Raw genomic sequence first — 57,671 nt, forward strand, 5'->3', positions numbered from 1 at the left:
TGATCGCCGGCAAGCACGTTGATACGCGTGCCGGCATAGAGCGGCGCGTTCACGCCGACGGTTTCGCCGATGAGATCGATCGTGCCAACCGTGCCCTCGATGCCGGACCCGGGGCCGTTCGTGCCTGCGTTGCCTTCGATCTGGATATGACCGCCGCGCACGTCATAGGCGATTGCCTGCGCGTTCGTGAAGTCGGTCTGCGTTCCGCCCATGTGGGTCAGGAACTGCGGCGTGCCTGTCGTCAAGGTCACGCCGAATGTATTGGTGAACCCGGCCCCGCGCACTGCGATGCCGTTCGGGTTGGCGATGATGACCGTGGCCGCTGCGCCGAACACTTCGAGCGGCCCGTTGAGCACGCTCATGAACGCACTGCCACTCGACGTGACCTGGTTCACGATCACGCTGGCCGCGCGGCCGTTCAGGTTCGGATTGGCCGCGACATTGCCGCCCGTCAGCGTCGTCCCGCCTTGCAGGCTGTTGTTCAGAATCAAGCCAACCGGATCGACGTTGAAGCTTTGGTACTGATTGAGCGAGATGCCCGCCGCATTGGGCGCCGTGATGTTGATGACGGGCACACCGCCGCCCGTTCCTGTCGATTGCGTGACCGCCGGTTGGAATGAAATCGGTGCTTTAGGGTCCGCGATCGCCGCGGCTTCGGCCACTTGCATCGCAAAGCGAATCCGCAGCGAAGCCAGGTCTTCGATCCTGCGCCATGCGTCGTCACCCAGGCGATGACTTCCCGCGGCGATCACGCCGGCTGCACGACGCCCTTGTTCGACCGTCAACGTGATGGGGCCGACGAACAGGGTAGCAGCAACGAGCGCACTGACCGCGCGTTGCCAGATCCCATAGCGTGGCGTGCCGCCGGCGAGGCGAATGCCTGTCAGCATTTGCAGTCGCTCGCGTGCTGCACGCGCCTGCTCGAACCGTTGCCAGCTACCCCGTGTCGACTTTTTCATGTCGGTGTGGTCGTTATTGGTATCTATTGATGTCGTTATGTGCCGGCGGCCCCGCCGACGCGGCATCGCGTAACCGATGCGATGCCGCTCACTGCCGTGCGATCTCTCCAGGCCCGAAAGAGATCAATGCCTTGCGCGCTTCACTGCTCGATATGCGCGCCCTTGACGAGATCGGTCACGACTTGCGCCGTCGCCTTCGCCAAGGCTGCCTGCTCCAGCTCCTTACGGAGCTGATCCTTCGTTTGATCGAAGGTGGGAATCTGCGTCGGCCGCATTTGATCGACGCGCAGAATCCAGAACGTGTTGCCCACTTGCACGGGTGCGCTCGACACCGCGCCTTGGGGCAGCTTCACCAGGGCTTCGGCGATCGGCGTCGGCCAACCTTGCGTCTGACCATCGGTGATCGGCGTTTTGAACGACACCCAATTGAGGGCTCCGCCTTGCGCTGCGCCCGGTCCCTGGCTGTATTGCCGGGCGAGCTGCGAGAAATCGCTGCCCTTCTTTTTCAGTTGGTCGAGCACGGTTTGCGCTGTAGCCGCGTCCTTCACGACGATCGCGCTCGGCTTGTACTCGTCCTTGCCGAGCGACGCGACGATGGCGTCGTACCTGGCTTTCACCTCGGCGTCGGAAACGGGCGTCGGCTTGACGGCGTCACGCAGGTACGCCTGCATCATCAGCATCGTCTTTGCTTGTTCGATGCCGGCTTTCACGTCGGCATGCGTGTCGTAGTGCTGCTTTTGCGCAGCCTGACGAAACAACTCGCGAGCGATGAGCTGATTCTTGATCGATGTGCGCAAAGCCGGGGAATCGGGTTGGCCGCTCTGACGCACCGCCGCGTCCAGGTCCGTTTGCGCGATCGCGATGCCATTGACGCGGGCAGCCACGCCCGCGGGCAGCGCTGCAGCCGAAGCCGCTTGTGCGGGTGCGCTCTCTTGCGCGCCGAACGCCGGCGACATCAACGCAGACATAGCAGCAACTGTGGCGGCGCCACGCTTGAGCGTCGTTGCGAAACCATGCGGGTTCTTCATCGGGTGTCCTTTGATTTGCTCAATGAGGGAACGCTTCAAATAGGCGGCGTTCTATGTCGCCCAGTTCAATGTGAAAAGCAGCACGCGCGATTTCGGCCCGAGGGCTGCCGGCTGCAACAGCGCCTGCCCGGCCAGCACTTCCCCCGAAATCAACTGCGAATGAAATGTCCATTGCACGCGGGCGCCCACGCCCGCGCCCGCCATCGATGGCCAGCCGCCCTGTCCAACCAGATGCGCCTTGCCGCCGTCGAGAAACAGATATGGCTCCCAATGGGCGTCGTGCCAGGCCGGTGCGTTCGACCAAACCCATTCGTTGCGCAAATAGAAGCCGCTATCGCCACTGACGGCCGCACGCGAGAACCCGCGCACCGTATCGCTGCCGCCCAAGAAGATTTGCTCGTTGCCGAACAGCGCGTCGTGGCTGTATTGGCCGTTCAACGTGGCGCGATAGGTCCAATCGGTTGCGCCGATGCCGCCGAGCGGCAGCTGCAGCGTCGCATTCCAATCGGCCCGCGTGAATTGCGAATGGGCTTCGGCTTCGCCCATACCGTGAGCGTCATGCGAAGCAGCGAGCCAAGGCAGACCCTGTGCGATGCCGAATTCGGCGGTCAGCGCCCCAGGCTGGTTATGCGCTGAAAAATGCCAGAGACCCGACAGCGCCACGCGCAACACCGTCAGGTTTTCGGGAGCGAGGTCGATGTCGTTGACGTTGCGCTGCGTGCTGAGCTTCGTCAACGTGGCGTCGATCGACAGGCGCGAGGTAGCCGAGCGCGCGAACACATCGTTCCAGCCGAGAATCTGGCTGAACGTGCGGCCATACAGCAGCGCCGTGTCGCCGATCAATTGCTGATATTCGGAGACCGAGGTCGTGTAGCTGAACGTCTGAAACCCGAACGGCACCGCGCCCGAAAATACGACCGCGTTCGTATCGGTCGTGCCGATATACGAAAACCCTAAGGACTCCTGAAAGCCCAACAGGTTATCGGCTTCTCCGCCGCCTCGATAGCGGAGTTTGCCTGTCGATGCGTCGCCGTAGTTGTCGACGCCAACGTTGTAGTTGAACCGCGAGCCGTACGGGTTCGTGATGGCTACGATGGAATCGCCGGCCGCCTGGCCCGGCAAGATTTGAATCTGGGCTTGATTGCGCCGCAACCGATTGATTTGGTCGACGCCTTGTTCGAGATCGGGCAGCCGCAGCACATCGCCGACGCCTTCAGGGAAAGCCCATGCCGTGCCCGCATCCGTGAGCAGGCCGCCGCCGTGCGTCTTGGGCAGACCGCTTTTTGGAAGAGGCGGCGCGGGCCTGAGCGGCGCGCCGTTGAGCATCATCGCTTCGATGCGCCCCGGCACGATCGTAATGGCCAACCTGCCGGTTGAAAGGTGTTGCGGCGTGCTCAGATAAACGCGCGTCGTGATGTAGCCATGCGCGATGTAAGCCTCGGTCAGGCGACGCAGAAGCAAATCGATGCGATTGCGGCCGAGATGCTTGCCGGTAAAAGGCCGCGTGACGGCATCGAGCTGCTCGTCCGAAAGCACCTTGGTGCCGGATAGCTCGATTCGATCGATGACGAACGTCGGCCCTGATTCGGGCAGCGACTCGACATCCGCGCCTTCTGGAAGGTTCGGCACGGCAGGTGTCGCTGTGGGCGCGGTTTCGATCTGCGCTGGCGCTTGATCGAGTTCTTGCTGCCGCTGACGCGTGCGCTGGTCCTGCAACAAGCGTTGCCCCGGATCCTGCACCGAAGGCAGGGGAGGCGCAGGCAGCGGCGGCATGGACGGTGGGCCTGATACGGGCCGCGACATCGGAGGCAATGCCTGCGCCGCCGCGTGGCACGCCGGCCAGGCGACGGCGATCGCGGCCGATAAACGCGTCAGCGCTGCAATTACAGACCGAGCCACGACACCAAACCCAAATGACCGCCGATGCTGACCGGCGTGCGCTGCGGCGGCGCAATGGTGACGATGCCGTTCGTGGCCGTCACGCCATGCGCGCCGGAGAACGAGCCCCCATCGACGACACCCTGACCGACGAGCGTCACCTGCCCGGAAGCGGCTTCGAACAAACCACCGTCATCCGCGGCGTAGATTGCGGCCCAACTGTTGCCGAACCATGCCTTGAGCCCGACATTGCGGTTGTAGGTTGTATAGCCCACGACGCCGCGCGCCGTGATGACAGGCGCTTTCACGGTCACGTCGCCGGTGTACGAGTAGACGTTGCCGCCCACGTTGAGCGCCTGCGTGCCCGCCGTGATCGAAATGTCGCCGTTCGCTTCAATCGCACCGCCAAAGGCTCGCACCGTGCTCGATGCACTTTCATGGCAGAAGATGAAGCACGATTGACGATACGACGCTTGCCCCGTGAAGACGGCTTGATCCAGGACCTGCTGCTGCGCCACGATCGAGACCTTGCCTGTGTTGGCGATGATCGAACCGCCATCGTTGATGACGTTGCGTCCTTTGAGCGACACGTCGCCGCCGTCGGCAAAGATGTAGGACTGTTGCGTCGGCGCCTGCAGTGTGCCGTAGTCGACAGAAAGACCATCGTCGTTCGCCGTCAGAAAGAGCAAGCGATGTCCGTGATCGGAATACGTCGTCGGCGTGCCGTTATTGACGCCGCTCGTGTGGTCGATGACATCGTTGATATCGCCACCGGCGTTGATCGCGACGCTCTGATTCGATTCGATGCGAGCGTTGCGATTGGTGACGTTGCCGCCGGCGTTGACGACCACATCGTCGTGCTGACCGAAGATGACGCCGAGCGTGCCGGGCTGCGACGTGTCCGACGCATTCGTCACATTGCCCGTCGCCGACAACGTCACGGCGCCTTGCGACGCGTCGTTGCCTTGAATGCGTGCGGCGCCCTGCACGAGGGTGCTTGTCAATGACAAGTCGCCTGAGCTTTGGATCACGACGCCGCTCTGTCCCGACACGATCGTCGAACCTGTCGCGCCATCGTTCCGCGCGCTGAATCCTTTGCTCGACAGCACGACGCCGCCGGCAGTAGCCGCCACCCCGGCGCCCTTCAGCGATAGCGCGCCGCTCGTTTGAATGGACGCATTTCCTGCGGCTGTCACCGAGCTGCCGCTCAGAAGCTGCACGTCGCCGGCTGCGCTGAGCGTGAAGTCGCCTGCATTGGCCAGCAGGGTCCCCGCGCTGCGCACGCCGGCACCCAGATCGGTTGCGATGAGCCTGATGCTACCTGCCGTGATACCGCCTGCGGATTCGACCTCGATCGCCACGGCATTCGGATTTGCAATCTGCGCATTCGCGAGTGTCAGCCAATCATGGTTGTTGTCGTCGGGAGAAACGCCCGTGTCGAGCGTCGTTTGCGACGTGCCCGCAATGGCCCGCACGTATGCCGAAGATGAACTGAACGAGTTCGTCACCGGCCCGTTCAATTGAATCTGCTTGGCGATGAGTTCCAGTCCGATGAGCGTCCCGGCGAGGCCGCGCGGCCCGATTGCGATCGTCCCGCCTTGCGTGTTCAGCGCGATGTTGCGCTGGTATTCGCCGGATGCGAGCTGCTGATCGAAGAAGCGACTTGCCCGGTGGTGAGAACCACGCGGCCTGTTTTGACGAACGACCCGCCGTTTACGGTGATCCCGTTGGGATTCGCCAGCACGACATTCGCGCGCGAGCCGAGCACGGTGACGTCTCCCTCGATCAGGCTCGGGTTCGTGCTCGTGACCTGATTGACGATCGTGCGCGCGTTGGCGCTCGTGTTGTCCAGCGTGGCGCCTGCCTGGCCGACGTTGAAGCTCGAATAGGTGTTGTTCGACACCCCGTAGACCGACGGCGCGATCGTCACCGTTTGCCGGCCGTTGCCGGCCGTCGTCACGCTGGTATGGGTGCCGCCGTCGGGCACGATGCCGGCCGCTGCGCCGGCATGCGCGGCACGGGCGAGCGTCAGCATCAACAGTGCCGCAAGGCGCGTATATCGGCCGGCATGCCACACCGGCAATGGCCTCGATTCCACGGTGTTACCCGTGTACCCCGCACGGTATATCCGTAATTGCATTGGTCGATGTGGCCGATGCTTGCCGCCTCGATAGCGGTCTTATGCCCGGCGTTCTCTTTCGAATTATTGGTTTGGCTTCGCCTCTTTCGCTTTTCAGCGCGATGGCGATTACCCCTCGGAACAGCGGTGCGCATCGTATCAAAGATTCCACCGCAGATTCCATTTTAAAAAGCTATCGGGGAATGCCTGGGCGAAACATGGTGGTTCGATCTTCGACTGCGCACCATGACGGTGAAAGAAACACGACGAGGCGGTGCAACCGCGGTGCACCCCCATCTGCATTGAGATCCCAAGCACGCCTTGTCGAACGATGGCGAAAGGTTTTTCTTTCCATCAAGCTTCAATCAGCTTTCTTTTATCTTTCATCTATTGCGCTGCGTCGCTTGTCAATAGCTGTTGTAAAAGACCATCATTTTTTCAAGCTCGAATTACGCAAACGATTGCGGGGATTCAGTGAGGTTTTCAGTGCGGTGTAGTGATGGCGCTTAACGCAGGTAGGCGATGCACCGCATTGGTTTAAAAACCTCGGCAGCGTTGCCCCTTCGCCCCGCTGACATTCCTGCCAGTTTCACCCCACCCCCACTCCTACTACATTTGCGCGCATACCTCCTTGCGCCACATCGCAGCGAGCATCGAAGGCGGCAGTAGGCAGCAGTAGGCACCCGACGTGAACGTGCAGCGGCAAACCACCGCGACGCCACACCATCACCCCATCCCCTCAGGAGGTCATCTTGTCCATCGCACCCGGCCTGAAGGCCCAAGCCAGCTATCGCGTCGACACCATTTCGCTCGCCGATCAATGGGGCGGCGAAGCCCATGCGCTCGCGAGCCCGATCATGATCATCTTCATCGAGCAGACCTGCATGAAGGCCACCGATCACTTGCTCTCGCCCGATCAAATGACCGTCGGTTACTACTTCGAGATCAAACACCAACAACCGACCCCGCCCGAGTGGGAAGTGACCGTCGATGCCGAACTCATCCGCGTCGACGAACGCATGATGACTTATCGCATCGTCGTGCGCGACGCTGCGGGCGTCGTCGGAGAAGGCCTCCATACGCGCTGCGCCGTATCGCGCGACGGCTTTCATGAGCGGCTCGAACAGCGTCGATCGAAGGCAGCGCCGGTCACGGCCGAAACATGAAGGCCTCCTGACTTTCCCCTTCCATCGATCCGCTTGCGAGACCGCGCCATGCTTCCTCCGATGCTGCAATCGCTCCGTATCCCCGTCATCGCCTCGCCGATGTTGATCGCCAGTTACCCCGAGCTCGTGCTGGCTCAATGCAAGGCCGGCATCGTCGGCGCATTTCCGGCGCTGAACGCCAGGCCTCCCGCACAGCTCGCGGATTGGCTCGCGCAAATCGACGACGCGCTCGCGCAGTATCGGGCCGCCCACCCCACAGCCGTCATCGGGCCCTACGCCGTCAATCAGATCTGCCATGCATCGAACGCGCGGCTCGAAGCCGACATGCGTGTCTGCCTCGATCGGCATGTGCCGCTGCTCATCACAAGCCTGCGCGCCCCGCCGCGGGAAATCGTCGACGAAGTGCATCGATACGGTGGGCTCATCATTCATGACGTAACGACCGTGCGCCACGCACAGAAGGCCATCGAAGCAGGCGTCGACGGCCTCATCCTCGTCGCAGCCGGCGCGGGCGGACATGCCGGGACGTTGTCGCCGTTCGCGCTAGTCGGCGAGGTGCGGCGCATCTTCGATGGCCTCATCGTGCTCTCCGGCGCAATCGCCACCGGCGATGCGATCGCCGCCGCACTCGCGCTCGGCGCCGATGCCGCGTACATCGGCACGCGATTCCTCGCCTCGCGAGAGGCCAACATCGTGGCCCGTTACAAGGAAACGATCGTAAAAGCGCATGCCGCCGATATCGTCTACACCGACGCCTTCACGGGCGTACACGGCAACTATCTGCGTCAAAGCATCGAAGCCGCCGGCCTCGATCCGCAACGTCTGCCTCGCGCGCAGGATGCGGCAATCGATTTCTCGGGCGACGCAGCGATCAAGCAATGGCGCGACATCTGGGGGGCAGGACAAGGCGTCGGCGCAGTCGACGCGGTACTGAGTGTCGAAGACATCGTCATCCGGCTGGAACAAGAATTGGCCGCCGCGCGCGTGCGCGTGGCGCAGGTTGCCGCTGCCCCAAAGCGGGTGCGCATCGCGTGCTGAACACCAAAGAAACGAACCCGCGCGATCGAATCGGGCCCGGCCGTTCGACTGGCATTTCTGTCAGTTGCCGCGTGACGACGCGACTTCTACGGTGTATCTAACGATATACCGGCAGCCGGGCCGACGCGCATCTTCATGGAGCCACCATCAATGAATCCGTCGTCCGCACTCTCGACTTCGGGTAAGGCGCCCGCTTCGCCACCAGTCCCCACGCCGCCAGCCGGCGAAAGCACCGGCGCCTTGGAAAATCGCCTGTCCCGCCGTCGCCGTCGGGTGTTCCGCTGGTTCGGCCTCGGCCTTGTCGTCACGGCGCTGGCAGCCGCAAGCTGGTGGTGGACCGACGCCCGCAACGTCGAGACGACCGACGATGCCTACGTTGCGGGCGATGTCGTGCAGGTCTCACCGCTCATCGAAGGCACGGCCGTCGCCGTCTTCGCTCAGGACACGGACACTGTCGAAGCCGGCACACCGCTTGTTCAGATCGACGCGACCGACGCACGCGTTTCGCTCGATGCGGCCGTGGATGCGCTCGCGCATGCGGTGCGCGACTATCGCTCGGCCGATGCGGACGCGGAGCACGAACGCGTGCAGATACGTCTGCGTGCATCCGATCTCGCCCGCGCAGAAGACGACTTGCAGCGGCGCACCGCCATCGCCGCCGAAGGCGCGGTATCGAAAGAAGAGTTTCGTCATGCGGGCCACGCGGTGACCGCCGCGCAAGCCGCGCTCGATGCGCAGCGCGCCGCCTATCGCGCGAGCCTCGCGCATATCGACGGCACCACGATCGCCTCGAGCCCGCTCGTGAAGGAAGCCGCGGCGCGCGTACGCAGCGCGGCCATCGTGCTGGCGCGCACCGTCGTCCGCGCGCCGCTCACGGGCCGCATCACCCATCGCGTGGTTCAGGTCGGTCAGCACGTGACGCCCGGCACACCGCTGCTCGAAATCGTGCCGCTCGAGCGCGTCTGGGTGGACGCGAATTTCAAGGAATCGCAACTGAAGCAGATGCAAGCGGGACAACGCGTGACCTTGCATTCCGACCTCTACGGCGGCGCCGTCACGTTTCACGGCACGATCGAAGGATTCGAAGCAGGCACCGGCGCGGCCTTCGCGGCACTCCCCGCGCAGAACGCAACGGGCAATTGGATCAAGGTCGTGCAGCGCGTCCCGGTTCGCATCGCACTCGACCCGCATGAGCTGCGCGCGCATCCGCTGCTGATCGGCGTTTCGATGACGGCCGTCGTGCGCACGAATGAAGCCGCCGCTGCGGGTGAATCACTGGCCCTGGCTTCCGCAGCGACGAATGCTGCGCGCCCGCTGCCGCGCACCGCGGACACCACCAATATCTACGCCGATGAAAGCCATGCCGGGGACGCGCTCGTCGCACGCACGATTCGCGCGAACGCGGCAGGCAGTCGCGGCGAGACCGAGATCGACGGGCATCGGCAATGATCCGGCTTGTTCGTCGATGGTCCGCGCTCCGCCCCGCCCCGATACCGTTGGAACCGTTGCAAGGGCGCGCGCTGGTGGCGGTCGCGATAGCGATCAGCACAGCCAACTTCATGCAGACGTTGGATCTGACCATCGCAAACGTCGCCGTTCCGACGATTGCCGGCGACTTGGGCGTGTCGCCCGACATGGGCACCTGGATGTTGACGTCGTTCGCGACGCCGCTCGCCATTACGTTGCCGCTCACGGGATGGCTCGCACAACGCTTCGGCCAGGTGCGCCTGTTTTGCGTCTCGGTTGCGCTGTTCATCGCCATGTCGATGCTCTGCGGCCTCGCGCCGACATTCGGCTCGTTGATCGTTTTTCGCGCATTGCAGGGCGCCGCATCAGGCCCGCTGACGGCGCTCTCCCAAGCGCTGCTGGTCGCCGTCTTCCCCTCGTCCCGCCGCAACGTTGCGCTCGCCGTCTGGCAAACGACGACATTCATCGCCCCTGTGCTCGGCCCGATTGCCGGGGGCTGGATCACCGATAACATCGCCTGGCCGTGGATCTTCTATATCAACGCCCCCACCGGCGCAGCCGTGCTCGTCATCCTGATGCGCACGCTGTCGGGCCGCGATAACCCGACGCGCAAGCTGCCTGTCGATACGGTCGGGCTCGTGTTGCTGGCATTGGCGTTCGGCTCTTTGCAACTGATGCTGGACCGCGGTCAGAACCTCGATTGGTTTGCGTCCACATCGATTCAAGTGCTGGCAGCGCTCTGCGTCGTGAGTCTCGTCGCACTCGTCCTATGGGAACTGACGGAGCTTCACCCGATCGTCGATCTGAAATTGTTCGGACAACTGAATTTCTCTGCAGGGACCATCGCCGTCACCGTAGGCTTCGGCGTTTACTACGCAGCGCTCGTGCTCGTCCCGCTATGGCTGCAAACGCAGCAGGGCTACACGGCCACGTGGGCCGGCATCGCGACGGCGCCGCTCGGAATCGCGGGCATCGTCATCGCGCCGTTGATCGGCCGGATTCAACACCGGGTCGATCCGCGCTGGTTTGCCTCGTTGGCGTTGCTCGGTTGGGGTGCGGCCTCTCTCTGGCGGATGAGCTTCGACACCGACGTGCCGCTCGCCGACATCGCGGCCAATTCGTTGCTGATGGGCGCGGCAACCGCGTTCTTCATCACGCCGCTCGTTTCGCTCTCGCTGGCAGGCTTGCCGCGCGAGCGGTTGCCGGCCGCATCGGGGCTGCAGAACGCGTTGCGAAGAATCGGCACGAGCGTCGCCACGTCGCTCGCGCCGACCTACTTCGAACGTCGAGCGCGCGTTCACAGCACCTATCTCGTCGAACGGCTTTCTCCGCTCGATCGTGCCTTCGTCGATTGGTACGAGCGCCTGCGTCACGCAGGCCTATCGGCCGATGCAGCGCTTGCGTCGATGTCGAAATCGGTCGATGTGCAAGCCCATATGCTCGCACTCGACGATTTCTCGCAGGGATGCGCGGTGCTGTTCGCGGCGACGCTCGCCGCCGTTTGGCTCGCGCGTTATCGGCGCGCGAGCTGATGGCAAGTCGATAGCCGGTGTTTCGTTCTATGCCGCCATTGCGCTCGCCGACGGCGTGTACAACGCGGGCAGCCGCGCCGACGCATCGGCGCTGAGCACGTCGTAACCGAACACCCATTGCGGATCGGTCTCCCCGCGCATGAACGTGTTCGCGGCCGACACACGATGCACGCGCGTGAGCCGCTCGCGCCGCGCATCGGCGAACGTTTGCAGCGCCCGCATGAAGTCGCCCTCGCCCAGCACGGCCCGCGTCAACATCGCCGCATCTTCCAACGCCATCGCGGCGCCTTGTGACATGAACGGCCGCATCGGGTGACACGCGTCGCCGATCAGGATCACGCGGCCGGTACCGAACTCGAAACGGGGCGGACGCTCGAACAACGCCCACTTCGCCACGCTTCCCGGCGGCGCACCGGCAAGCATTCGGCGCACATCGGGGTGGAAGTGCCGAAAGGCCGCCCGCATCTCGTCCACGTCGGCCGGCACGAACGACGCCTCGCTCGGCCAGGTCGACTGCGGCATCATTGCGGCGAAATAGAAGTCGCGGCGCGCACGATCGAGCCAGTACGAAAGGACAAATGTCTCGTCGCCCCACCACTTCGTCAGATCGTCGACGTGCAAGCCCTTCAGGCCTTCGCGCGGATACGATCCACGGAAGGCCACCTGCCCCGAGAACACCGGTTGCTCGTGCCCGCACAGGATGCTGCGCACGCGCGAGCGCAAGCCGTCGGCCGCAATGACGACGTCGGCGGCGGCGCGGCTGCCGTCGGCGAACGCAAGCTCGATCGAATCGCCGCGCCAATCGAGGCCGGCCAAACGTTTGCCCCATTGCACACTATCGCGTGCCACGGTCGACATCAGCGCCAGATGGAGTACGCCACGCCGCAATGCGACGAACGGCGCGCCGAATCGACGATGCGCGCATTCGCCGAGAGGCAGTCCATACAGCGTCTCGCCGCTTACGGCGTCACGATTGAGAAACGCGCCCGGCTCTTGCCCCGTGAACAGCACGTGACGATGCACGTCGAGATGACGCAGCACGCGCATCAGATTCGGACTCAGGTGAATTCCACCGCCTGCTGGGACAAACCGCTCGTACTGCTCGTAGACCGTTACGTTATGGCCGATGCGCCGTAGCAGCGCCGCCATCGCCGTACCGCCGATGCCCGCGCCGATTACGGCGACACGCACACGATCGCCGCTGCGAGAGGCCGTGTTCATATGTTTCTCCTGAAGACCGCAGTGCACGCGAAGCACGGCGAGTTTCGTGCATCGGGATTGAAGCGCCCGCCGCAGCCGAACGCTCAGACGCCTTCGACGACGAGCGCACGGGTCCTTGCCGCGCGCTCGCGGATCGCTCTGGCCGGCCGGTACTCCGGCGATTCGTACCAAGCCAACGCTTGCTCCTTGGAGTCGAACCGCAGGACCACCACGCGTTTGGGATCCCATCCGCCTTCGAGCCCTTTGGCCTCGCCGCCACGCACGATATATCGTCCGCCGCACTGCGCCACGGTAGGCGCCGCCAGCTTGCGATACTCGTCGTATTGCTGTGGGTCGAGAACCTCGATGTCGAAAATCATGTAAGCGGCCATGGGTGCGTATCCTCCTCGTTGGAAGCGTTCAACGGCGCGACTCGCCCGAGCCGCACTCGCTTTCGTAACGCTAGCCGATCAGCCCTTCGAACGCCACACTACGCGTCGTGCCCGCCGCGATACGAAGCTTCCTGGCCGCCTGGTATTCGCTCGAAGCATGCCAGCGCTGAGCGGCCTCGACGCTCGGAAACTCGACGATCACGATTCGCGACGGATGCCAGCCGCCTTCGAGCGACACCGCCGCATCGCTGCGGGCAAGGACGCGGCCGCCGTGCCGCGCGATCGTTGGCAGTCCTGACTGTCTATAGGCAGCGAATGCCTCGGCATCGTGAATCTCGACTTCGACCACCACGTACGCCGTCATGGCGAAACCACCGCCGAGCAGCCGCCCGGGCAACCGGCGCGCGCGACGTTTGCGGCCGAGACGTCCTCCGTATGCACCGGCACGAGCACGAATACGCGCCCCAGGTCGACCTTGACCGGAAAAACGCGCACGGGCGCAAAGAGCGGCGCACACATCGGCAAGCCATCCCGAACGTTGAAACGGCCTTGGTGCAGCGGACACTCGATTTCATCGTCGAGCAAGAAGCCGTCGCTCAAGCGTGCCTCGCCATGCGTGCACCGATTGTCGGTCGCATAGATCGCACCTTTCACCGAATACAACGCGAGTTCACGATCGCCCGCGTAGACCGCACACACGCCGGCCTCGCGCACCGCCGCTTCCGTCGATACTTCTTTCCATTCGGTTTCCATCACCGGTCTCCTAGATCGGATAGATCAGCGAGTTCGCAATCATTTCGCTGTCATAGACGCACAGGCGCGACTCGAGACGCAATCCGCGCGAGGTCTGGCGGATGCGGTCCAGATAGCGGCCGACGTTGTAGACATCGCCGATCTCCTCCGTTTTGGTTCGCACCACGACGTAATTGGCTTCGGCTTCGATCAGGTTGCCGCGGATGGCATGCACGAGCGGCATGCCGACAATGTGGCGCTGATAATACGGATCGAAAAACAGCGTCTCTTTGATGCCGTATACGCGGTCTTTGAGCATGCCCTTGCTCTCGAAGTCCATGACCGCAAGCGGCAACCCGCGTTCGTGGTTTTCGCGCGGCACGACTTTGTAGACGCATTCGTCGAGGAAGAACTCGGGCCATGCGTCCCAGTCGCCTTGATCGAGCACCGCGGCATAGCGGGCATAGAACGAGACGAGTTCGTAGTAGGCGTCGAACGTCAGGCGAGGGGCTGATTCGGCTGCACGAAGCACCGTCGGGGCAGCCGCGTTGGAAGGGGTCGTCATCGCTCATGCCTCCATGACCTGACGCCAGTACTGATACATTCCGCGCACCAGCGTCTCGCTGACCATGTGATCGGTGCCGTCGTCGACCTGGCGGCCGCCGAGTTCGTTGAACACGTGTCCGCTCCCGATCGTCTCGAAGCTCTCCTGCACACATTCGATCACTTCGCCGTCGTCGGCCGATACGAACCCGGCGGGCCCGAACAGGTTCGCCTGCCGCAGGCGGCGCCGCGTCATCGCTTCGTCGTCGGTTTCGAAGCCGAAATGCGTCCAGACGTAATCGAACACACCCGGTCCGATCGGGCGGATGCGACGCGTCGACAGCGCGTTCACCTGCTGTTGAATGATCACGCTGGGCAGCAGCGTCAGCATGACCACGGTCGGATCCCCCCACCACGGCTCATGCACGATGTCGAGGAAACGATCGTCGTTGAGCGTCATCCGCTCTTTGAAACTCGTGACATTGCGCGTGACTTCGCCGCCCCCGCCGCCGCTGCGGATCGAGATCATCGCGCCGTGACGCCGGTGCGCATCCGTTTCGAGCCGGGCGGGGTTATCGGCGCGCCATAGGCCGAAATTGACGAACCACGTGTGCAGCAGGCCCGCGTGGTACGGGTCCTTGATGTTCTCCTGCATGAGCTTCCAATTGCTCGGGATGCGTTGGCGCGTGTAGCCGAGCACGGTCAGCTTGGGGCCGTGGAACAGGCGGTCATAGTACGACAGGATGCGCGGGCCCAGAAAGTCTTCGAACGATTCGCAGTCCTGATCGAATGTCGCGAAGATGGCGCCGCCGCGCGTCGATACACGCAGGCGCTTGAGCCCATGCTCCTTCGGATCGAAATCGGCCGGCATGCCGCCGTTCACGCGGCCCCCCTGCTTGACGCCGCGCCGGAACGGCACGCCGACCAGATTGCCGCAGAGGTCGTAATTCCATTGGTGATAGGGGCAATGGAAGTCGGTTGCATGGCCCGCCCGCTCGCGGCAAAACCGCATCCCGCGATGGGCGCACGCGTTCTCGAACACCGCCACTTCGCCATCGGGCGTGCGCGACATGACGACCGAACGCTCGCCCACCTCCGTACGCCGAAAGTCGCCGGGATTCGGGATTTCGGCTTCAAGGCCGATGTAACACCAGTGTCCCGAGTAAAAGAGCCGGTCCAGTTCGCGGCGATAGAGCGCTTCGCTCGTATAGGCTTCATAGGGCGTGCGGCTCGCGCCTTCGCCTTTCCAGTCGAGGCGGATCGGCAACTCAATGGGTGCGTTCAAGGCTACCTCCTTGGTCATCGGACAATGCACGCGACGCCTGTGCGCCGCGAAAGAGAGCGGTACGCCGTTGCGTGCGTACCGCGCGTGCGAGCAAGCGAATCAATTCGACGGTGTCGTTCCAGCCCAGGCACTCGTCGGTCACACTCTGTCCGTAGGCGAGCGGCGTACCGGAGACGATGTCCTGGCGTCCGGGGGCAAGATTCGACTCCACCATGACGCCGGCAATACGCGTCTCGCCATCGGCGATCCTCGCTGCGATATCGGTGCACACATCGACCTGCGCGCGCGCGACTTTGCCGCTGTTGCCGTGGCTCGCATCGATCACGACCGACGGCACCAACCGGGCTCGTTCGAGCGCGTCGCAGACGGCATCGACGCTCGCACGGTCGTAGTTCGGCTTGCGCCCGCCGCGCAGCACGACGTGTGCGGCGGGGTTGCCCCGACTCGATGCGGCTTCGATACGTCCATCCATCGAGACGGTCAGATAGTGATGCGGCGCACGCGCCACCGACAGCGCGTCGATCGCCACTTTGACGTTGCCGTCAGTGCCGTTTTTGAAGCCGATTGGCAGCGCCAGCCCCGACGCGGCTTGACGGTGCATCGGCGATTCGGTCGTGCGCGCGCCGATCGCGGCCCATGAAATCAGGTCGTCGACATAGCGGACCGTCATCAAATCCAAAAACTCGGTGGCGGCCGGCACGCCCAGCGCATGAATGTCGATGAGCAACTGCCGCGCACGACGCAGCCCTTCGTCGATGCGAGAAGAACCGTCCAGGTTCGGATCGTTGATCAACCCCTTCCAGCCGAGCGTGGTGCGGGGCTTTTCCAGATAGACGCGCATGACGATTTCGAGCGCATCGCGATAGGCGTCGCGCAGCGGCGCGAGACGCCGCGCATAGTCGAGCGCGGCGCGTGCATCGTGAACCGAACACGGACCCACGATCAATGCAAGCCGCGCGTCTTCACGAGCGACGATGCGCGACAGCGCCTGGCGCGTTTCGAGCACAAGCCCGAGCGCACTGCCGCTGGGCGGCAACAACGCGCGCAGCTGAGCCGCCGTGATGAGCCGGCCGCGGTGAATCGGTGAAAGATGCGTGATGACAGATGCCATGGTCTCCTCCGCTCTGTGCGACGCGACGAGAAGGTCGCGTCCGATGGAATGGCTCGCATTAGAGCCGAGGCAAATTCATGCGGAAACTGGCAGAACTCTCAGAACACGTAGGTTCACTGGCACTTCTTTCAGTTCATTCCCATCGTGATGAAACGTAGTCTGTCCTAGCGTTGTGCCAAAGATGCGCAACGCACGAAAACCCTTCAAAGGAGACGAGGCCATGGACAGGCAACATTTCGAAACGCCGATCGAGGTGAAATATCGCGACGTCGATGCGATGGGACACGTCGGCAGTGCGGTCTATTACGACTATCTGCAGCATGCCTACCTGACATTTATGCACGCGCTGCTCGAGCTTCCTCTATCGAAGAAGCTGCCGCACATCATGGTCAAGACCGCATGCGAATATGTGCGCCCCGCCCGCTATGGCGACCGCCTCAAGGTATGCAGCCGCATCACGCGGTTCGGTTCGAAAAGCTTCGACATCGAGCATTTGATGCGGCTGGACGCCGAGGACGAGCCCCTGGTCGCCAAGGCTTACTCGACGCATGTGATGTTCGACTACGAGCACAATGCTTCGTTACCGGTTCCAGACGCATTCAGAACCCGGGTGGAACGTTTTCAGGGCGGAATTTGAATTGATTAGGACTGCTTGATTTCGATTCGGATACCGATTTTGGCGAAACGAGGGTGACCGGATTCAGGGGACGCTCGTTTCGCCGGTTGGCTAAAGGATGCGAAATGGAGGTCAGTTGAAGACGATGATGCCGAGCAGCAGCGCCTTGACTGCGGCATGCGTCTTGTTCGATGCGTTCAGCTTTGAAATCGCGCTGGCCACGTGAAAGTTGATGGTTCGTTCGGTCACGCCGAGAATCATGCCGATTTCACACGACGTCTTGCCGGCCGCTGCCCACCGTAATACTTCGCATTCGCGCTCGCTCAGGGGCGAGACCCCCCTCGCATCCCCGCGCAATGGCAAAGGCGGCACGGAATCCTCGCGCTTCATCAGTTGCTCCATTTTCTACTCCGCAAAAGAAAGCAAACATGCCAAAGTCACTTGCACCACGCGCCGCCGGCAAAAACGGCGACGGCAATCCACGCCGCATCCGATCGGAATCGGGGCAGCGTATTCGAGAAGAAAAAATTCCCCCGCGCACTCACCGAGGGGGCCAAGAGACAAGCAGGGTCAGCGGTCGTTCGAGGCGTTTTGTTGTAGCGCTTATGCGGATTCGGAGCCGCACCTCGTAGGGGCCGCGAAATGGCGGAAGAAGGCGAAAACACCTGTGCCGCTATTTATATGGATCGCATTCAGCATAATCATAATTGCCGCACTGCGGAAGATGCGTAAAGCGCACTATATTCATGAGTACAACGCCATGAAGGGCGCTTTCGGGGTGGGGTGGCCGCCATGACTTCAATCGATCTCAACATGCTGGTCGTGCTCGATGTGCTGCTCACCGAGCAAAGCGTCGTACGCGCCGCGCAGCGGCTCGAGTTGAGCCCTTCGGCGATGAGCCGGGCGCTGGCGCGCCTGCGCGTCGTCACGGGCGATCAGCTGCTCGTGCGCGCGGGCCACAACCTCGTGCCGACGCCGCTCGCGGTGGAATTGCGCGCCAAAGTCAGCGCTGTCGTGGCCGATGCGCAAAACGTCCTGCGCCCGTCGATACGGCTCGATCTGGCCTCGCTGGAGCGTACCTTCACCATTCGCGCCAATGATGGCTTTATCGAACGCTACGGCGCCCGCATCGCGGCGCTCGTGGAGGAGCAGGCGCCGCTCGTGCGGCTGCGTTTTGCCGCGAAGCCCGACAAGAGCGGCACGATGCTGCGCGACGGCATCGCGGATCTGGAAGTGGGGGTGGTCAGCAATATGGCTCCCGAGTTGCGGATCCAGGCGCTCTTTCGCGACAAGTTCGTCGGCGTCGTACGCACCGGCCATCCGCTCGCAGACAGCGAAGATGTGACGGCGCAGCGTTATACGGCCTATCGGCACGTCAGCGTGTCGCGACGCGGCCACGCGTTCGGCCCGATCGACGATGCGCTGCGCGAACTCGGCGCGAAGCGCATCGTCAGCGTGATCGTGCCGAGTTTTCCCGACGCATTGGCACTGGCCCGAACGTCCGATCTCGTGGCGAGCGTGCCTGAGCGGCAGACCGAAGCGGCACGCGAAGGGATGCATACGTTCCGTCTGCCGGTCGTGACGCCCGATGTCACCGTCTCGCAGATCTGGCACCCGCGTCTGGATGCCGACTGCGCGCACCGCTGGCTGCGCACGTGCCTGCGCAAGGTGTGCAGCGATGCGCCCGAGACGTGGGTGGTTCAGTAGCGACGCGCGACTCAGGATTTGCGCGGCTGCATCTCGGCCATCGCTTTCTGCATCTGCTCCGGTGTCGGATCGCTCTTGTGCGTCGCGATATGCCACTGATGGCCGTACGGGTCTTCGACGAGGCCCCAGCGGTCGCCCCAGAACATGTCGGCCAGCGGCGAAATCACCGTCGAGCCGGCGCTGACGGCGCGGTCGAACAGTTTGTCGGCGTCTTCCACATAGACGTAGAGGCTGACGGGGGTGCCTTTAAGCGTTTTCGGACCGGCCACGCCGCAATCGGGGCTTTCGTCGGTCAGCATCACCACCGAGTTGCCGATCTTGATTTGCGCATGGGCAACCTTGCCCGTGGGGCCCATCATGCGGAACAACTCCGTTGCGCCCAATGCTTTCGTATAGAACGCGATGGCCTCGGCGGCGTTCGCGCAGACGAGTTGCGGCGTGACCGTATGCATGCCTTCGGGGACGGGTTTGACGGATGAGGTCATTTGAGGCGCTCCATTGTCAATATCTGGTTAATAAATGGGCCTTGCAGGCGGGGACGCCGCGAGAGGCTCCATCACTACGACGAACGACATCACGCGATTTCGACATCGCTGTGTAAATTATTTTGGTGGTCGCAATTTGAGCCGGACGTCGAGCCGGTGCGCTGCATTGCAGCAGGGGCAGGCGATCAGTTCGTCGGCGACGAGGCGATCGGCTCAATGATAGACGCTCTCCGCGCTCGTGCCGGCCGCACAAGCGTTGCACGCTGACGCTGCAGCGTGGCGATACACGCCTGAGCCACCCTCCGTGTTCGCACCCATTGTTAAGTAGTTGACGACATGCGACATTCTTGCGATCGGGTATTCTCACCCGTTTGCCGCATCGACGCGTGCCTTCGCGCATGTGCAGCGCTGCAAGGTCTTAGAAAGCTTCGACGGCACATCAAATCAATAAGAGGACCGAAAGAGGCAAAGATGACCAACCAACAATCATTAGCCATCGCAGCGCGGTTCGACCGCCTTCCGCCGTCGCGCACCGTCTGGACCATGGTGATGCTGATTTCGCTCGGCGGCGTTTTCGAGTTTTACGACCTGTTCTTCACGGGCTACGTCGCGCCCGGCATGGTGCAATCGGGGCTGTTCAAGCCTGAATCGCTCGGCATTTTCGCGGCGCTTGCGCCGATCGCCGTAGCCGGTTTCGGCACCTTCGTGTTTGCGACGTTCGCCGGCCTATGGCTCGGCACACTCGTCTTCGGCTTCGTCGCCGATCGCTTCGGTCGACGCTTTATCTTCACCTGGTCGCTGGTTTGGTATGTCGTCTGCACGGCGATCATGGCGTTTCAACACACCGGACAGGCGATCAATCTGTGGCGGCTCGTGGCCGGCATCGGGATCGGCGTCGAACTGGTGACGATCGATTCGTACATCTCCGAACTCATTCCGAGCGCAGAGCGCGGCCGCGCCTACGCCGTCAATCAGTTCATCACGTTCTGCGTCGTACCGCTCGTCGCGTTCCTCGCTTTCATTCTCAAGGACACGCACCCGTTCGGCCTCGAGTATTGGCGCGTCGTCATTCTGATCGGTACGCTCGGCGCAGCCTTCGTCTGGATCATTCGCCGCAACGTGCCCGAAAGCCCGCGCTGGCTGGCCCGGCAGGGTCGCGTGGACGAAGCCGAACGAATCGTCGCCGACATCGAGCAGCGCGTCGAAGCCGAGAAGGGCATCAAGCTGCCGCCGCCGCAACCGGTGGGCAACCAGATCGAGGGTAGCGGCACATTCGCCGAAATCTTCGGCCCGCTTTATATCAAGCGCACGGTCTTGCTCTCGATCTTCAACATGGCTCAGGCAATCGGCTTCTACGGTTTCGCCGCATGGGTGCCGACGCTGCTCATCAGCCGCGGGGTTCACGTCACGACGAGCCTGCAATACGCGTTCATTATCGCGATCGCCAATCCGTTCGGGCCGTTGCTCGGTACGCTGTTTGCAGACAAGATCGAACGCAAAACGCAGATCTCCGGCGGCTTGTTGATCATGGGTATCGTGATTGCGTTGTTCTCGCAGGCTTCCGCGCCTGCATTGCTGATCGTGCTCGGCGTGTTGTTCACGCTCGCGGCGAACGTCATGTCGTACGCCTACCACGGCTATCAGGCAGAACTGTTCCCCACGCGCGTGCGCGCCCGCGCCGTCGGCTTCGTCTATTCGTGGAGCCGGCTCGCCGTCGCGTTCGCCGGGCTCGCGATCGGCGTATTGCTGCACAAATACGGCGTGCCGGGGGTGGCCGTGTTCATCGGCGCGTGTATGGTAATCGGCATCTGCATGATCCTGCTCGGGCCGTCCACGAAGGGGCGTTCGCTCGAATCGATCAGCCATTGATCACGAGCGCCGAGCGCATGCGACACGCGACGCGTGCGCTCGGCGTCCGAGTGGCGTACCCTTCTTTCATTGGCGCTAATGCCGGCCGTGGAAGGAGGCTCGAATGACAGCATCGATTCGCACGGGTGCGCACATCGAAGGCATTCACTGGGTTGCCGAATACCTCGAAGTCACGCACAAAATTCGCGTCATGCGCGAGGGCTTCGAAGTAGGCGAGTACGATGCGCCGACGAGCCTGTTCGGCGAAGAAGCCGAGGCCGGCTCGAAAAGCGTCGCCGATCACCGCGCGTTGGAAGCTGCGCTGCGCGCTTATCTGCTGCGCTTCGTGGCCGAACATGACGCTGAGGAGTAAGCTGCCGCGCGGGCGCGATACTCATACTCACCGTCCCGCGCCGCTCAATGCGCAATCGGTCCCGTCAAGAACCCAAGCACCGTTTGCGTAAACTCGTCGGCTCGCTCGATGTTCGACAAGTGCTGTGCGTCCAACTCGACAAAGCGCGCACCTGCGATCGCTTCCGCCAGCGCGCGCGTCAGCTCCGGCGCGACCGAAGGATCGCCCCGCCCCGTCATGACCAGCGTCGGTGCATGAATCGCACCCGCTTCGGCCCGCAGGTCCGCGGCTCCGATGGCCTCGCAATTGCTCGCATACCCTTCGTCATCCATATGCGCAAACGCGTCGCGAATCATGGCCACAAGGAGCGGCTCGCGTTCGGCGAAAGCGTCGGTAAACCAGCGCTTGAGCGTGGCATCGGCCAACGAACGCGCGCCTTGCTCGCGCGCTTGGCGCGCACGCGCCTGCCAGATCTCGGGCGCACCGAGCCGGGCCGCCGTATGGGCCAGCACGAAGCGATCGAACCGGTCGGCATGCCGCGCGGCGAGCGCGACGCCGATGAGCCCGCCCATCGAAAGCCCGCAAAAGTGCGCACGCTCGATCGACAGGGCATCGAGTAAGCCGATCACATCCTGCGTCCACTGCTCGATCGAGTACGGGCCGGGTGGGGCGTCGGAACAACCGAGGCCGCGCGTGTCGAAGCGCAATACGCGAAAGCGGGCGGCGAACGCAGCGATCTGAGGTGCCCACATCGTCACGTCCGCGCCGAGCGCGTTGGCGAGCACGAGCCAAGGCGCGTCGCTTCGCTCGTCGCCGTCGATCCGATAGTGCAAACGAATTCCGCTGAGGCTGACAAATGGCATGGCGATGTTCCCTCGACGTCCAAACGATAGGTGCGCAACAGTGTCCCGCATTGTGCTACTGCGACGCGCATACGTGCGGATTTCGTGGAACAATGGCCCCCAATTCGACATGGCACGGTGAAGCAAAAAGGAGCGAACGATGAAGGAAGGATCCCGGGCGAAGAAAAACGAACCGGTCGCAAAGCGCGGCAAGCGGGCCGGTGCGTCAACCTCGGCATTGGTTCGCCCCACCCGCAGCGAAGCCGAAGACGCCGTGCGCGTGTTGCTGCGCTGGGCGGGCGACGACCCTGCACGTGAAGGTCTGCTCGATACGCCGGCCCGCGTCGTCAGAGCCTACGAAGAGTTCTTCAAGGGCTATTCGCACGACCCGCGAGAGATTCTGGCCCGCACCTTCTCTGAAGTCGATGGCTACGACGAAATGGTCGTGCTCAAAGACATCCGCTTCGAGAGCTACTGCGAGCATCACATGGTGCCGATCATCGGCCGCGCGCATGTGGCGTATCTGCCCGATCATCGGGTCGTCGGCATCTCGAAGCTGGCGCGACTCGTCGATGCGTTCGCGAAGCGGTTGCAGATTCAAGAGAAGATGACGGTGCAGATCGCGGATACGCTCAACGAAATCTTGCAGCCGAAGGGTGTCGGCGTGATCCTCGAAGCCGCGCATCAATGCATCTCGACGCGCGGGGTGCATAAGCCCGGGGTGCAGATGGTCACTTCGCGCATGCTCGGCTCGTTCCGCGACGACCCGTCGACGCGACGCGAATTTCTCGCGATCGTCGGTAATTTGACGGGCACCGGCATTCCGAATACCTGATGACCCGCTGACGGGAAACCGGCTCGTGCGTTTTCGCGCTCGATAACGCTTTACTGCGAGTAGGCGCCCATATGGGTCAGGCCGAACGCCAGCAGGCGCAGTTCGTCGAACTGCGTCGCCAGCTCGAAACTAAGCAGAAACGCCGCGCCAAAGAATACGCCGGGATAGCGCGCCGCCAAGACAAGGAACGGCCTTGCCGTCGCCGCACGCAAGCGCGGCACATTCATGACGCATGCGATGCCGACGCCCAGCGCCAAGCCGACCAGCAGATCGGTTGGATAGTGCAAGCCGAGATACAGCCGCGGCATGCAAATCAACACGATCACGTGCAACAGCGCATAGATGCCCGCCGGCCGAGACGCGAAGAAAATACCCGTGGCGATCGCCCCCCACAGCATCGCATGGTCGCTGGGAAAGGAGCTCCACGTGCGCGGCAATAAGACCCTGCCATTCGCTGCCGGATACAACCCGTGCAGTTGCGGCTCGAAGATGGGCCGCAAGCGGAACGGCAGCTCATGGGCGAGCAGCCGCCCGATGGCAAGCGCGATCAGCCCGCTCACGATCGCCGCAATGACGATTTCACGCGCGCGAAGGCGTGCAACCTCGCGTGCAGCCTCGCCTGCTGCACCGACCGCACGATCGTACCGAAACCAGATCCACCATAGCAGCGCTATGAGCAGCAGCCCACGGGTCAGATTCAGTTCCGCGAGCGCTTCAACGGCACGAACGAATAACGGCGAGCGGATGTCCATGCGGCCCATCGCATGGATCAGCCATTCATCGAAAGAAAGCATCGTTGCGTTTTTTTCCCTCTTTTCAGGGGGTTTGAGTGGTAGTCAGTCGGTTTGCAAAGTTAACATGCAAAATTTGACGTCACTATCGAAGTTACATTTTCCAACAGACGCGTTCCGACGCTGGTTCGACGCCGGTTCGTTCAACGCAGACACCGGTCGTCGCCGTTATCTGTCGGTTGTTCACGAGGCGGTTGCGGTCCGCATCCGTGTGCTTCGATACATGCCCTCACAGGCGATCAGGAAGACAGCCGCGAGCACGCATGCCATCGCCCACCAATGCGCAGGGCCGATGCGCTCATGCAGGACGAGCGCGGAGAACACCGCCGCGGAGATCGGGACGAACGCGGTCAATGCGCTGGCTTGTGCGCCCGCGATGCGCGATGCACCGGCGAACCAAAGGAAGAAGCCGATCGCCGTAGGCACGACCGCGTAATAGACGACGCCAGCCATCGCGGTTGGGTCGAAAGCAGCGCTCCAAGGCCGCTCGAACAATGCCGGCACGATCGAAAGGGCAAGGCCGATGCCTGTCATCAACGTCGACAACTGCAACGGCGAAACCGGTGTCCGCAGGCGTTTGTTCAGCAGGATGAAGAACGCCTCGCACACCACGGCCGCCAATACGCACAGGTTGCCCAGCCACATCGAAGGCGCGCCGCCACGAGCCGTGAGCGTCGTGGCATCGGCGCCGCCTACCGTGCAGACCAACACGCCGGCTGTTGCCAATACGATGGCAGCGATCGTCATCGCACCCGGACGTTCGCGCAGCGCGATCACGGCAACCAGTGCTGCTACCGCGGGCAACGTGCCCGCTATGACGCCGGCATCGGCGGCGGACGCGAGCCGCATGCCGCTCAACAGCAACACCGTATAGCCGACACTGCCCGAGCCCGATTGAAGGACGAGCAGCCACGCGTCGCGCCCACCGACCCGCGGCCAGCGTTCGCCCGTCAGCGCCATCGCCAGCAAAAAGATCGGCAATGCAATGGCAAAGCGCAGCGCCGTTGCCGTGAACGGCGGCAGCCCGTGGACGATCAGTTTGCTCGCCACCACCGTGCTGCCCACGCCGATCATGGCCAGCGTGCAATAGACATAGCCCGTAAAGCGTCCCCCGGTTTGCATCTCGCTCGCCCCTATCGTCAAAAGAACCGATGCAGGTTAGGCGTGTGGCTCGCCGCGGTCTTGAATGAAATTGCAGGGAGGTAAACGGGCTGTCGAGGGCGGTCTGGCAAGCGCCCATCGGCAAGAATGCGAGACGAGACGATCGCCCGATTCGATCAACGCACGGCGCCGGCGTACTGTGCCGGCGTGACACCGAATGCGCGTACGAACGCGCGCGTCATATGGCTTTGATCGGCGAAGCCGGCGCCGGCCGCCGCGTCGGCGAGCGCCGTGCCTTGCGCGATCAGATGACGAGCGAGCGATAAGCGGCGCTGAATCAAATACGCGTGCGGCGGCAGACCTGTGTCACGCGCAAAACCCCGCAAGAATTGAAACCGGCTCAGGCCTGCTTCGGCAGCGAGCGCCGCCAGCGTAACCGGGTTGCACGGGTCATCGTCGATGCGTGCCCGTGCCCGGCGAATCGAAGCACCGACGCCGCCATTCAGTTCGTGCGCCGGCACCCTGAGCCGCGCGGTGGTATGGGCGCGAACGACATAAGCCATCAGCACGAACAGCGATGTCTCTGTGGCAAGCGCTTCGACAGGCGCAATGGATGCGCCCATCGCCGCGGCGAAAGCATGCTCGAAGTGGGCAGTAAACGCCTGATCGTGCAATACCGGCTGCTTGAATTCGACAGCGACCGGCGCGTGCGCACCGAACTCGTTCACGACGTCATAGATGAGTTCGGGCTCGAAGTAGAGCATGCGCCAGGCACGACCCCGCTCGTCGAACGGACTGCCGTCGTGCACCTCGCCGGGATTGGCGGTGATGATGTCGCCGGCTCTTGCTTCGACGGGCCCGCGCCCGCTTGCCGACCGCTGCGCGCCGCGCCAGACGAGGCCAATGCCAAACGTATCGTGCGAATGTCGGCCAAACGATTGCGTCGTGTCGGCCGTCGTCGCCTGCACGCCGGCGACGACGCAACGATGCATGACGACGCGGCCGCGATTCATCGCCGCGCTCGCCCCGGTGACTCGGGGTCACTGCTGCCGCCGCGCGCGCCCTCGCGCACGTTGCCTTGCGAGACGCTCGCGCCCGGTGCCACGCTATGGGTAAGCCAGACATTCCCGCCGATGACCGCACCGCGCCCGATCGTCACGCGGCCGAGAATCGTTGCGCCCGCGTAAATCACGACATCGTCCTCGACGATCGGATGCCGTGCGTGCCCTTTGACGAGCGTACCGTCGGCGCCGGACGGGAAACTTTTCGCGCCCAACGTCACGGCCTGATAGAGGCGCACGCGCTCGCCGATCACGGCGGTCTCACCGATCACGACGCCCGTGCCGTGGTCGATGAAAAAGCTCGCGCCGATCTGCGCGCCAGGGTGAATATCGATGCCCGTCGCAGAATGTGCGATTTCATTGATGAATCGTGCGAGCAGCGGCACGCCGAGCCGGTGCAACGCATGGGCCAACCGGTGATGCATGATCGCCAGTACGCCTGGGTAGCAGAGCAGGATCTCCGTGATGTGCTGCGCGGCGGGATCGCCCGCATGCGCAGCTTGAATATCACTGACGAGCATCGCCCGAATGTTCGGCAGCTGCACGGCGAACGTGCGGGTGATATCGAACGCAAGCGCTTCGAGTTCGGGCGCGGGCGTCTCGGCGTGCTCGGGTAGAAAACGCAGCGCGCGCTTTACCTGCTCGCAGAGCAACCGCAACACGCTTTCGAGCGTGTGGCCGACGTAGTAGTCGACGCTTTCATCGGTCAAATCGGGGGCGCCGTAGTGCGTCGGAAACATGACCGCGCGCAGGGCCTCGACGATACCGACGATGGCATGACGGGAAGGCAACTCGCGAATGCCGCGCGGATGGCGCGTGCGATGCAATGACTCGCGCGACGCACGCAGGTCGGCCACGATCTGATCGAGGCCCCAGTGATAGGAAAGCGGATTCGACATGGTGATGGAAACGGCCGGCGATGCTGCTTCGAAAAACGGAGATCCGCAGAGATTACCGCGTTTTATGCGATGTTGCGCAAGCGCACCGGATTTGGCCGCAGACCCGGCGCATCGCCCTACACGGTGAGACTGCTCGCATCGATCCAACGCACGGCCCAATCGCGCGCATGGGCGATCGCGGCGGCTTCGTCTGCGAACCGCAGTTCGCTCGGGAAAAAGCGATTGGCAACGAGCTCACCGTCGCTTGAGCGTGAAATCACGACATACGGCTGATAGCTGCCATCGCTTGCGCGCGCGGGCGCGCAGTTAAGCAAGTATCCGCGATGCGTGAATGCGGCGTCGGGGTAATGCATGGCGATCTGCCTCCCTTGATACGCTTGCTGCGTCGTCGTGCGATGCGCCGCGCAGCCGCAACAGCAAGCGCCTGACTGCGTTTTCACCACGGGCGCCAGCTTGCAGGATTCGAATCATACTCTGTAGGAAACGCCGGTTCTATCGAAATTAATCGCGTTTTTTCGACTGCTGGGAGGAAAGGGCCGCGGCGGCACGCCAGGTTTGGGCCGGAACGGCTCTTGCTCGCCAAGCCGGTTGCCGCGACCCGTGCGAGCGTTCGGCGCGACTGTGCGCCAGCGCACCCGAAACGCTTGAAGTTGTTACCGGCTGCGCTAGCATGAGCAAACGACCGTGCGTGTTCGGCGCATCCGCGTGGCGGGTACGAATCGGACCTGAAAACACTTGCGAACGATCATGACCGCGAGCCATCCGAGCAATCCGAGCCGACCCTTACCCAGCGCCCAGACGCGACGCATGCGCGCTTCCCGCCCGCCCCGCCGTGCTCCACTCGAGCCGCGCTCCGCCAGACGCTTCTCGATCGCACTCGCATGTCTGGGCGTGAGCTACGCGCTCGCCTGGCTTGAGCTATCGCTCGGGCAGAACGCACCGATCGCGCCGGACGGCGCGGCGTCCGTCTCCACTGCGATGGCGGCCGCTCTCACTGCGCGCGCCCTCGTCGGTCTGCTGTATGTGTTCGTCGCGCTGCGCCACGCGTGGGCGAGATGGGTCACAGTCGTCCTCTGTTTCGCGTCGGTCGTGCTGGTCGCGCCGTTGCTACCGGCCGAATGGCGCGTGTTTCCCGTCGGCGCACTCGTGACAGGACTCGGGTTGGCGGCCAAGCTCGCCGCGGCCATCCTCTTGACGCTGCCGCTGCGCACCCGGAGCCAGACGCGCTCATAATGCGCTGGACGCGGCGAACGCGGTCGCGCATGGCACTTTTCGATCGAGGACTCCACATGAAAATCGTCGTAATCGGGGCGAGCGGAACGCTCGGCCGAGCGGTCTGCGCTGAACTGAAGCAACGCCACGAAGTGATCGAAGTCGGCGCCACGCGCGGCGACTATCACGTCGATGCAACCAACCTGCCGAGCGTCGAGCGGCTCTTTCATGAAATCGGCCGCGTCGACGCCGTCGTCGCGACGATCGGCAAAGTGCACTTCGGGCCTTTCCGTGAAATGACTGCCGATCAATTTTGGATCGGCCTGCGCGACAAACTCATGGGCCAGATCAATGTTGTGCTGGCCGCGCAGCATCATGTCAACGACGGCGGCTCGTTCACGCTGACGGGCGGCATTCTGGCCGACGAACCGATTCGCGAAGGGATCAATGCGACCACCGTGAATTTTGCGCTGGAGGGGTTCGTCCGCGGCGCGGCGATCGAACTGCCGCGCGGGCTGCGCATCAATCTCGTGAGTCCGACCCTCCTCGAGGAATCGGCGCAAGCTTATGGCTCGTACTTTCGCGGGTTCGAACCGGTCAGCGCGCAACGCGCTGCGTTGGCTTTCTGCCGAAGTGTGGAAGGCGCGCAGACAGGGCGCGTCTATCGGGTGGGCAGCTAGGCTGGCACGGCGGACGCGCGGCCAAAAAATGAAGCGCGACGCCCAGACGGATCGTCGCGCTTGACAGCGGCACCTTGAAACGAAAATGCATCACGGGTGGGGGCACAAGCCGCCACCCGTGATTGTGCTCAACGACGCTCGAACGCGCCGTCGCGCAGGCGCCAGAGGTTCAGCGGATTGTCGTCCTGGACGGCCTGCGGCAGCAGCTCCGCCGGCAGGTCCTGATAGCAGACCGGTCGCAAGAACCGCTCGATCGCGAGCGTGCCGACCGAGGTCGAGCGCGGATCGGACGTGGCCGGGAACGGGCCGCCATGCACCATCGCATGGGACACTTCGACGCCGGTCGAGAAACCGTTCGCCAGAATGCGGCCCGCCTTGCGCTCCAGCGTCGGCACCAGCTTGCGCGCAAGCTCGACATCTTCGGGTTCCATCTGCAGCGTGGCCGTCAATTGCCCTTCCAAATGCTCGGCCAGCTCGATCATTTCCTCGACGTTCGCGCAGGTCACGACGAGCGAAGTCGGCCCGAAAATTTCGTCCTCAAGCGGCGGCGCCGCCAAAAAACGCTGCTGCGTCGTGGCGAACAGTTCAGGCAGCGCCGAGTGATGCGCGTCCGTGCTCGCGCCCTGGGCGACATGGCTCACGCCCTCCACTTCCGCACGCTTTTTCACGCCGTCGCGGTAAGCACTTGCAATACCGGCCGTCAGCATCGTTTGCGCGCCCTTCTTCTCGAGCGCTTTCGCGGCGGCATCGATGAACGCTTGTCGATGCGGCCCATCGAGCACGACGACGAGCCCCGGATTGGTACAGAACTGCCCGACGCCGAGCGTCAGCGAGTCGACGAAGCCGTTCGCCACAGCATCGGCCCGCGCCGCCAACGCGCCCGGCAGGACGAAGCACGGGTTGATGCTGCTCATTTCGGCGTAAACAGGAATCGGCTCACGACGGCGTGCGGCGATGTTCATCAACGCGATGCCGCCTCCGCGCGAACCCGTGAAACCGACCGCCTTGATAGCCGGATGCGCCACGAGCGCTTCGCCGACAGCGTTACCCGCGCCCAGCACGAGCGCAAAAACGCCCGCCGGCAAACCGCATTCGGCCACGGCTTCCTGGATCGCGCGGCCCACGAGTTCCGAGGTGCCGAGGTGCGCCGGGTGCGCTTTGACGACGACGGGACAGCCGGCGGCCAGCGCCGAGGCCGTATCGCCGCCCGCGACGGAAAATGCGAGTGGGAAGTTGCTTGCACCGAATACGGCCACCGGACCGACCGGAATCTTCTGCAGGCGCAAATCCGAGCGCGGCAGCGGCTTGCGATCCGGCAACGCGGAATCGAGCGTCGCAGTGAGCCAGCGGCCGTCGCGCACGAGTTGAGCAAACAGCTTGAGCTGGCCGACCGTGCGTGCACGCTCGCCTTCCAGGCGCGCCTTGGGCAGCGCCGATTCCGCGTGGCCGCGTTCGATCAGCGCGTCGCCCAGCGCAAGGATGCGTTCGGCGATCGTTTCCAGCAAACGCGCACGCGTTTCGAGCGGCGCCTGGCGGAACGGATCGAACGCCGCTTGCGCGAGCCGGCAAGCGCGATCGACGTCGTTCGCATCGCCGGCGCCGAACTCCGGCTCCATTTCAACGTTACGGGCCGGGTCGAACGCGCGCAACGTACCGGCATTGCCACGCACCGCGGCGCCGCCGATCAGCATATCTCCCGTGATCTGCATCGTAGGATTCTCCAATTTGAGCCGGCACGTGGTCCGGCAGTAGTCGCAATTGCGTTGACGGGCAAAACCGCGTCGGAACCGTCGATCTTCGCATGAATCCGGATTTTTCGAGCAACCTGGGCCGCGTGCCCAAATGCTGAGACGATTCACTCCCGAAAACGCTCACCTTACTCCTCCATCAGCGCAGCAAGGTGAGCATTGGCGCCGCAAGACGAATCACGAAAACGGGCGCGTCGAGGGGTCAAGCCGCGTCCCGATAGCGGTTTGACGCGGGTTTCACGGGGAATGCCGGTCTGATGGCAACAAGCTGACGTGAGCGCGACTGGCAACACGGAACTCACCGCAGCGAACTCCCGTAAAGACTCACCTCAAGCGGTCGGGTCCTGGCAATCCGATGCGGCGCAGGGGCCATTCAAAACGGCCATGCTTGCATTAGCAGCAGCGCATTCATCGCCATGACGATGACCAACGCCGCCACGGCGACCGACTGCGTGGCAAGGCCCAGCCGGTGCTCGCCCATGACAGAGCGGCTGCGCGCGAGCACGATCAACGCGAGCATGGGCACGGGCACGGTCAGGCTCAGCACGACCTGACTCAATACGAGCGCGCGTGTCACGCCAAGACCCAGCGCGACGACGATGAAAGCCGGCGTCATCGTCACCGCACGGCGCAGCCATAACGGCAGCGACACGCCGAGAAAATCCTGCATGATCATCTGTCCGGCCATCGTGCCGACCACCGAACTCGAAATGCCCGAAGCCATCAACGAGGTCAGAAACAGTCCGGCGGCCATCGAGCCGAACAGCGGTGTCAGGGTGCGGTAAGCCATGCCGATGTCCGTCACTTCGCGATGCGCCCCATGAAACGCGCCGCACGCCATGATGACCATGGCCATGTTGACGAGCCCCGCTACCGTCAATGCGATCACCACCTCGGCGTTCGAGTAGCGCACGAGCTTTGCGCGCTCTTGCTCCGTGCGCGGCCTGATACGCTGCCCTGTCAATCCCGAATGCAGGAACAACGCATGCGGCATGATCGTCGCACCGACGATGCCGGCCGCCACGACGAGCGCCTCACGATCGGGCGCCGTCGGCACCAGCGCGCCGTACAGCACTGCCCCCCAGGGCACGTGAACGAATAGCAGCTGTGCGATGTAGGCGATCGCAATGAGGCCGACGAGCGCGCCGATTGCCACTTCGAGCGGGCGAAAGCCCCGGCTTTGCAACATCAACAACAGCCACGTGAAGACGGCCGTCACCGCCATGCCGAGTAACAGCGGAATATGCGCAAGCAGCGAGAAGCCGATCGCACCGCCGAGAAATTCGGCGAGATCGGTCGCCATCGCCGCAATCTCGCCGACGCCCCACATCGCCAGCACGAGCGAGCGCGGCAACCGCTGTGCGCAAAGCGAAGCCACGCTGAGCCCGCTCACGATGCCGAGCCTCGCCGAAACAGCTTGAAACAGCATCGCCGCCAGATTGGCGAACAGCACGGCCCACAACAGCGAATAACCATAGGCGGCGCCGGCCTGCAGATTCGTCGCGAGATTGCCCGGGTCCATATACGCCACCGAAACGACGACTGCGGGGCCCGCGAACGGCAGCAAAAGGCGCACGCCACGCCGACGGCCGTCAAGCGCTTCGCTTACCTGCGACGCAGTGCGCGCGCTCCAGTTGCGCTCGCGCTCGGACAACCGCGTGTCGTTCATGGGCAAGCCTCGCTCAAAGCCGGAAGCGCGCGCCGCACGGTTGGCGACGCGCGCTGGGTCCCGGCCCGTGTCTTTCAGATGCCAAGTTTGGCAGTGTTTTTCGCTTTCGGCAGCGTCTGCTGCAGCCGCCGTGCCACATCAACAATCGGCGGACTTATCATGTGGATTCCGGCGCCGCTCGCCTGGCTCGGCGGCGCGCTGATGGTGGCGTCCCGTTGGCTGCGCGAAGGTCACAGGCCATCGGGTCGATATCGCCGGCTGCCGCCGAGCGCAAGACGCCCTGCCCTCGAGGAACTACCGCGATGATCAAGCCGCCTCGCATGGCCACGGAACTGCTGGCGCTGACGTTGCCGGCCGTGCTCGCGATCGCCATGGGCAACGCCAAACATGCGGCGTCACCGGCTGCACAGCCGACGCTTTCCGCCGACCCAGCCATGCTCGCGCGTGGCGAATATATCGCGAAGGCAGCCGACTGCGCCGGTTGTCACACCGCCCCCAGCGGCGGCGCGCCGTTCGCGGGCGGTCTCGGCATGGGTTCACCGTTCGGCACGATCAAGTCGAGCAACATCACGCCGGACCCGCGCTATGGCATCGGTCGCTATACGTTGAGCGATTTCGATCAAGCCGTCCGCCACGGTGTCGCCCCAGGTGGCAAAGCGCTTTATCCGGCCATGCCATACCCCGAATTCTCGAAGATGTCCGACGAAGACCTGCGTGCGCTCTACGCTTATCTGATGCAGCGTGTCGCCCCAGTCGCCAAGCCCAACGAACCGGCCGATGTCGCCTTTCCGTTCAATCAGCGCTGGATGCTATATGGCTGGCCGTTGGCGTTCATGCCGCGCGGCGGGTTCAACTCGCACGCGCCGAATGACCCGCAGTGGACACGCCGCCCATCCCAATAAGCGGGGGCTGACGCACGCCCAACCGCTGCCCTGGCCCCAGGCCCCGGCGATTGTCGTGCGAACGTAAGCCAGCCGCTTTACACTGCGCCTATCGTGTCCACCGCAGCGCCGGCGCTCGCTTCATGTTTAATTCGTTCTCGTCCATCCATCCGTCAGCTGCCCGACGCAGCCCCATTTCCGCCTGCTGACCATGCCCTCCTGTCCCGCGCTTTTCATCGGCGCCATGGCATCGGGCCAAGGCAAGACCACCATCACGGCGGCGCTCGCGCGCTCTCATCGACGCCGCGGTTTGCGCGTGCGCGTCTTCAAGACGGGCCCCGACTTCCTCGATCCGACGATTCTCGAGCGCGCGAGCGGCCTACCCGTCGATTCGCTTGACCTTTGGATGGTGGGCGAAGCCGCCTGCCGGCAATTGCTGGCCGAGGCCGCGGGCGAAGCCGATCTGATTCTCGTCGAAGGCATGATGGGGCTGTTCGACGGCACGCCGAGCGGCGCCGATCTGGCATTGCGATTCGGGCTGCCCGTCGCCGCCGTCATCGATGCCCAGGCGATGGCGCAAACATTCGGCGCGGTCGCCTTGGGGCTCGGGCGCTTCAACCCGTCGCTGAACTTCCATGGCGTCTTCGCCAATCGCGTCGGCTCCGCGTACCACGCACGCATGCTCGAAGACGCTTTGCCGCCCGACGTTCGCTGGCTCGGTCACGTCCCTGGCACCCAGGACATCGCCCTGCCCGAGCGGCATCTGGGTCTTCATCCGGCGATCGAAATCGACGACCTCGACGAGCGGATCGACCGTGCCGCCGATGCGCTCGCGCCGACCGCGCTCGCGCAGTTGCCCGCGCCTGTGGTTTTCGACGCGCCGCCGCGCGCGCCGGTGCCGCGCCTTCTTGACGGGCTGCGCATCGCCGTTGCACGCGACGCCGCGTTCTCGTTCGTCTATCCGGCAAACCTGCGTTTGCTCGACGCGCTAGGCGCGCAAGTCAGCGAATTTTCACCGCTTGCCGATGAACCGCTGCCCGCGCAAATCGACGCGCTCTATTTGCCGGGCGGCTATCCCGAACTGCACGCAGCCGAACTTGCGCGTAATACCCGCACGTCGGATGCGATTCGCGCCCACGCGCAAGCGGGGCGCCCGATCTTCGCCGAATGCGGCGGCATGCTTTATCTGCTCGAAACGCTGACAGACAGCGCGGGCGAGACAACGCCAATGCTCGGCCTGCTGCCCGGCCATGCGACGCTCGGCAAACAACTCGCCGCGCTTGGCATGCAGTCGGTCGTCGGCAACCACGGCGAGTTGCGCGGCCAGACGTTCCACTATTCGCACGTCAAGACACCTCTGGCGCCTGCCTTGACGGCCACCTACGCGCAATCGGATGCACCTGGCGAATCGATCTATCGCTCGGGGGCGATCGTTGCCTCTTACCTGCACGGGTATTGGCCCACCAATCCGGCCTTCACGGCCGCCCTATTCCATGGCGATCCCATTTGACGACGACGAGCGCGCAGCCGTCTATCGCGCGATTTACGAACGCAGGGACGTCCGGCATTTCGTACGAGCCCCGGTCGATCCGTCCGTCCTATCGCGGCTGATCGACGCGGCCCATCATGCGCCCAGCGTGGGCTTCATGCAGCCGTGGCGCATCGCGCGCATCAGCGACATGGCGCTGCGCACGGCGTTGCACGACGCTGTCGAACGCGAGCGTATCCGCACGGCCGAAGCGCTCGGCGAACGGCATGACGAGTTCATGCGCCTGAAAGTGGAAGGCATGCTCGAATGCGGCGAATTGCTCGTGATGTCGCTGATGGACGACCGCGAGAAATATGTCTTCGGCCGGCGCACGATGCCGGAGATGGATCTCGCATCGGTGGCCTGCGCGATTCAAAACATGTGGCTCGCGGCGCGCGCCGAGGGACTGGGCATGGGATGGGTATCGCTATTCGACGTGGACGAGGTACGCGCGCTCATGCGCATGCCCGCCGGAGCGAAACCCGTCGCGATTTTATGTCTCGGTCATGTCGAAATGTTTTATCCGCGGCCGATGCTCGAAATCGAGAAGTGGGCCGAGCGGAGATCGATCGACGAATGCGTTTTCGAAAATTATTGGCCGGCGCAACGCTTGGCCACAGAGACGCCGCAGGACGAATGACCGTATAGCCCTAACCTTCGCAGCGGAAAAAATCCATTTGCTGGCCCGCCGCCACAGCGCGGCGCAGCCAATCCGGTGGATCTCCGTAGCCATCCCATGTGTTGCCCATCGCGTCGCGATAGAGAATAGGCCGTTCCGCCTGCTTATCGGCGGAAATCGATTCGGCAACGGCTTCCACAGTAATGCCGAATTCGTCCATGCGGCGTCGCAGCCAGCGAATCAACCGTTCGCGAGCTTCGCCTTCAAGCTGTTCCATCGATGATTCCGGTTATGGTTGATGCGGGGGCGCAGATGCCCCAATGACCCGAGCCGAATCATACTCGACTCGCAGCCGACAGGTTGCAGCCGCGCGACGGCTGCCTGCCCGGGGCGGCGCTCGATTGTCTTCACGCGGTGTCGACTCGAATTATCGATACAAAATCGCGAAAAAGCAAAACCGGCAAAAAGCCCGTGTCGCATTTCAGATGCACGGAACGTTCCTGGCGCCGCCAAGCGCGCACGCAAGCCGCTGCGCGGGCGAACGCCTGTCAGATTCCTCACACTTTACACGGCGGCACGCGCCTCGCGGAGCTTCGTAGGGAGGCCCTCCGGGGCATGCTTCCTGCGCGGCCGGGTCGCGTTGGCGCGATACGGTGCCATTTGATCCGCGTATTGTGCGTCCCTTCCTGCACGATTAAAGTGCAATCACCGACATACCATTATTTCTCTCATAATTGATTTCGCCGTATCGGGTATTGCGAGACCCGGGTATTGTGAGAGCGCTCGAAATAAACCGGCGCGTTCGCGAGCGATCGATGCTAAGGACATGCGAGCGCAGCACTCCCGAATTCCCTCACCTTTTTGGCGCCTGCCGCTCGTCGCCTACCGTTAGAGCGCATCAGCCGGCGCCGCCTTCAAACTCCAATGACGGCTCAGTGCAGCGATAGGCGCAGCCGTAAATGCTTGATAAGCCTATGAATCTGCGCTTCAGGGAATCGCCGCACTGTTTTCCCAAGGTGAGGATCTACGGGAAGCAAACGCTCGACGTATCCGATCGAGCCGAGGCTCCCGAATCTCCTCACCCATGCGTCCGGTAGCAATCGTCGATTGGCCCCGCTCAATGCAGCCGATTCATCGCGTGGCCGTCTCGGTACTGCATTTGACGGCGACGCTACGCGCGTTTCAAATCGACGGCGTGCGCCTCGCCTCTTTCGACGCCGCGTCTCCCACCGTCCGCTCTTCGGATGCCGCACGCGGCGCCCCCGCGGCGATGCGCGCGAGCATCGCCGCGTTCAACGCATCCTCGATTCGCTCTTTGTTGTACGGCTTGCGCAACAGCATCGCACCGGCGAGCGCCTGGTGATCGCTGTCGTCGGGCAGTGCGTCGTACCCCGTCGCGAAGATCACGCGCAAACCCGGCTGCAGCGCCAGTGCCCGCATCGCCAGTTCGTCGCCCGATAAATCGGGCAGCGCAATGTCCGTGACGATGACATCGAACGCTTGCTCGCTGAGCAGCCGCAACGCATCGCTCGCATCGCCGGCTTCCGTTACGATGTGCCCCAGATAGCTGAGCATATCGGCCGTCGTGAAGCGCACCATTGCATCGTCATCGACAAGCAACACGCGCGCGCTGAGCCGCGACGGGTCCGGTAGCGCATCGATCGTGTCGAGCGCCGAAGGCGGCGGCAGGCTCGGCAGTTCGGTCCGCGTCGGCACGCCGCGCGGCTGGTTGCGCAATACGCTGCGGATCTTGCGCGCCATCGCTTCGCGGCTGTACGGTTTGCTGAGCAAATCGACCCCTTCGTCGAGCCGGCCACCATGCACGATCGCGTTGTCGGTGTAGCCTGACGTGAACAGCACAGCAATGTTGGGCAGACGTTCGCGCGCTTTGCGGGCGAGTTCGGGGCTGCCGAGCGGGCCCGGCATGACGACGTCGGTGAACAGCAGATCGATCGGCACGCCGCTTTCGACGATCGCCAATGCGCTTTGCGCCTCCTTGGCGCGCAATACGCGATAGCCGAGCTCCGAAAGCAGATCGACCACCGTCCCGCGCACATCCTCATCGTCCTCGACGACCAGCACGGTTTCGGTGCCGCCCATGACCGGGCCCATCTCGACGTCGGTTTCGACATCTTCGGGTTGGCGCGCGCGCGGCAAATAGATGCGCACCGTCGTCCCGTGTCCGACCTCGCTGTAAATCTTGACATGTCCTCCCGACTGCTTCACGAAACCGTACACCATGCTCAAGCCAAGCCCCGTGCCCTGGCCTTCCGGCTTGGTCGTGTAGAACGGCTCGAAGACCCGTTCCAGCAATTCCGCGGGGATACCGCACCCCGTATCGGTCACGGCGACCATCACGTATTGGCCCGCGGCCACGTCGCCATGACGCGCCACGTAGGTGTCGTCGAGAAATGCGTTGCCGGCTTCGATCGTCAGCCTGCCTTGTCCTTGCATTGCATCGCGCGCGTTGATCGCAAGGTTCAGCAGCGCGTTTTCGACCTGCACCGTATCGACGTGGGTATTCCACAGGCCGCCGGCAATGATTGTCTCGATTTCGACCCCTTCGCCGAGCGAGCGACGCAGCATGTCGTCGATGCCGCGCACGAGGCGCCCGAGGTTGACGGTTTTCGGCGAAAGCGGCTGCCGGCGCCCGAACGCAAGCAACTGCGAGGCCAGCCGGGAACCGCGCGAAGTCGCAGCGATTGCCGTTTGCAGGCGCTGCTCGGCACGCACGTTACCCGCTACATCGCGGCCAAGCAATTGAAGGTTGCCCGCAATCACCTGCAGCACGTTGTTGAAATCGTGCGCGACGCCACCGGTCAGTTTGCCGATCGCCTCCATCTTCTGCGCTTGACGTAACTGCGCTTCGGTATGCGCTCGCTCCGCTACGGCGGCCGCCACGCGCCGTTCGAGCACCACGTTCGCTTCCTGCAGAATCCGTTCGGACTCCTTACGTTGTGTGATGTCGATGATGGAGCCGATGTAACCGAGGAACGCACCGTCGTCGCTGAATCGCGGAGCGGCAGCCGCGAGCGCCCAACGATAAACGCCGTCCGAACGCCGTACGCGGCACTCGGCACGGAACGGCTCGCCGTTCATGCTCGCCGACCGCAGCGCTGCCTGGTACTGCTGACGATCGTCGGGATGCAATGCGTCCCATGCGCCGTCGCCCACCGCGTCGTCCAGCGATTGCCCCGTGAATTCGCACCACAAGCGATTCAGATAGGTCAGCGAGCCGGTGGGGTCGCTGACCCACATCATCACGGGCGCATGGTTGGCCATGTTGCGAAAGCGCGCCTCGCTTTCCAACAGCTCGCGCGTCGCGTCCCGGCGCAGGCGAGCCATTTCGAGGTTGGCATTGATACGCGCCATCAGTTCGCGCGCGGAAAACGGCTTCGTCAAATAATCGTCGGCGCCCGATTCGAGCCCTTCGACACGCGCCTCTTCGCCCGCGCGCGCCGACAACATCACGACGGGCAAGTGCCGCAACTGCGCATCGCTGCGTATCTCGCGCAAGAGGCCGAAGCCGTCGAGCCCGGGCATCATGACGTCGGTCAGCAATATATCGGGCTTTTGCGTGCGGATTGCTTCGAGCGCCGCGAGACCATCCGCCACCGTCTGCACAGTCCAGCGGTGCCTCAACAGACGGCCGATGTAATCGCGCATATCCGGGTTGTCGTCAGCCACGAGCACTCGCGCACCGATCGTGCCGCGGCCGAACGACCAGGCCGGCATGTCGTCGGACAGCTCGGCCGGCGTATCGCTCTCTTCGTCGTCGGCGCCGTCGGCCTCGTCTCGCGGCAGCCAGCGCAATGCCTCTTCGACATAGGCGACCGCTCGTCCCGATTTGACATCGGCAACCTCTCGCGAGCCGACGTGCTCGGGCGGCAGATGCGCCGAGCCTAGCGGCAAACGCACCGTAAAGGTCGCACCGTGTCCGACTCTGCTGTCGACCGAAATCGTGCCGCCGTGCAACTTGACGAGTTCCTGGACCAGCGCGAGGCCGATGCCCGAGCCTTCGAACGAGCGGCTGCGCTGCCCTTGGACGCGATGAAAGCGCTCGAACAAGCGAGGTAATTCGCGCGGCGGAATGCCGACGCCCGTGTCGCGCACCGTCACTTCGACGGCCGTCCTGTCTTCGGACAGGCGCACTGCAACGCCGATTTCTCCCTCGAACGTAAACTTGAACGCGTTCGACAGGAGGTTCAGGACGATCTTCTCCCACATCTCGCGATCGACGTAGACGGGCTGCGGCAAGGCAGGACAGTCGATCGTCAGCGCAAGGCGCGCACGTTCGGTTGCCGATTCGAAGTTCGACGCGAGTTCGGCCGTCAGCTTCGAGAGATCGGTCGGCTCGAAGCTCGCGACGACACGCCCTGCTTCGATCCGCGAAAAATCGAGCAGCGAATTGACGAGCTTGAGCAGCCGCAAGCCGTTGCGATGCGCCGTGACGAGCCGTTTGCGTTGCGGCGGGGGCAGCGCCGCAGCCGTCGTATCGCCGAGCGCATCTTCGATCGGCCCCAGCATAAGCGTCAGCGGCGTGCGAAATTCATGGCTGACATTGGAAAAAAATGCCGTCTTTACAAGGTCGATCTCGGCCAATGCCTCGGCGCGCCGCCGCTCTTCCTCATAAGCGAGGGCATGTGCAATGGCGGCACCGATCTGCCCGGCGAGGAGCCCCAGGAAGCTGCGATAGTTGTCGTCGAACAGGCGAAAGGGATTCAACCCGACCACGAGCGCCCCCGTGCGGCCCGCATCGCCCGACGTGGAAATCGGCAGCACCACAGCCTGAGCAGGCGCCTCGTGCCATGGCCCCTTCGGCAGCGGCCCACTGACGCGAGCAGCCAAGCCCGACACGATCACGGGCTTGTGCGTGGAGAGCACTTCGCGCAAGGGCCAGAGCGACGACTCGTCCAACGAAATGCCAGCCGGCGCGAGTTCGTGCCCGGCTTCGATACCCGACGAACCGGCGAGCTTCATCTGCGCCTTATCCGGCTCAGCCAGATAAAGCAGCGCAAACGGCAAATCGCGAGCGTCGGTTCGCAGCGCGCGCATACTGCACTCGCTGACCTCCTGCCACGTGCGCGCGTTGGTCGCGCCCGCGGCCAACTCGCGCAGCAACGCGAGTTGCCGCTCGCTCATCACGCGCTGGGTGTCGTCGGTATTTGCGCAGATGATTCCGCCGACGCTGCCGTCGTCGTTGGGAATAGGACTGTACGAGAAGGTGTAATACGTTTCTTCGGGGTAGCCGTTGCGTTCCATGATCAGCGGCTGCGCTTCGACATAGGTCGACTCGCGGCCACTCATGGCGAGCTCGAGCATCTCGCCAATGTCGTCCCACAGCTCGTGCCAGACCTCCGAGGTCGGGCGCCCCAGCGCCCACGGATGCTTGCCGCCGATGATCGAACGGTACGCATCGTTGTAAAAATAAACCAGTGAAGGGCCCCAGCCTATCCACATCGGCTGCCGCGAATTGAGCATGATGCGCAGCGCCAGCTTGAGGTTCCGGGGCCACGCTTCCGGGTCGCCGAGCGACGTCGAACGCCAATCGGAGGCGCGAATCAGCTGGCCCAACTCCCCGCCGCCGGACAAGAAATGATTCTGATCTCGGTTCGGCAACATACTGGACGCGTCGCTCATTGAGGATCCCCATTTCCGAATTCACAGCAAAGGTACGCTCGTGGCGCGCAAAAACTGATACGCCTGTTGCGGCACCGAGAATAGCGTCGCAATGGATGTGAACGAGCCACGCCGCGACGCTCCCGTGCGCGGCAATAATTGCAGCGCGCGAGAAACGTCGGGAAATCAGACCGACCGCGTTCGAGCTGGCAGCCGAAGCGCGTTGGCGTATTCATGCGACTCACTACCTCTCAGGGTCGCCGACCAGCGGCGATGCGAACGTCCAACCGCAACGTACAGCACGCCGCGTGCCCGATTCGGTCGAACGCGTTTCCTCGGACGCGAACCCAGGGTGCCGCTCGCTGTTGGTTAGGTGTCCTAAGGAGCGACGGCGCATCGTTGCGCCGTCCATCCATGGATTCTTAAGCCTTGGGAATGACCGACGATTTCGACCGCGCCCCGCTTATAAGCATGCGGAGCGCGGCCGGTTCGCCGCTTGGCCGCGCTTAGCGAAGCCGCGTCGCGAATTCGGCGATGCGTTTGCCGAGCAAGCGGGCCGTTTCGAGGTCGCCCGAATGCGGCGCTTCGTCGGGCGAGGCGTCGGCCGGCGAGATCGCCAACGCGCCTGCAAAACCGGCCGTCCAGTTGACATCTGCGGGGCTGTTTTCCTTCTTGTTCGCCGGCATCAGGCCCGTACCGATCCACACTTGGCCGTGCTGCTGCGACAGCGTCCAGAAGTACTCGATCGTCGAAAATTTGTCGCCGTTCGTCGACGCAGAAGTCGTGAAGCCCGCCGCAAGCTTGTTCTTCCATCCCTGGGTGAACCACATCTTCGACGACGCATCGGCGAACTTCTTGAACTGCCATGCCGGGCCGCCCATGTAAGTCGGGCTGCCGTAGATGATCGCGTCGGCTTTGGCGAGTTCGTCCCACGTGCCTTCGGGCAGATCGCCATTGGCGTCGATACGGTAGAGCGTCGCCTTTGCGCCTGCTTCGGACGCTGCGCCGGCCTGCACGGACTCGGCAAGCTTGACGGTATGGCCGTAGCCGCTGAAATAGACGATTGCAACGGTTGTCATAGGCAAAGACCTCAATCGATGAAATAACGTAAAGGGGGAATGAGCGTTGGCTGAATGCGTGCGGCCACGGGCAATGCCCGTACGCCGCAGTCCGATGCAATCGAGGCGGCCGCTACCGCGCTTGCGCCGGGTCTCGCGAACGGACGGCGCAGTTTATCGCCCAAATGCAAAATATGTCGTCGAACGTCGCAGGCGCGATCGGCTGCCATACCCGCGCATAGGGCGCTGCTCGAAAGCCGGCTGAAAGCGGTTCAATGCGACGCCGTGCAGCTCCCGATAAAGCTCACCTTACGTTGTATCGCACACGCCGCCGTAAGACGGCTCGGTTGACGATCGGGCACGATCCCGAAAACGCTCACCTTTAGGGGGTCGCAGCGCGCGAGCGAGCCCGCTAGCGAACGGCGTTTCAGCGTATTCGCCGCAGTCGCGGTCGGCCCGTAAGGCCCTCCCGAATTCGCTCACCTTTGCCGTCGTGCCGGCATGGCCGGCAAGCGCTCGATAGCCCCGGGCTACCCGGCCATGACGAACCCGGCATCGAAAGCAAAGGGCAACCATGCGAGCAATTGCGCGCCGATCCGGCCTTGGCTAGCCTGCAACGCATTCGATACTTCCGCGATGACGTCCCGCACGCTGCGTGGCTCCACTTCAAGCAGGGCAAGGAACGAGAACGACCATGGTTCGAGTTTATGCATGCGAACCCGATAACCGTTGCGCGCAACGGCGACCGGCGTTTCACCGGGGCGGGGCATCTCGTGCGGACGCTGTGCGGCCACCGCAGCCACGAGATCTGAAAAATCGAAATCGAGCAGCAGCAGCTTCAGCGATGTGGGTCTTTTCAATCGCGTCGCATGTAGAAAGACGATGTCGAACGGCATCGGCGAATGCGCATCGATACCGGCCTCGACTCCCTCCGCTCGTTCCGATTCGGCGAACGCGCGCTCCAGCCGCGCAAGGCTCGCCGGCAAGGCATCGAGCGTTCCGCGCCCATCGTTGGGCTGCGGCCTCGTCGCTTCAAGAAAATCCGCAAAGCCGGCGCCGAGGTCGAACAACGTAAAAGACGAAGGGGGATGGGCGCCCAAATACGCGCCGGCGAAAAGATCGAAGACCTGGTCGCCAACCAGGCTCCGCAGCACCGGAAATTCCGCACGCAGGCATTCGAGCAGGCGGGCCCGATAGCTCAGCAGATAGATCTCGAGGCGCTGTTTGGCCGCCAGTCGTTCGGACCCGACAATGGCCGCATCGCAATCGACACCATGTCGCGCCGCGGACGCAATCGCTTCGTCCAGCGTCCAAGCGTCGCCGCCCACGACTTCTTGCATCCAGGTTTGCAACGTAGCGAGATCGGTCACGCGCGGCTCAACTGAAAATCGATGGGCGTCGATAGCGCACCATCGGCCACGGCGCGTACATCGGCGGCCATCGGCATCGATCCGCTACGCGCGGTCTTCGCTTTGCCGAGTTCGTCGAGCAGTTCGGGGAACGACGGTATGCGCGCGTCCCATTCGAGCAGCGTCGCGACGCCGCCCGTGCGTTCTTGCGACAACGCGTAGAGCGGCCATACGGCCGCAGGCACCGGTTGATCATGTGTATCGAGCAAGTGTGTGCCGCAATCGCTCGGACCGGCCAGATGCACCTGTACGATGTACTCGGCCGGCAGTTCCTCGATGTAGGCGAGCGCGTCGAATCCGTGATTGGTCGCGCTTACATGGACGTTGTTGACGTCGAGCAGCAAGCCGCAGCCCGTCGCCTCGGCGAGGCGCCCGAGGAATTCCGATTCGGACATCCGCGACGAATGAAACGTCAGGTAGCTGCTTGGGTTTTCGAGGATCAACGGACGCCCCAGATAATCCTGCACCGCCCGAACGCGAGCGGCCACATGCGCAAGGCTTTGCTCGGTCAACGGCATCGGCAGGAGATCATGCGTGTTCCGGCCGCTAACGCCGGTCCAGCACAAGTGATCGGAGATCCAGGCCGGGCGGATACGCTCGGCCAGTTCGCGCAGCTTGCGCAGATAGGTGCGATCGAGCGGCGCGACGCTGCCGATCGACAGCGAGACGCCGTGCATGACCACCGGCCGATGCGCCGCAATCCGTTCGAGCACATGCGCCGCATACCCGGCGTGATCGATGAAGTTCTCGCTGATGATCTCGAACCAATCGACACCCCACTGCTCAGGCGGCGTAGCCATCAGATGCGGGAAGTGCACATGACGAAGACCGACACCGTCGCCGAGGTTTTGCAAGCCGAGACGGCAAGCCTGCGCATCTGCCGCCTCGCCCATCGCCGCCGTTCGCCTCATGTCGACGGCGGCAAGGCCACGCGCAGCGGCGTGGGATCGGGTTCGGGAGGCACCGGCAACTGCTTCGCTTCCATCACCTTCTTGTATGCCTGGTAGGCGATTGCATCGACGCGGTCACCCTTTGCGAAGTCGATCGTCACATTGAGCGGTTCGGCTTGCCAGTGCTTCTGGAAGCCCCCGACCAACTTGTAATCGAACAGCTCCATCGTGCCTGCGCGCGGGAATCGCTGCGATGCCGAGATCGGCACCGCGCAGCCGCCGAAACTACGGCAACGGTTGTCGCCAGGCGCGCTATAGACGGGCAGCGGGTTGCATCCGCTCGCGAACGTACGCATCAGCAGCGCCGAGCTCGTGCCGCAGTTGCCGCCGCCGGAAGACGACTGCACGAAACCGCATCCGCCTTGCGCATTGCATTGATTCGAACCGCGGCAGCTGTGGAACACGCCGATTTGGGCACATGAATTGGGCGCGCCGTCCTTCACGTTGAGGTCGAGCCCCTGACAGGCGTGGTAAAGCGTTTGCCTGTTGAGCGGCTCCAAGCCGATGGAAAGGTCCGGGGCCTTGCCGAATACGGCCCAACAGATCGCCATGCGATCGCCCGAACCCACCATCGACGGAAACGGAAACAGCACCGGCTTTTGCGCCTGAGCGCCGGCATTCCAGAAGTCGTCGAGCACGGTCAGGATGCCGGCGATCGCCCCGACGGAGGCTTGGCTCAAGGTCTCAAAGTACTCGCCGGGCGACGCCCTGAGCGTATTGAGGGCTTGCGCGACGTCCTCGCACGACGGAATCGGATCGTCTGGCGGGGGCTCATACCCGGCCCTATGCAGATCGGCCGCCACCCAGCCCGTGTGTTCCTTCTCGCGCTCGGCCCACCATGCAGCCCACGTTTTCACGCCCGTGTCGGACGGCCCCTGCGCCATCAGCGCACGAATGTCTTCGTTGAAGCGCGAGAAATGATCTTGCGCATCGTGATCGGTGCGCGCGGCTGCATCGGCCGAAGGTCTCAGTTGTCCCGCGTCGTCGTAGCTCGGGTAATCCGATTCCAACGCCGTCGGCGACGGACGATATTGCCGCTGCACCGCTTGCAGATTGAGGTCGAGCACGCGTCCCTCGAGCCGCTGCGTCAGAGGCTCTCCCCCGGCGGCCGTGCTCTCGAGACCTTGCACCGGATCGACCAATTCGGCTGCGGCGCGTTGAATTTCATCGGCGACATGTGCATCGATCGGCAACCCGGTCAGCGTCTCGCGCAGCCCTTGATAGCTCGGGGCAGGCGATGCGATACCGAGACTTGCGTCGAGCGCACTCAACGCAGTGTGTACCTTGAGGCTCGATCTTTCCTTCAAGATGCTGCCTTCGCCCTGGTCGGTGATGGCGTCCATCATCTTGAGCATTTGCGACTTCGCGATGTCTTTGTAGGTCAGCGCGATCGTGGTCTCGAACCCGATGTACTCGCGCATCGGGTGCCCCGGCCCCGAGAAATTATTGAAGAGATCGTTTTGCTGGCCGTTCGGATTGAACACGGCGTCCCACAGCGTCGTATTGTCCGCATACTGCACATTCACGTAGTTCGCGTAGCACTGATACATCCAGCCGATCGAGCCGAAGGCAGGCAACGGCTCGCCCTCTTCCCATGGGCCGCGCGTGCCGTCAGCCGTCCAAATGTCGTCGAACGGCGCGACGGGGAAGTATTGATCCCGATAGGCCGGCAGCACGTCTTCACGCGCATCCGCATCGTTGCGTTCGATCGCGCAGAAGAGCCAGAGCTTTTCTTCATTCAGCGCGCCGACATTGACGCTCACCGGCAGGCCTTGCTCTTTGCGTTGTCGATAGCTTGCCGTATGCGCCAAGTCGATGATGTTCGGAATGGCCGTTTTATCGGGCCCGTAGCAATTCCATGCGTAAGTCTCGCTATTGACGAGCGAGCAATTGCTGAATTTCGGCGAACCGTTATCTTTGCTGACGGCGGTGGCCATGTTTGATGCAAGCTGCAAATGCAGCATTTCATCGATGAATACCGAAAAGAGAATGTTGAACGCTCGCTCTTCGTTCGTCTTCGGTTCTCGTACGGGGTGTGCGCCGGGCCAGAGTCGCCCCTTGTAGTAGTCGAGATTCTGTCCCGTGATCGCATGCATGCCGTAAATCGAATAGAGACTCGACATGTAAAGCGGAATCGTGAAAAGCTCGACTTCGAGTGCGGCTTGCGCGATCGCGCGCAAAGCCGCTGCGTCGGTCGCCTTCTTTGCGGGATCGCGATTGCTGACGGTAAGCCCTCGCGAGATAGCGATGCTCTCCATTTTTTAGCCCCTTATATCGGCGAGCGTCTGTCTCCTCGGTCGCCGGCGGTGGTGGACGTGACGACCATGTGGCCGTCTCTTGTCTTGACTATTATGTGACGCGAATAAGAAAGGCAGGGGACAGCAACGTAGCCCCGATTCTTTTGGTGCGTGGGGTTCTACGTCTGACGAAACATAGGGTAGGCAAATAAGCCTGTCAAGTATGGCAAGCGCACGGCTTACGAAACGTCATAAGGCGCATGAAAGATCGGATATCGATGAGAACGAAACCGGAAGTTGCACGGCTCGGCGCGTGCGTTCATGCCGACACGATCAATCAACCCATGCGAATACGCTCGGCGCCGATCGGGGCACCCAGCGTATTCGATAAGCCGTCCGATCGAATCCGTCCAATCGAAAAGGTGAGAGTTTTCGGGAGCATGGGAAACGGTGGCCGACAGCTTTGGGATCAGTCCTGCTTTGCAGCCTCCGCGTGCGCGATGCGGCGCTTCACCGCCACAAAACTATCGGGCGTCACCGATACCGAATCTATTCCGCACTCGACGAGAAAGGCCGCGAACTGCGGGCGATCGCTCGGCGCCTGGCCGCACAATCCGACTTTCACGCCGCACCGATGCGCCGCTTCGATCACGTGCGCGATCATCCATTTGACCGCGTCGTCCTCTTCGTCGAACAGCGCGGACAGCTCGGCGGAATCGCGGTCCACGCCGAGCGTCAGCTGCGTCAGATCGTTGCTGCCGATCGAGAAGCCGTCGAAGCGAGCGGCGAATGCTTCAGCCAGAATCACATTCGACGGGATCTCGCACATGACGTACACCTGCAGGCCGTCGTGCCCACGCGCGAGCCCATGCTGCGCCATGACCGCCAATACGCGATCGGCCTCCTGCGGCGAGCGACAAAACGGAATCATGACGACCACGTTCGTAAAGCCGAATTCGCGGCGCAGGCGTTCGATCGCCCGACATTCGAGTGCGAATCCGTCACGGTAACGCGGCGAGTCGTAGCGCGAAGCGCCGCGGAAACCCAGCATCGGATTTTCTTCCTTGGATTCGAACGCCGCACCGCCAATGAGGTTCGCGTACTCGTTCGTCTTGAAGTCGCTCATACGCACGATCACAGGGTGCGGGTGATGCGCAGCGGCGATGCGCGCGAGGCCGCGCGCCAAACGCTCGACGAAATACGCCGTCTTGTCTTCGTAGCCCGAGGTCAATTCATCGATCGTTCGCTTGGCGTCGCCGTCGGTCAACGTGTCGTAGTTGACGAGCGCCATCGGATGGATCTTGATGTGATTGCTGATGACGAACTCCATGCGCGCGAGCCCGACGCCGTCCGCCGGCAACCGCCACCAACGCAGCGCGGCAGCCGGGTTGGCCAGATTGAGCATCACCTGTGTCCGCGTCGTTGGCAAGCTCGCGAAATCGATGTTTTCGACCGTGAACTCGGCGTGCCCCTCGTAGACGAACCCGTCGCTGCCTTGAGCGCAACAGACCGTTATTTCCTGTTCGTCGTGCAGCACATGCGTCGCAGTGCCCGCGCCCACGATGGCCGGCAACCCCAGTTCGCGACTGACGATCGCCGCATGCGAGGTCCTGCCGCCATGGTCCGTGATGATCGCCGACGCGCGCCGCATGAGCGGCACCCAGTCGGGATCGGTCGTGCGTGTAACCAGGATCGAGCCGTCGACGAAGTGTTCGGCGCGACGCGGGTTATCGATGACGCACACCGTTCCCGCCGCGATCGCCTCGCCCACCGCTACGCCGGTCAACAGGCGTGTCCCTGCATGCACGAGGCGATACGTCTTGATCGCGCTGGCCTCGCGCCGGGATTGCACGGTCTCCGGTCGCGCCTGCACGATCATCAGTTCGCCTGTGACGCCGTCCTTCGCCCATTCGATGTCCATCGGCTGGCCGTAGTGTCGTTCGATCGCGCACGCCCAGCGCGAGAGCGTCAATATCTCGTCATCTGTCAGCACAAACGCCGCGCGCTCCGCTTTGGAAGTCGGCACGTTCCTGGTCGGTGCGCGCGAATCGTTCGCGTAGATGACTTTGAATTGCTTCTCGCCGACCTTCTTGCCGATGATCGGCGCAAGCCCTGCTTCGCCCAATAGCGGTTTGAATACCTCGTACTCATCGGGATCGACCGTCCCTTGGACGACGCTCTCCCCAAGACCCCACGCAGCACTGATGACGACGAGCTTGTCGAAGCCCGTTTCGGTGTCGATCGAAAACATCACGCCCGCGCCCGCGAGATCCGAGCGCACCATGCGCTGCACGCCGATCGACAACGCGACTTTCGTCTGATCGAATCCTTTCGCTTCGCGATAGCTGATCGCACGATTCGTGAACAGCGACGCATAGCAGCGCCGGCATGCCACGAGCAGCGCCTGCTCTCCGCTCACGTTCAGGTACGTTTCCTGCTGCCCGGCGAAGCTCGCATCGGGCAAGTCTTCCGCCGTCGCGCTCGATCGCACGGCAACGCCGGGCGAAGTTTCGCCAACGCGTTCGCCCAGTTGGCGATAGGCGGCGCAAATGGCTTCAGCGATAGCGGGGGGCCATTCGCCATGCAATATGGCACGTCGAATCGCCGCGCCCGCTTCGGCCAACGTCAGCTTGTGCGCAGCGAGATCGGCGAGCAGCGCTGCGATCGTGTCGCGCAGGCCGTTCGCATCGATGAAGGCCCAATAGGCCCACGATGTCGTCGCGAATCCCGGCGGCACCTTGATGCCGGCCTCGCCCAGCGTTCCCGTCAACTCGCCAAGCGAGGCGTTCTTGCCGCCGACGTCTGCCACATTCGTGCGGCGCACATCGTCGAACCAGAGAACCGACGCGTTTTCAGCCATGGTGACGCCTCCTCGGGTAAGGCATCCGTGCGTCGGAGCTTGAAGCGGCCTCGAAACGCCGATGTCGACGCGCAAACCGCCTGGCGGCGCATCGATTGCCTGTGTTCGATTCTGGTCAGCGCCAATCGATGCGTATTGACGTGAGTCAATCGTCTCCGGCACGGCTGGTCAGTCGCTTCATAAACCGTCGAATCCATGGCTTATCAACGAATCGAATGCGCTTGACCGAAATCAACGGCAACTTCCAGCACGCGCCTATTGTGAAGACGTAATGCGCCATCGCGATCGATCGCCGTTACGTTCGTCCATGACCGAGGAGGAGCGACCGAAATGACCGAACTACAAATGCTGACCTACGAGACGCTTCCCGAAGCGAAAGCGAAGCCAGCCAAGCCCGCTCGGGAAGGCGCCCCGAAGGTGATCGAGCTGCCTCGTGCCGATTTGCTGTCGGGCATATCGCTGCTTGCCGCACTCTCGTTTCGTTCCAGCACGCGCGAATTCGCGCCCACGCCGCTCTCGCGTCAAACGCTCGGTGCGCTGCTATGGGCTGCCGACGGCGTGAACCGACCGATTACGGGAGGACGCACCGCGCCATCGCCACACGGACGGCAAGAGATCGATATCTATGCGGCACTCCCCGAGGGAGTCTATCGCTATGAACCGTCGACGCATTGCCTCATCCTCAAGCGCGCCATCGATGCGCGCGGCATGACGGGCTATCAGGACTTCGTCGGCGCCGCACCGCTCGATCTCGTCTATGTCGTCAGCACGTCCAGGCTGTTGTCGCTGCCGCCCGCGCAACGCGATACGTTCTCGGCCATCACGGCCGGCGCGATTTCGCAGAACGTTTCGCTGTTTTGTGCATCGGCCGGACTGGGCACGGTCGTGCGAGGCTGGATCAACCATCGCCTGCTCGCCGAAGCGCTGAGCTTGAATGAGGACGAAGTGCCGATCCTCGCGCAGACCGTGGGCATGAATGTCGTTCCGCACGCGTGACGCACGAGACCCACATCGAACCGAAGCCTGCCGTCGGCGCAGGCGAAGCGGCTGATGAAGCGCGCTTGCTGACGCTCGTCGCTGCGCTGGCCGACGAGTTGCACGGCGACGATAGCCCGTATCCCGAGGTAACGCTCGACACGCAGTTCGAGCGCGATCTGGGCTTCGACAGCCTCGCGCGCGCCGAACTGCTCGCGCGCATCGAGACGGCATTCGGCGTGCAACTGCCGGTCGAAACGTTCGCGTCGGCCGCCACCGCCAGCGATGTCTTGGCCGCCATAACGGGCGCCTCTGCGCGACAACCATCCAGCGCCGCCAGCTCACCGTCTGCACCGCTATTCCGACCCTCATCGTTACGGGTCCCCGCGCCGCCCGCGGGCGAGCCCGAGGTTCCGACGCACGCGAAGTCGCTCGTCGAGGCACTGCGTTGGCACGCCGATCACCACGCTGAACGCACGCATATCGTGTTGATCGAGGAAGACGGCGTGACTCAATCGCAGATCACCTATGGCGAGCTGCATGAACGCGCGATGCAGGTGGCAAGCGGCATGCGCAAGCTCGGCATCGACCCCGGCGATACGGTCGCACTGATGATGCCGACGACCTTCGACTATTTCGTCATATTCATCGCCACGCTGCTGTGCGGCGCCGTCCCGGCGCCCATCTACCCGCCGGTGCGCATCGGGCAGCTCGCCGAACATCTGTCGCGCCATGCCGATCTGCTGGCGAACGCGGAAGTCAAAGCGCTTGTCACCTTCGACAAAGCCGCCGCCGTCGGCCATTTGCTGAAGGTGCGCGTACCGAGCATCCGCCACGTGCTGACGCCCGAAAGCATCGAACAGTTGCCGCCCGATCGGATCGTACGCGCACACGCCGACGATCTCGCACTGCTCCAATACACATCGGGAAGCACGGGCACGCCGAAGGGCGTCATGCTCACGCATGCGAATCTGCTCGCCAACATTCGCGCAATGGGCGCCCGGATCAACGTCACGCACGACGACGTATTCGTTAGTTGGTTGCCACTCAGTCACAACATGGGTCTGATCGGCGCATGGCTTGCACCGCTCTATTTCGGCGTCCCGCTCGTCGTGACATCGCCGCTCACGTTCCTTGCCCGGCCGCAGAGTTGGTTGCAGATGATCACGCACTTTCGCGGCACGATCACCGCTGCGCCGAACTTCGCCTACGACCGCTGTGCGCATCATCTGCCGGATGCCGCGCTTGAAGGGCTCGACCTTTCGTCCCTGCGGTTCGCCTCCTGCGGCGCGGAACCTGTCAGCGTCAAAACGATGCGCGCATTTTGCGAGCGGATGGGCCCGGTGCGCTTCGATCCGCATGCGATCGCACCCGTCTATGGGCTTGCCGAAAACGTGCTCGCACTGACGCTGCCGCCGCCAGGTCGCGGCCTACAGGTGGACAACGTGATGCGCCATGCGCTTCTCGATGACGGCATTGCCTCACCTTCCGCGGGGGCTGGCGATGCCATCGAAGTGGTGGGTTGCGGGTCGGTCCTCGACGGTTCGGAACTACGCATCGTCGACGAGCAGGGGCGCCTGCTTCCCGAGCGGCGAGTCGGCCGCATCGAATTCAGGGGCGCCGCGGCAACGCGAGGCTACTATCGCAATCCCGCAAAAACGGCGCAGTTGATGGACGGGGACTGGTTCGACAGCGGCGATCTCGGCTACCTCGCAAACGGCACGCTCTATGTGACCGGACGGATGAAGGACATGATCATCCGCGGCGGGCAGCATTTCTTCCCCTATGAACTCGAAGAGGCGATCGGCCAGATACCCGGCGTCATCGCCGGCGGCGTGGCGGTGTGCGGCAGCGTCGACGCCACGCACGGGACCGAACGCGTCATCGTCTTCGCTGAAACAGCCGAAGAAGATCCCGGCGTGCGCGCAAGTCTCGTCGAACAGATCAGCCGCGCCGCGATAGCTTCTTTCGGCGCGCCCGTCGAACGCATCGTCCTCGTTGCAGCGGGCAGCGTTCCGAAAACAGCGGCCGGCAAGATCCGTCACGCAGCCATGCTCGAGCGATTCGAACACGCGGAGCACGACGGCCCTGCAGCAGCAGCGTCCATCGCGCCGCATGCCGCCTGGCGCCAGGTGACCCAGGCTGTGGCCGGCAGCCTGAAGCCGTTCGCATCCCGCGCTTTCGAAAGGCTCGGCGCGGTAGCCTTCGGCTTATGGTGCTGGGCCATGGCGCTATCGATTGCACCCGCGCTCTGGCCTCGCGTCGCCATGAGCGCCGACGAAAAGCGCAACTGGGAGCGGGCGGCGCGCGCCGCGCGCTTGTTCTTGCGCGTGACGGGGTTGTCACCGAACGCGATACCGGACGCTGCAGCCTTGCCTTCGGCCGCCTGCATCATCGCCGTCAATCATCTGAGCTACCTCGACAGCGTCGTGCTGCTCGCTTGCCTGCCTCATCCGGTCCATTTCGTCGTCAAGCGGGAGATGGAGCATACGCCGCTCATCGGGCGCTTTTTAAAGGCGCTTGGCGTCTATTTCGTCGAGCGGGACGATTATCGGGCAAGTCTCGAAGACGAGCAGCGTCTCGTCACCGCCGCGCAGCGCGAAACGCTGCTGTTCTTTCCCGAAGGAACATTCGGCCGCGCCGCCGGACTTCGGCCGTTTCATCTCGGCGCATTCCGCGCTGCCTGTCTGGCCGGGCGCCCCGTCTTTCCGATCGCGTTGCGCGGGACGCGAAATGTATTGCGCGATGGCAACTGGTTACCGGTACGGTCATCCGTAACGATGACCGTGCTCACGCCCATCGCGCCGCAGGGAACTGACCTCCGGTCAATGGCGCAGCTGAGAAATGAAGTCCGTGCGGCGATTCTCGGTGTGTGCGGGGAGCCCGAGCTCGTCGCATCGGAATAGGGAGCGAAAGAGGAAGCGCAATAGGGACGCAATCGGGACGGGAGCGAATGTCGCCCCCTTGGATTTCGCGCAACGCCGCGATCTCGGAATCGGTTTAATGCAGCAGCACGACTGCCCACTCGCTTAACGCTGCCAATACGCGCGCACGAGATGTTCGTCGTCGCTGTATTTCAGGTCGAGCGTGCCTTGGAATGCCGATTGGAGCGCCGATCCCAGGTCGCGCGCCAGATGAACGTCGGTCGTCGTCACGACCGTCTTATCGTCGGCCGTGTCGATCGACATGACGCGCTGCATCGGATGTTCCGTTTTGGCGCGGGCCGCGTGATGGTTGATCAACCCGAGCACCTCGGCGCGGTGATCGTTCGCAAATGATCCTTCGATATAGACGTATCCTGCGGGCATGTGCTCAGCGGTACGGCGGCATGCCGTGCACACCACCTCTTTCGCATCCTGCGGGCGTGATAGCCATTGCCAGCGACCATTCTCGTAGACAGCGCCGCACGTCGGGCACGCCGACGGTTCGGGGAGCTTGCCGCGCAGTGCGTAGGGGTCATTCTCCAGCCCAGGATAAACAGGCTTGTGTTCGCCGGGTTTGAACGGTCTCGTGTGTTCACTCATGACTGTTTCCTCGAAAAAGTCTGAACATCGCCGCGCAATCGGCGGCCATTCGTCTTCAGCGTAGCCCCCGTCCTTACACCGGTATTGACGTGAATCAACGGTCGACGGGTCACGTGTATGCCTTGCGCAAGCGACGATTCTGCTTTCCCCACGCGTCGCTTCCCTACACGCCGGCTTGATGCAGGTCATCCTCGAACCCATGTCGAACAGGCACGATTGTTTTGCGTTGCGCCCACTCGTGCGCAGTCCGCCGAACCGAACGAACATGCACAAAAGTATTTCTCCACACGGTTTACTGCGCCGTCCGTTGCTATGCGTCTTTCTCCTTCTCATCGGCTGCGCCCGCTGGATGGCCGGCGCACAGGCGGACACCCGCGCCAGCGACGAGCCGCGCGTGGCCGTTCTCGCTTATCACCGTTTCAGCGAAACCGCTGCCGACGATTTCATGACCGTGCGCGTCGCGACGTTCGAAGCGCAGTTGAGCTTTTTGCGTGCACACGGGTATCGCATCGTCGCGTTGCGCGACATTGTGAACTGGCTCACCGAGCCAGAGGCGACGCTGCCTGCGAAGGCCGTCGCCCTCACGATCGACGACGGACATCAAAGTGTCTATGACGTGTTGATGCCGATTGCCGTGCGCGAACATCTGCCGTGTACTTTATTCATCTACCCATCCGCGATTTCGAATGCTTCGTATGCGCTCACCTGGACGCAACTGACGCAATTACGCCAAACCGGCCTGTTCGGCATTCAATCGCATACGTACTGGCATCCCAACTTCAACGTCGAACGGGCCCGCCGAACGCCGAGCGACTTCCGATCGTTCGCCGCGAAGCAACTCGTCGAGTCGCGCGAGCGTATCGAGGCAAAGCTCGGCCTTCAGGTCGACTTGCTCGCGTGGCCGTTCGGCATCGTCGATACCGAGTTGATTTCGATGGCATCGTCAGCCGGCTATCGCGCCGCATTCACGATCTCCGGCCGCTTGATCGACAGGCACTCACCGCTTCTGTCGGTGCCGCGCTTGCTTATCACGGACGCGGATACGCCGGCGGTGCTGAGCCGCCGCCTCGGCGAATCGAAGGCGCAAGCTGCGCAAGCGCGGGTCGAGGGGCGCCGGCCATGAAGCACACGATGTTCGCAATGGTGCTGCTGGTGCTGACCGCGTTCGGCACCCCCTATGCGGCCGCGGCCTCCGGCCTCGTCCTCGACGGCGTTACCCACCAGCCCATCGGCGACGCCATCGTGACAATCGATCATCACATCATGCGTTCGGATAAAGCCGGTGGCTTTGTAAGCGACGCGCCAGACGGCGCCACGGTGCAGGTTCGCGCACCCGGCTATCGCCGCACGGCCGTGACACAGAAGGCCGGCGGCCCACTGACGATCGCACTGCTGCCGTTTCGCCCGCACGCCGTCTATCTTTCCGCCTTCGGCGTGACGAACGCCGCGTTGCGCGAGGCAGCGGTTCGGCTCACGGAGACGACTTCCGTCAACGCGTTGGTCATCGACATGAAAGGCGATCGCGGCATGACGCCTTATCACAGCCCTGCGCGCGAGAAGATCGGCGCTGCCGCTTATGTGGGTGAGCATGCGCCGGCCATCGACGCCTTCCAGTCGATCATCGACGCTTTGCGCCGTCGCGGCATTTACCTGATCGCGCGCATCGTCGTGTTCAAGGACGATCCGCTCGCGCAGGCACATCCCGAATGGGCCGTCCGTGACGCAGAGGATCGGCCCTGGCTGGACCGAGAAGCACTGCGCTGGGTCGATCCGTTCTCGCAGGACGTATGGCGGCATAACCTGGATCTGGCCGAAGAAGCAGCGCGCGCCGGATTCGACGAGATCCAATTCGATTACGTGCGCTTTCCCGATGCGAGCGGCCTGCGTTTCGCGCGCGCCAACACGCGGGCGAATCGCACGGCAGCGATCGTGGGCTTTCTCGATGCGGCGCGTGAGCGCCTTGCTCCCTATAACGTGTTTGTCGCCGCGGATATCTTTGGCTATGTGCTCTGGAATCCCGACGATACGGCGATCGGCCAACAGCTTGAAACGTTGGGCGCGGCGCTCGACTACATTTCGCCGATGCTCTATCCGTCGGGATTTACGTGGGGCTTACCCGGCTGCGCGAATCCCGTCGCCGATCCCGGCCAGATCGTGAGGCGCTCGCTCGCAGAGGGCAAACGGCGGACGGGGCTGCCGGGCGTTCGGTTTCGACCATGGTTGCAGGCTTTTCGCGACTATGCGTTCGATCGCCGGGTATTCGACGCCGACGATATCCGCGCCCAGATCGACGCGGCCCAGGCCGCCGATACAGATGGATGGATGCTATGGAACCCGCGCAATCATTACGACGCCGGGCAATTGCCGCGCTGAGCGTCATCGCAGTCTCCGCGCCGTTGATGATGGCGTTTATGTCGCACCTCGCGCGCGGCGCCGAGATCGATATGGCATCGCGTGACGCGCTTGCTCATATCGTCGAAGGCGAGGTTGCGGCCGGGCGCATCCCGGGCGCGGTGATTGTCGCGGGCGACGACCAGGGTGTGCGATATCGCGCCGCATTCGGGTATCGGTCAATCGAGCCCGTTCGCGAACCGATGTCGGTCGATACCGAATTCGACCTGGCGTCCCTCACCAAGGTGATCGCAACCACGACCGCAATCATGCAACTCGCGGAGGCGCACCGGATCGACCTCGACGAGCCGGTCGCCCGCTATTGGCCGTCGTTTGCCGCCAACGGAAAAGGCGCGGTGACGGTCGCGCAGTTGCTGACCCATACTTCGGGTCTCGCGCCAGACTTGCCGCTCGGCGCAAAAGCGCAGACTCGCCGGGGCGTGCTTGCGGAAGTGATCGATGCGCGGCTTCACGCCGTACCCGGCGAGCGCGTGATTTATAGCGACATCAATTTCGTCGTTCTTGGCGAACTCGTGCGGCGCATCACGCATCGCTCGCTCGCCGGCTATTGCCGGCAGCGGATCTTCGCACCGCTCGGCATGCGCGATACGGCCTTCCTGCCCGATGCCGCCCATGCGCAACGCGCCGCTCCTACCACAGCCGATACACGTGGCATGCGCAACGGACGAGTACACGATCCCACAGCGGCGCGCATGGGCGGCGTTTCAGGCAACGCGGGATTATTCTCGACCGCCGACGACCTTGCCCGCTTCGCACGGATGATGTTGAACGGCGGTAGCTTCGAAGGCCGACGGATCCTGCAGCCGCACACGATCGCCGCGATGGCTGCGGCCGCATCGCCGCTTGCTACTTCGCCTTGGCGCGGCCTCGGCTGGGCGCTCGATGCGCCGCTTGTCGCCAACCGCGATCGCTTGCCGCCGGTCGGTTCTCTTTATCACACGGGCTACACGGGCACGGCAATCTGGATCGATCTGGTTTCCAGGCAATTCTTGATTGTCCTGACCAACAGAGTCCATCCGGATGATCGCGGCGACGCGCGGCCGCTACGCGAACAGGCCGTCTCGTGGCTGGCAAGCCACAATAAAACGTGGTCGACCGACGAACTCTCGCAGGCGTTGCCTTCGATAGAACCGGCCGTCGCGGCCGCTCTGCGTTTGCCCACGTCGGTCGGACCCGTGCAAAGCGGCATCGACGTACTCGAAGCGCTCGGGTTCGCCCCGCTCGCGGGCTTGCGCGTGGGTCTCGTCACGAACCGCACCGGCTTCGACAGTGCAGGCAGACGCACGATCGACGTTATCGCTCA

The 57,671-nt window shown here is 63.3% G+C and carries 49 protein-coding genes (2 of these 49 cut by a window edge); 19 read left to right on the top strand and 30 right to left on the bottom strand.

Going from position 1 to position 57,671, the window contains the following annotated elements; genetic code table 11:
* The 5 genes from C0Z19_RS07740 to C0Z19_RS28630 all read right to left on the bottom strand — a co-directional run.
* Nucleotides 1–959 carry the 5' portion of a two-partner secretion domain-containing protein gene (locus C0Z19_RS07740; RefSeq protein WP_158242952.1) on the bottom strand. The gene continues 8,644 nt to the left of window position 1, outside the view, so the window shows 959 of its 9,603 coding nt (coding positions 1–959); the start codon lies at nucleotides 957–959; the stop codon falls past the left edge of the window.
* Between the two features lie 140 nt (nucleotides 960–1,099).
* Nucleotides 1,100–1,987, bottom strand: coding sequence for a peptidylprolyl isomerase (locus C0Z19_RS07745; protein WP_102609221.1), 888 nt, complete (start codon nucleotides 1,985–1,987; stop codon nucleotides 1,100–1,102).
* A 51-nt stretch (nucleotides 1,988–2,038) separates the two neighbouring features.
* On the bottom strand, nucleotides 2,039–3,760 hold the full coding sequence (locus C0Z19_RS07750) for a ShlB/FhaC/HecB family hemolysin secretion/activation protein (protein WP_233196044.1): 1,722 nt from the start codon (nucleotides 3,758–3,760) through the stop codon (nucleotides 2,039–2,041).
* Between the two features lie 110 nt (nucleotides 3,761–3,870).
* Nucleotides 3,871–5,373, bottom strand: coding sequence for a filamentous hemagglutinin (locus C0Z19_RS07755; RefSeq protein WP_233196045.1), 1,503 nt, complete (start codon nucleotides 5,371–5,373; stop codon nucleotides 3,871–3,873).
* A 98-nt stretch (nucleotides 5,374–5,471) separates the two neighbouring features.
* Nucleotides 5,472–5,963 (bottom strand): filamentous hemagglutinin N-terminal domain-containing protein, encoded by a 492-nt coding sequence (locus C0Z19_RS28630; RefSeq protein ID WP_233196046.1) that lies wholly within the window; start codon nucleotides 5,961–5,963, stop codon nucleotides 5,472–5,474.
* A 773-nt stretch (nucleotides 5,964–6,736) separates the two neighbouring features.
* On the opposite strand from C0Z19_RS28630, the gene C0Z19_RS07760 reads away from it, so the two are divergent.
* From C0Z19_RS07760 to C0Z19_RS07775, 4 genes are all read left to right on the top strand, one after another.
* Nucleotides 6,737–7,150: a thioesterase family protein gene (locus C0Z19_RS07760; RefSeq protein WP_102609222.1), complete on the top strand. Its 414-nt coding sequence runs from the start codon at nucleotides 6,737–6,739 to the stop codon at nucleotides 7,148–7,150.
* 48 nt (nucleotides 7,151–7,198) lie between these two features.
* Nucleotides 7,199–8,188: an NAD(P)H-dependent flavin oxidoreductase gene (locus C0Z19_RS07765; protein WP_102609223.1), complete on the top strand. Its 990-nt coding sequence runs from the start codon at nucleotides 7,199–7,201 to the stop codon at nucleotides 8,186–8,188.
* A 150-nt stretch (nucleotides 8,189–8,338) separates the two neighbouring features.
* A complete protein-coding gene (locus C0Z19_RS07770) occupies nucleotides 8,339–9,637 on the top strand; it encodes an HlyD family secretion protein (RefSeq protein WP_102609224.1) in 1,299 nt (432 codons plus the stop codon).
* Nucleotides 9,638–9,684: 47 nt separating this feature from the next.
* The gene (locus C0Z19_RS07775; protein WP_233196047.1) at nucleotides 9,685–11,187 is read left to right on the top strand and encodes a DHA2 family efflux MFS transporter permease subunit; all 1,503 of its coding nucleotides are present in this window, start codon (nucleotides 9,685–9,687) and stop codon (nucleotides 11,185–11,187) included.
* 27 nt (nucleotides 11,188–11,214) lie between these two features.
* Here the strand turns inward: C0Z19_RS07775 and C0Z19_RS07780 are convergent, their stop codons facing one another.
* From C0Z19_RS07780 to C0Z19_RS07810, 7 genes are all read right to left on the bottom strand, one after another.
* Nucleotides 11,215–12,408 carry an FAD-dependent monooxygenase gene (locus C0Z19_RS07780; protein WP_102609226.1) on the bottom strand — a complete coding sequence of 398 codons (1,194 nt, stop codon included), beginning with the start codon at nucleotides 12,406–12,408 and terminating at the stop codon, nucleotides 11,215–11,217.
* Between the two features lie 83 nt (nucleotides 12,409–12,491).
* The gene (locus C0Z19_RS07785) at nucleotides 12,492–12,779 is read right to left on the bottom strand and encodes a DUF1330 domain-containing protein (RefSeq protein WP_102609227.1); all 288 of its coding nucleotides are present in this window, start codon (nucleotides 12,777–12,779) and stop codon (nucleotides 12,492–12,494) included.
* Nucleotides 12,780–12,849: 70 nt separating this feature from the next.
* Nucleotides 12,850–13,143 (bottom strand): DUF1330 domain-containing protein, encoded by a 294-nt coding sequence (locus tag C0Z19_RS07790; protein ID WP_102609228.1) that lies wholly within the window; start codon nucleotides 13,141–13,143, stop codon nucleotides 12,850–12,852.
* Nucleotides 13,140–13,532 (bottom strand): non-heme iron oxygenase ferredoxin subunit, encoded by a 393-nt coding sequence (locus C0Z19_RS07795; protein WP_102609229.1) that lies wholly within the window; start codon nucleotides 13,530–13,532, stop codon nucleotides 13,140–13,142. Before C0Z19_RS07795 ends, C0Z19_RS07790 begins: the two co-directional genes overlap by 4 nt.
* 10 nt (nucleotides 13,533–13,542) lie before the next feature.
* Nucleotides 13,543–14,076 carry an aromatic-ring-hydroxylating dioxygenase subunit beta gene (locus tag C0Z19_RS07800; RefSeq protein ID WP_102609230.1) on the bottom strand — a complete coding sequence of 178 codons (534 nt, stop codon included), beginning with the start codon at nucleotides 14,074–14,076 and terminating at the stop codon, nucleotides 13,543–13,545.
* A 3-nt stretch (nucleotides 14,077–14,079) separates the two neighbouring features.
* Nucleotides 14,080–15,339, bottom strand: coding sequence for an SRPBCC family protein (locus tag C0Z19_RS07805; protein ID WP_102609357.1), 1,260 nt, complete (start codon nucleotides 15,337–15,339; stop codon nucleotides 14,080–14,082).
* Nucleotides 15,323–16,450 carry a 3-deoxy-7-phosphoheptulonate synthase gene (locus C0Z19_RS07810; protein ID WP_102609231.1) on the bottom strand — a complete coding sequence of 376 codons (1,128 nt, stop codon included), beginning with the start codon at nucleotides 16,448–16,450 and terminating at the stop codon, nucleotides 15,323–15,325. The genes C0Z19_RS07805 and C0Z19_RS07810 overlap by 17 nt, the downstream gene beginning before the upstream one ends.
* A gap of 220 nt (nucleotides 16,451–16,670) precedes the next feature.
* Between C0Z19_RS07810 and C0Z19_RS07815 the strand changes: the two genes are divergently transcribed.
* Nucleotides 16,671–17,087 carry an acyl-CoA thioesterase gene (locus C0Z19_RS07815; RefSeq protein ID WP_102609232.1) on the top strand — a complete coding sequence of 139 codons (417 nt, stop codon included), beginning with the start codon at nucleotides 16,671–16,673 and terminating at the stop codon, nucleotides 17,085–17,087.
* Nucleotides 17,088–17,198: 111 nt separating this feature from the next.
* Here the strand turns inward: C0Z19_RS07815 and C0Z19_RS07820 are convergent, their stop codons facing one another.
* The gene (locus tag C0Z19_RS07820) at nucleotides 17,199–17,468 is read right to left on the bottom strand and encodes a helix-turn-helix domain-containing protein (RefSeq protein ID WP_102609233.1); all 270 of its coding nucleotides are present in this window, start codon (nucleotides 17,466–17,468) and stop codon (nucleotides 17,199–17,201) included.
* Nucleotides 17,469–17,858: 390 nt separating this feature from the next.
* Between C0Z19_RS07820 and C0Z19_RS07825 the strand changes: the two genes are divergently transcribed.
* Complete coding sequence (locus C0Z19_RS07825; protein WP_102609234.1) at nucleotides 17,859–18,773, top strand: LysR family transcriptional regulator; 915 nt, start codon at nucleotides 17,859–17,861, stop codon at nucleotides 18,771–18,773.
* An 11-nt stretch (nucleotides 18,774–18,784) separates the two neighbouring features.
* Here the strand turns inward: C0Z19_RS07825 and C0Z19_RS07830 are convergent, their stop codons facing one another.
* The gene (locus tag C0Z19_RS07830) at nucleotides 18,785–19,258 is read right to left on the bottom strand and encodes a VOC family protein (RefSeq protein WP_102609235.1); all 474 of its coding nucleotides are present in this window, start codon (nucleotides 19,256–19,258) and stop codon (nucleotides 18,785–18,787) included.
* 543 nt (nucleotides 19,259–19,801) lie between these two features.
* Between C0Z19_RS07830 and C0Z19_RS07835 the strand changes: the two genes are divergently transcribed.
* A complete protein-coding gene (locus C0Z19_RS07835) occupies nucleotides 19,802–21,127 on the top strand; it encodes an MFS transporter (RefSeq protein WP_102609358.1) in 1,326 nt (441 codons plus the stop codon).
* Between the two features lie 103 nt (nucleotides 21,128–21,230).
* A complete protein-coding gene (locus C0Z19_RS07840; RefSeq protein WP_102609236.1) occupies nucleotides 21,231–21,479 on the top strand; it encodes a hypothetical protein in 249 nt (82 codons plus the stop codon).
* A gap of 44 nt (nucleotides 21,480–21,523) precedes the next feature.
* On the opposite strand, the gene pcaD is transcribed toward C0Z19_RS07840, so the two are convergent.
* Nucleotides 21,524–22,321, bottom strand: coding sequence for a 3-oxoadipate enol-lactonase (gene pcaD, locus C0Z19_RS07845; protein ID WP_102609237.1), 798 nt, complete (start codon nucleotides 22,319–22,321; stop codon nucleotides 21,524–21,526).
* A 139-nt stretch (nucleotides 22,322–22,460) separates the two neighbouring features.
* Here pcaD and folE point away from each other — a divergent pair, with 139 nt between their 5' ends.
* Entirely contained in the window at nucleotides 22,461–23,135 is a 675-nt protein-coding gene (gene folE, locus C0Z19_RS07850) for a GTP cyclohydrolase I FolE (RefSeq protein WP_233196048.1), read from the top strand.
* Between the two features lie 50 nt (nucleotides 23,136–23,185).
* Here folE and C0Z19_RS07855 read toward each other — a convergent pair whose 3' ends face one another.
* The 5 genes from C0Z19_RS07855 to C0Z19_RS07875 form a co-directional block, all read right to left on the bottom strand.
* On the bottom strand, nucleotides 23,186–23,929 hold the full coding sequence (locus tag C0Z19_RS07855) for a phosphatase PAP2 family protein (RefSeq protein ID WP_102609238.1): 744 nt from the start codon (nucleotides 23,927–23,929) through the stop codon (nucleotides 23,186–23,188).
* A 180-nt stretch (nucleotides 23,930–24,109) separates the two neighbouring features.
* On the bottom strand, nucleotides 24,110–25,048 hold the full coding sequence (locus tag C0Z19_RS07860; RefSeq protein ID WP_102609239.1) for a DMT family transporter: 939 nt from the start codon (nucleotides 25,046–25,048) through the stop codon (nucleotides 24,110–24,112).
* Nucleotides 25,049–25,203: 155 nt separating this feature from the next.
* Nucleotides 25,204–26,040 (bottom strand): AraC family transcriptional regulator, encoded by an 837-nt coding sequence (locus C0Z19_RS07865; protein WP_102609240.1) that lies wholly within the window; start codon nucleotides 26,038–26,040, stop codon nucleotides 25,204–25,206.
* Nucleotides 26,037–26,987: a serine O-acetyltransferase EpsC gene (epsC, locus tag C0Z19_RS07870; protein WP_102609241.1), complete on the bottom strand. Its 951-nt coding sequence runs from the start codon at nucleotides 26,985–26,987 to the stop codon at nucleotides 26,037–26,039. The genes C0Z19_RS07865 and epsC overlap by 4 nt, the downstream gene beginning before the upstream one ends.
* Nucleotides 26,988–27,103: 116 nt before the next feature.
* Complete coding sequence (locus tag C0Z19_RS07875; protein WP_102609360.1) at nucleotides 27,104–27,340, bottom strand: hypothetical protein; 237 nt, start codon at nucleotides 27,338–27,340, stop codon at nucleotides 27,104–27,106.
* A 454-nt stretch (nucleotides 27,341–27,794) separates the two neighbouring features.
* Between C0Z19_RS07875 and C0Z19_RS07880 the strand changes: the two genes are divergently transcribed.
* A complete protein-coding gene (locus C0Z19_RS07880) occupies nucleotides 27,795–28,220 on the top strand; it encodes a hypothetical protein (protein ID WP_146012016.1) in 426 nt (141 codons plus the stop codon).
* Nucleotides 28,221–28,276: 56 nt separating this feature from the next.
* Nucleotides 28,277–28,879, top strand: coding sequence for a short chain dehydrogenase (locus C0Z19_RS07885; RefSeq protein ID WP_102609243.1), 603 nt, complete (start codon nucleotides 28,277–28,279; stop codon nucleotides 28,877–28,879).
* Nucleotides 28,880–29,007: 128 nt separating this feature from the next.
* Here the strand turns inward: C0Z19_RS07885 and C0Z19_RS07890 are convergent, their stop codons facing one another.
* Nucleotides 29,008–30,588 carry an aldehyde dehydrogenase (NADP(+)) gene (locus C0Z19_RS07890; protein WP_102609244.1) on the bottom strand — a complete coding sequence of 527 codons (1,581 nt, stop codon included), beginning with the start codon at nucleotides 30,586–30,588 and terminating at the stop codon, nucleotides 29,008–29,010.
* Nucleotides 30,589–31,000: 412 nt separating this feature from the next.
* A complete protein-coding gene (locus C0Z19_RS07895; RefSeq protein ID WP_102609245.1) occupies nucleotides 31,001–32,296 on the bottom strand; it encodes an Nramp family divalent metal transporter in 1,296 nt (431 codons plus the stop codon).
* 302 nt (nucleotides 32,297–32,598) lie between these two features.
* Here C0Z19_RS07895 and C0Z19_RS07900 point away from each other — a divergent pair, with 302 nt between their 5' ends.
* From C0Z19_RS07900 to bluB, 3 genes are all read left to right on the top strand, one after another.
* Nucleotides 32,599–33,198 carry a c-type cytochrome gene (locus C0Z19_RS07900; RefSeq protein ID WP_425330266.1) on the top strand — a complete coding sequence of 200 codons (600 nt, stop codon included), beginning with the start codon at nucleotides 32,599–32,601 and terminating at the stop codon, nucleotides 33,196–33,198.
* A gap of 190 nt (nucleotides 33,199–33,388) precedes the next feature.
* The gene (locus C0Z19_RS07905) at nucleotides 33,389–34,687 is read left to right on the top strand and encodes a cobyrinic acid a,c-diamide synthase CobB (RefSeq protein ID WP_102609246.1); all 1,299 of its coding nucleotides are present in this window, start codon (nucleotides 33,389–33,391) and stop codon (nucleotides 34,685–34,687) included.
* The gene (bluB, locus tag C0Z19_RS07910) at nucleotides 34,671–35,345 is read left to right on the top strand and encodes a 5,6-dimethylbenzimidazole synthase (RefSeq protein ID WP_102609247.1); all 675 of its coding nucleotides are present in this window, start codon (nucleotides 34,671–34,673) and stop codon (nucleotides 35,343–35,345) included. The genes C0Z19_RS07905 and bluB overlap by 17 nt, the downstream gene beginning before the upstream one ends.
* Nucleotides 35,346–35,355: 10 nt before the next feature.
* Here bluB and C0Z19_RS07915 read toward each other — a convergent pair whose 3' ends face one another.
* The 7 genes from C0Z19_RS07915 to ppsA all read right to left on the bottom strand — a co-directional run bounded on the left by C0Z19_RS07915 (nucleotide 35,356) and on the right by ppsA (nucleotide 49,457).
* A complete protein-coding gene (locus C0Z19_RS07915) occupies nucleotides 35,356–35,601 on the bottom strand; it encodes an H-NS family nucleoid-associated regulatory protein (protein WP_102609248.1) in 246 nt (81 codons plus the stop codon).
* Nucleotides 35,602–36,506: 905 nt separating this feature from the next.
* The gene (locus C0Z19_RS07920) at nucleotides 36,507–40,964 is read right to left on the bottom strand and encodes a response regulator (protein ID WP_102609249.1); all 4,458 of its coding nucleotides are present in this window, start codon (nucleotides 40,962–40,964) and stop codon (nucleotides 36,507–36,509) included.
* Nucleotides 40,965–41,449: 485 nt separating this feature from the next.
* Nucleotides 41,450–42,022: a flavodoxin family protein gene (locus C0Z19_RS07925; protein WP_102609250.1), complete on the bottom strand. Its 573-nt coding sequence runs from the start codon at nucleotides 42,020–42,022 to the stop codon at nucleotides 41,450–41,452.
* A gap of 509 nt (nucleotides 42,023–42,531) precedes the next feature.
* A complete protein-coding gene (locus tag C0Z19_RS07935) occupies nucleotides 42,532–43,371 on the bottom strand; it encodes an HvfC/BufC N-terminal domain-containing protein (protein WP_102609252.1) in 840 nt (279 codons plus the stop codon).
* Nucleotides 43,368–44,303 (bottom strand): MNIO family bufferin maturase, encoded by a 936-nt coding sequence (gene bufB, locus C0Z19_RS07940; RefSeq protein WP_102609253.1) that lies wholly within the window; start codon nucleotides 44,301–44,303, stop codon nucleotides 43,368–43,370. Before bufB ends, C0Z19_RS07935 begins: the two co-directional genes overlap by 4 nt.
* A gap of 14 nt (nucleotides 44,304–44,317) precedes the next feature.
* Complete coding sequence (locus tag C0Z19_RS07945; protein ID WP_102609254.1) at nucleotides 44,318–46,618, bottom strand: ferritin-like domain-containing protein; 2,301 nt, start codon at nucleotides 46,616–46,618, stop codon at nucleotides 44,318–44,320.
* Between the two features lie 448 nt (nucleotides 46,619–47,066).
* On the bottom strand, nucleotides 47,067–49,457 hold the full coding sequence (gene ppsA / locus C0Z19_RS07950; RefSeq protein ID WP_102609361.1) for a phosphoenolpyruvate synthase: 2,391 nt from the start codon (nucleotides 49,455–49,457) through the stop codon (nucleotides 47,067–47,069).
* A gap of 330 nt (nucleotides 49,458–49,787) precedes the next feature.
* Here ppsA and C0Z19_RS07955 point away from each other — a divergent pair, with 330 nt between their 5' ends.
* Together C0Z19_RS07955 and C0Z19_RS07960 are read left to right on the top strand one after the other, a co-directional pair.
* On the top strand, nucleotides 49,788–50,453 hold the full coding sequence (locus C0Z19_RS07955) for a nitroreductase family protein (protein ID WP_102609255.1): 666 nt from the start codon (nucleotides 49,788–49,790) through the stop codon (nucleotides 50,451–50,453).
* Nucleotides 50,450–53,338 carry an AMP-binding protein gene (locus C0Z19_RS07960; protein ID WP_233196049.1) on the top strand — a complete coding sequence of 963 codons (2,889 nt, stop codon included), beginning with the start codon at nucleotides 50,450–50,452 and terminating at the stop codon, nucleotides 53,336–53,338. The genes C0Z19_RS07955 and C0Z19_RS07960 overlap by 4 nt, the downstream gene beginning before the upstream one ends.
* Before the next feature lie 123 nt (nucleotides 53,339–53,461).
* Here C0Z19_RS07960 and C0Z19_RS07965 read toward each other — a convergent pair whose 3' ends face one another.
* Nucleotides 53,462–53,956 carry a BCAM0308 family protein gene (locus tag C0Z19_RS07965; RefSeq protein WP_102609256.1) on the bottom strand — a complete coding sequence of 165 codons (495 nt, stop codon included), beginning with the start codon at nucleotides 53,954–53,956 and terminating at the stop codon, nucleotides 53,462–53,464.
* A gap of 265 nt (nucleotides 53,957–54,221) precedes the next feature.
* Here C0Z19_RS07965 and C0Z19_RS07970 point away from each other — a divergent pair, with 265 nt between their 5' ends.
* The 3 genes in view from C0Z19_RS07970 to C0Z19_RS07980 are tightly spaced (each overlapping or abutting the next) and all read left to right on the top strand, a layout consistent with a single transcriptional unit that may run on beyond the window.
* The gene (locus C0Z19_RS07970; RefSeq protein WP_102609363.1) at nucleotides 54,222–55,079 is read left to right on the top strand and encodes a polysaccharide deacetylase family protein; all 858 of its coding nucleotides are present in this window, start codon (nucleotides 54,222–54,224) and stop codon (nucleotides 55,077–55,079) included.
* Nucleotides 55,076–56,329, top strand: coding sequence for a putative glycoside hydrolase (locus C0Z19_RS07975; protein ID WP_102609257.1), 1,254 nt, complete (start codon nucleotides 55,076–55,078; stop codon nucleotides 56,327–56,329). Before C0Z19_RS07970 ends, C0Z19_RS07975 begins: the two co-directional genes overlap by 4 nt.
* Nucleotides 56,284–57,671, top strand: partial view of a serine hydrolase gene (locus C0Z19_RS07980; RefSeq protein WP_102609364.1) — the 5' portion only. It continues 988 nt past the right edge of the window; 1,388 of the gene's 2,376 nt are visible here — the first part of the coding sequence; the start codon lies at nucleotides 56,284–56,286; its stop codon lies beyond the right edge, outside the window. The genes C0Z19_RS07975 and C0Z19_RS07980 overlap by 46 nt, the downstream gene beginning before the upstream one ends.

The sequence above is a fragment of the Trinickia soli genome (assembly GCF_002879855.1).
Lineage (GTDB): Bacteria > Pseudomonadota > Gammaproteobacteria > Burkholderiales > Burkholderiaceae > Trinickia > Trinickia soli.

Coding starts and splice junctions, on each gene's coding strand:
- C0Z19_RS07750 (WP_233196044.1), bottom strand. CDS start 3,760: ATGCCGCCGCTGCCTGCGCCTCCCCTGCCTTCGGTGCAGGATCCGGGG.
- C0Z19_RS07800 (WP_102609230.1), bottom strand. CDS start 14,076: ATGACGACCCCTTCCAACGCGGCTGCCCCGACGGTGCTTCGTGCAGCC.
- C0Z19_RS07860 (WP_102609239.1), bottom strand. CDS start 25,048: ATGCAAACCGGGGGACGCTTTACGGGCTATGTCTATTGCACGCTGGCC.
- bufB (WP_102609253.1), bottom strand. CDS start 44,303: ATGGGCGAGGCGGCAGATGCGCAGGCTTGCCGTCTCGGCTTGCAAAAC.
- C0Z19_RS07915 (WP_102609248.1), bottom strand. CDS start 35,601: ATGGAACAGCTTGAAGGCGAAGCTCGCGAACGGTTGATTCGCTGGCTG.
- C0Z19_RS07745 (WP_102609221.1), bottom strand. CDS start 1,987: ATGAAGAACCCGCATGGTTTCGCAACGACGCTCAAGCGTGGCGCCGCC.
- C0Z19_RS07780 (WP_102609226.1), bottom strand. CDS start 12,408: ATGAACACGGCCTCTCGCAGCGGCGATCGTGTGCGTGTCGCCGTAATC.
- C0Z19_RS07810 (WP_102609231.1), bottom strand. CDS start 16,450: ATGGCATCTGTCATCACGCATCTTTCACCGATTCACCGCGGCCGGCTC.
- C0Z19_RS07790 (WP_102609228.1), bottom strand. CDS start 13,143: ATGACGGCGTACGTGGTGGTCGAAGTCGAGATTCACGATGCCGAGGCA.
- C0Z19_RS07875 (WP_102609360.1), bottom strand. CDS start 27,340: ATGCATTACCCCGACGCCGCATTCACGCATCGCGGATACTTGCTTAAC.
- C0Z19_RS07765 (WP_102609223.1), top strand. CDS start 7,199: ATGCTTCCTCCGATGCTGCAATCGCTCCGTATCCCCGTCATCGCCTCG.
- C0Z19_RS07815 (WP_102609232.1), top strand. CDS start 16,671: ATGGACAGGCAACATTTCGAAACGCCGATCGAGGTGAAATATCGCGAC.
- C0Z19_RS07865 (WP_102609240.1), bottom strand. CDS start 26,040: ATGAATCGCGGCCGCGTCGTCATGCATCGTTGCGTCGTCGCCGGCGTG.
- C0Z19_RS07770 (WP_102609224.1), top strand. CDS start 8,339: ATGAATCCGTCGTCCGCACTCTCGACTTCGGGTAAGGCGCCCGCTTCG.
- C0Z19_RS07785 (WP_102609227.1), bottom strand. CDS start 12,779: ATGGCCGCTTACATGATTTTCGACATCGAGGTTCTCGACCCACAGCAA.
- C0Z19_RS07965 (WP_102609256.1), bottom strand. CDS start 53,956: ATGAGTGAACACACGAGACCGTTCAAACCCGGCGAACACAAGCCTGTT.
- bluB (WP_102609247.1), top strand. CDS start 34,671: ATGGCGATCCCATTTGACGACGACGAGCGCGCAGCCGTCTATCGCGCG.
- C0Z19_RS07975 (WP_102609257.1), top strand. CDS start 55,076: ATGAAGCACACGATGTTCGCAATGGTGCTGCTGGTGCTGACCGCGTTC.
- ppsA (WP_102609361.1), bottom strand. CDS start 49,457: ATGGCTGAAAACGCGTCGGTTCTCTGGTTCGACGATGTGCGCCGCACG.
- epsC (WP_102609241.1), bottom strand. CDS start 26,987: ATGTCGAATCCGCTTTCCTATCACTGGGGCCTCGATCAGATCGTGGCC.
- C0Z19_RS07895 (WP_102609245.1), bottom strand. CDS start 32,296: ATGAACGACACGCGGTTGTCCGAGCGCGAGCGCAACTGGAGCGCGCGC.
- C0Z19_RS07905 (WP_102609246.1), top strand. CDS start 33,389: ATGCCCTCCTGTCCCGCGCTTTTCATCGGCGCCATGGCATCGGGCCAA.
- C0Z19_RS07835 (WP_102609358.1), top strand. CDS start 19,802: ATGGTGATGCTGATTTCGCTCGGCGGCGTTTTCGAGTTTTACGACCTG.
- C0Z19_RS07820 (WP_102609233.1), bottom strand. CDS start 17,468: ATGGAGCAACTGATGAAGCGCGAGGATTCCGTGCCGCCTTTGCCATTG.
- C0Z19_RS07900 (WP_425330266.1), top strand. CDS start 32,599: ATGATCAAGCCGCCTCGCATGGCCACGGAACTGCTGGCGCTGACGTTG.
- C0Z19_RS07890 (WP_102609244.1), bottom strand. CDS start 30,588: ATGCAGATCACGGGAGATATGCTGATCGGCGGCGCCGCGGTGCGTGGC.
- C0Z19_RS07830 (WP_102609235.1), bottom strand. CDS start 19,258: ATGACCTCATCCGTCAAACCCGTCCCCGAAGGCATGCATACGGTCACG.
- C0Z19_RS07825 (WP_102609234.1), top strand. CDS start 17,859: ATGACTTCAATCGATCTCAACATGCTGGTCGTGCTCGATGTGCTGCTC.
- C0Z19_RS07885 (WP_102609243.1), top strand. CDS start 28,277: ATGAAAATCGTCGTAATCGGGGCGAGCGGAACGCTCGGCCGAGCGGTC.
- folE (WP_233196048.1), top strand. CDS start 22,461: ATGAAGGAAGGATCCCGGGCGAAGAAAAACGAACCGGTCGCAAAGCGC.
- C0Z19_RS07795 (WP_102609229.1), bottom strand. CDS start 13,532: ATGGAAACCGAATGGAAAGAAGTATCGACGGAAGCGGCGGTGCGCGAG.
- C0Z19_RS07880 (WP_146012016.1), top strand. CDS start 27,795: ATGCGCGCTTCCCGCCCGCCCCGCCGTGCTCCACTCGAGCCGCGCTCC.
- C0Z19_RS07945 (WP_102609254.1), bottom strand. CDS start 46,618: ATGGAGAGCATCGCTATCTCGCGAGGGCTTACCGTCAGCAATCGCGAT.
- C0Z19_RS07925 (WP_102609250.1), bottom strand. CDS start 42,022: ATGACAACCGTTGCAATCGTCTATTTCAGCGGCTACGGCCATACCGTC.
- C0Z19_RS07855 (WP_102609238.1), bottom strand. CDS start 23,929: ATGCTTTCTTTCGATGAATGGCTGATCCATGCGATGGGCCGCATGGAC.
- pcaD (WP_102609237.1), bottom strand. CDS start 22,321: ATGCCATTTGTCAGCCTCAGCGGAATTCGTTTGCACTATCGGATCGAC.
- C0Z19_RS07955 (WP_102609255.1), top strand. CDS start 49,788: ATGACCGAACTACAAATGCTGACCTACGAGACGCTTCCCGAAGCGAAA.
- C0Z19_RS07920 (WP_102609249.1), bottom strand. CDS start 40,964: ATGAGCGACGCGTCCAGTATGTTGCCGAACCGAGATCAGAATCATTTC.
- C0Z19_RS07970 (WP_102609363.1), top strand. CDS start 54,222: ATGCACAAAAGTATTTCTCCACACGGTTTACTGCGCCGTCCGTTGCTA.
- C0Z19_RS07840 (WP_102609236.1), top strand. CDS start 21,231: ATGACAGCATCGATTCGCACGGGTGCGCACATCGAAGGCATTCACTGG.